At 71.8% G+C, this 53180-nt stretch carries 62 protein-coding genes and 1 pseudogene (2 of these 63 cut by a window edge); 26 read left to right on the forward strand and 37 right to left on the reverse strand.

Annotation, left to right across the window (positions count from 1 at the left end; translation table 11 throughout):
• The 3 genes from ACF1GV_RS25335 to ACF1GV_RS25345 form a co-directional block, all read left to right on the forward strand.
• Window positions 1–573: the 3' portion of an ABC transporter ATP-binding protein gene (locus ACF1GV_RS25335; protein ID WP_391684904.1), read on the forward strand. Its footprint begins 516 nt before the window's first position; only the last 573 of its 1089 coding nucleotides appear in the window; its start codon lies off the left edge, out of view; it ends in the stop codon at window positions 571–573.
• Between the two features lie 205 nt (window positions 574–778).
• Window positions 779–1237, forward strand: coding sequence for a hypothetical protein (locus ACF1GV_RS25340; RefSeq protein ID WP_391684906.1), 459 nt, complete (start codon window positions 779–781; stop codon window positions 1235–1237).
• A 356-nt stretch (window positions 1238–1593) separates the two neighbouring features.
• The gene (locus ACF1GV_RS25345; RefSeq protein ID WP_391684908.1) at window positions 1594–2325 is read left to right on the forward strand and encodes an NDP-sugar synthase; all 732 of its coding nucleotides are present in this window, start codon (window positions 1594–1596) and stop codon (window positions 2323–2325) included.
• Window positions 2326–2537: 212 nt separating this feature from the next.
• Here the strand turns inward: ACF1GV_RS25345 and ACF1GV_RS25350 are convergent, their stop codons facing one another.
• From ACF1GV_RS25350 to ACF1GV_RS25375, 6 genes are all read right to left on the reverse strand, one after another.
• A complete protein-coding gene (locus ACF1GV_RS25350; RefSeq protein WP_391684910.1) occupies window positions 2538–4268 on the reverse strand; it encodes a DoxX family membrane protein in 1731 nt (576 codons plus the stop codon).
• Window positions 4269–4386: 118 nt separating this feature from the next.
• Entirely contained in the window at window positions 4387–5331 is a 945-nt protein-coding gene (rlmB, locus tag ACF1GV_RS25355) for a 23S rRNA (guanosine(2251)-2'-O)-methyltransferase RlmB (RefSeq protein WP_391684912.1), read from the reverse strand.
• A gap of 87 nt (window positions 5332–5418) precedes the next feature.
• Window positions 5419–6816, reverse strand: a complete 1398-nt coding sequence (gene cysS, locus ACF1GV_RS25360) for a cysteine--tRNA ligase (RefSeq protein ID WP_391684914.1) — start codon at window positions 6814–6816, stop codon at window positions 5419–5421.
• A 281-nt stretch (window positions 6817–7097) separates the two neighbouring features.
• Window positions 7098–7595 (reverse strand): 2-C-methyl-D-erythritol 2,4-cyclodiphosphate synthase, encoded by a 498-nt coding sequence (gene ispF / locus ACF1GV_RS25365; RefSeq protein ID WP_391684916.1) that lies wholly within the window; start codon window positions 7593–7595, stop codon window positions 7098–7100.
• A complete protein-coding gene (gene ispD / locus ACF1GV_RS25370; protein ID WP_391684918.1) occupies window positions 7585–8337 on the reverse strand; it encodes a 2-C-methyl-D-erythritol 4-phosphate cytidylyltransferase in 753 nt (250 codons plus the stop codon). Before ispD ends, ispF begins: the two co-directional genes overlap by 11 nt.
• Before the next feature lie 354 nt (window positions 8338–8691).
• Complete coding sequence (locus ACF1GV_RS25375; protein ID WP_003953493.1) at window positions 8692–9174, reverse strand: CarD family transcriptional regulator; 483 nt, start codon at window positions 9172–9174, stop codon at window positions 8692–8694.
• A 781-nt stretch (window positions 9175–9955) separates the two neighbouring features.
• On the opposite strand from ACF1GV_RS25375, the gene ACF1GV_RS25380 reads away from it, so the two are divergent.
• Window positions 9956–10612 (forward strand): copper chaperone PCu(A)C, encoded by a 657-nt coding sequence (locus tag ACF1GV_RS25380; protein WP_391684920.1) that lies wholly within the window; start codon window positions 9956–9958, stop codon window positions 10610–10612.
• 89 nt (window positions 10613–10701) lie between these two features.
• Here ACF1GV_RS25380 and ACF1GV_RS25385 read toward each other — a convergent pair whose 3' ends face one another.
• Both ACF1GV_RS25385 and ACF1GV_RS25390 read right to left on the reverse strand, forming a co-directional pair.
• Complete coding sequence (locus tag ACF1GV_RS25385) at window positions 10702–11382, reverse strand: response regulator transcription factor (RefSeq protein ID WP_076087010.1); 681 nt, start codon at window positions 11380–11382, stop codon at window positions 10702–10704.
• A complete protein-coding gene (locus ACF1GV_RS25390; protein ID WP_391684922.1) occupies window positions 11379–12677 on the reverse strand; it encodes a sensor histidine kinase in 1299 nt (432 codons plus the stop codon). The genes ACF1GV_RS25385 and ACF1GV_RS25390 overlap by 4 nt, the downstream gene beginning before the upstream one ends.
• Before the next feature lie 200 nt (window positions 12678–12877).
• Here ACF1GV_RS25390 and phoU point away from each other — a divergent pair, with 200 nt between their 5' ends.
• The 3 genes from phoU (at window position 12878) to ACF1GV_RS25405 (ending at window position 14302) form a co-directional block, all read left to right on the forward strand.
• Window positions 12878–13567 (forward strand): phosphate signaling complex protein PhoU, encoded by a 690-nt coding sequence (gene phoU, locus ACF1GV_RS25395; RefSeq protein ID WP_391684924.1) that lies wholly within the window; start codon window positions 12878–12880, stop codon window positions 13565–13567.
• 154 nt (window positions 13568–13721) lie between these two features.
• The gene (locus ACF1GV_RS25400) at window positions 13722–13886 is read left to right on the forward strand and encodes a hypothetical protein (protein WP_391684926.1); all 165 of its coding nucleotides are present in this window, start codon (window positions 13722–13724) and stop codon (window positions 13884–13886) included.
• A gap of 167 nt (window positions 13887–14053) precedes the next feature.
• Window positions 14054–14302 carry an SCO4226 family nickel-binding protein gene (locus tag ACF1GV_RS25405; RefSeq protein ID WP_391684928.1) on the forward strand — a complete coding sequence of 83 codons (249 nt, stop codon included), beginning with the start codon at window positions 14054–14056 and terminating at the stop codon, window positions 14300–14302.
• 12 nt (window positions 14303–14314) lie between these two features.
• On the opposite strand, the gene ACF1GV_RS25410 is transcribed toward ACF1GV_RS25405, so the two are convergent.
• From ACF1GV_RS25410 to ACF1GV_RS25425, 4 genes are all read right to left on the reverse strand, one after another.
• On the reverse strand, window positions 14315–14635 hold the full coding sequence (locus ACF1GV_RS25410; RefSeq protein ID WP_391684930.1) for a GYD domain-containing protein: 321 nt from the start codon (window positions 14633–14635) through the stop codon (window positions 14315–14317).
• Between the two features lie 91 nt (window positions 14636–14726).
• On the reverse strand, window positions 14727–15401 hold the full coding sequence (locus tag ACF1GV_RS25415) for a DMT family transporter (RefSeq protein ID WP_391684932.1): 675 nt from the start codon (window positions 15399–15401) through the stop codon (window positions 14727–14729).
• A 278-nt stretch (window positions 15402–15679) separates the two neighbouring features.
• Complete coding sequence (locus ACF1GV_RS25420) at window positions 15680–15901, reverse strand: hypothetical protein (protein ID WP_391684934.1); 222 nt, start codon at window positions 15899–15901, stop codon at window positions 15680–15682.
• A 208-nt stretch (window positions 15902–16109) separates the two neighbouring features.
• Window positions 16110–17195 (reverse strand): DUF1152 domain-containing protein, encoded by a 1086-nt coding sequence (locus ACF1GV_RS25425; protein WP_391684936.1) that lies wholly within the window; start codon window positions 17193–17195, stop codon window positions 16110–16112.
• A 195-nt stretch (window positions 17196–17390) separates the two neighbouring features.
• Between ACF1GV_RS25425 and ACF1GV_RS25430 the strand changes: the two genes are divergently transcribed.
• Window positions 17391–17762 carry a hypothetical protein gene (locus tag ACF1GV_RS25430; protein ID WP_391684938.1) on the forward strand — a complete coding sequence of 124 codons (372 nt, stop codon included), beginning with the start codon at window positions 17391–17393 and terminating at the stop codon, window positions 17760–17762.
• A 71-nt stretch (window positions 17763–17833) separates the two neighbouring features.
• Here the strand turns inward: ACF1GV_RS25430 and ACF1GV_RS25435 are convergent, their stop codons facing one another.
• Entirely contained in the window at window positions 17834–18595 is a 762-nt protein-coding gene (locus ACF1GV_RS25435) for a phosphoglyceromutase (RefSeq protein ID WP_391684940.1), read from the reverse strand.
• A gap of 156 nt (window positions 18596–18751) precedes the next feature.
• On the opposite strand from ACF1GV_RS25435, the gene ACF1GV_RS25440 reads away from it, so the two are divergent.
• Window positions 18752–20014 (forward strand): MDR family MFS transporter, encoded by a 1263-nt coding sequence (locus tag ACF1GV_RS25440; RefSeq protein ID WP_391684942.1) that lies wholly within the window; start codon window positions 18752–18754, stop codon window positions 20012–20014.
• Here ACF1GV_RS25440 and ACF1GV_RS25445 read toward each other — a convergent pair.
• Complete coding sequence (locus tag ACF1GV_RS25445) at window positions 19989–20477, reverse strand: DUF2000 family protein (protein WP_391685109.1); 489 nt, start codon at window positions 20475–20477, stop codon at window positions 19989–19991. The genes ACF1GV_RS25440 and ACF1GV_RS25445 overlap by 26 nt on opposite strands.
• Window positions 20478–20533: 56 nt before the next feature.
• On the opposite strand from ACF1GV_RS25445, the gene ACF1GV_RS25450 reads away from it, so the two are divergent.
• The 3 genes from ACF1GV_RS25450 (at window position 20534) to ACF1GV_RS25460 (ending at window position 22638) form a co-directional block, all read left to right on the forward strand.
• Window positions 20534–21334: an AraC family transcriptional regulator gene (locus tag ACF1GV_RS25450; protein WP_391684944.1), complete on the forward strand. Its 801-nt coding sequence runs from the start codon at window positions 20534–20536 to the stop codon at window positions 21332–21334.
• A gap of 28 nt (window positions 21335–21362) precedes the next feature.
• Window positions 21363–22019, forward strand: coding sequence for a class I SAM-dependent methyltransferase (locus tag ACF1GV_RS25455; RefSeq protein ID WP_391684946.1), 657 nt, complete (start codon window positions 21363–21365; stop codon window positions 22017–22019).
• Between the two features lie 61 nt (window positions 22020–22080).
• Entirely contained in the window at window positions 22081–22638 is a 558-nt protein-coding gene (locus tag ACF1GV_RS25460) for a hypothetical protein (protein ID WP_391684948.1), read from the forward strand.
• 21 nt (window positions 22639–22659) lie between these two features.
• Here the strand turns inward: ACF1GV_RS25460 and ACF1GV_RS25465 are convergent, their stop codons facing one another.
• Together ACF1GV_RS25465 and mshA are read right to left on the reverse strand one after the other, a co-directional pair.
• Entirely contained in the window at window positions 22660–23214 is a 555-nt protein-coding gene (locus ACF1GV_RS25465) for a YbjN domain-containing protein (RefSeq protein ID WP_391684950.1), read from the reverse strand.
• Window positions 23207–24544 carry a D-inositol-3-phosphate glycosyltransferase gene (gene mshA / locus ACF1GV_RS25470; RefSeq protein WP_391684952.1) on the reverse strand — a complete coding sequence of 446 codons (1338 nt, stop codon included), beginning with the start codon at window positions 24542–24544 and terminating at the stop codon, window positions 23207–23209. Before mshA ends, ACF1GV_RS25465 begins: the two co-directional genes overlap by 8 nt.
• A 465-nt stretch (window positions 24545–25009) precedes the next feature.
• Between mshA and ACF1GV_RS25475 the strand changes: the two genes are divergently transcribed.
• The 3 genes from ACF1GV_RS25475 (at window position 25010) to ACF1GV_RS25485 (ending at window position 28879) form a co-directional block, all read left to right on the forward strand.
• Entirely contained in the window at window positions 25010–25822 is an 813-nt protein-coding gene (locus tag ACF1GV_RS25475; protein ID WP_391684954.1) for a class I SAM-dependent methyltransferase, read from the forward strand.
• 248 nt (window positions 25823–26070) lie between these two features.
• On the forward strand, window positions 26071–27144 hold the full coding sequence (locus ACF1GV_RS25480; RefSeq protein ID WP_391684956.1) for an NlpC/P60 family protein: 1074 nt from the start codon (window positions 26071–26073) through the stop codon (window positions 27142–27144).
• A gap of 415 nt (window positions 27145–27559) precedes the next feature.
• A complete protein-coding gene (locus tag ACF1GV_RS25485; protein WP_391684958.1) occupies window positions 27560–28879 on the forward strand; it encodes a PP2C family protein-serine/threonine phosphatase in 1320 nt (439 codons plus the stop codon).
• Between the two features lie 57 nt (window positions 28880–28936).
• On the opposite strand, the gene ACF1GV_RS25490 is transcribed toward ACF1GV_RS25485, so the two are convergent.
• The 3 genes from ACF1GV_RS25490 to ACF1GV_RS25500 all read right to left on the reverse strand — a co-directional run bounded on the left by ACF1GV_RS25490 (window position 28937) and on the right by ACF1GV_RS25500 (window position 30525).
• On the reverse strand, window positions 28937–29263 hold the full coding sequence (locus ACF1GV_RS25490) for a DUF2516 family protein (RefSeq protein ID WP_391685111.1): 327 nt from the start codon (window positions 29261–29263) through the stop codon (window positions 28937–28939).
• 114 nt (window positions 29264–29377) lie between these two features.
• Entirely contained in the window at window positions 29378–29983 is a 606-nt protein-coding gene (locus ACF1GV_RS25495) for a hypothetical protein (RefSeq protein WP_391684960.1), read from the reverse strand.
• Window positions 29984–30060: 77 nt separating this feature from the next.
• Window positions 30061–30525, reverse strand: coding sequence for a helix-turn-helix domain-containing protein (locus ACF1GV_RS25500; protein WP_391684962.1), 465 nt, complete (start codon window positions 30523–30525; stop codon window positions 30061–30063).
• A 358-nt stretch (window positions 30526–30883) separates the two neighbouring features.
• Between ACF1GV_RS25500 and ACF1GV_RS25505 the strand changes: the two are divergent.
• Window positions 30884–31369 (forward strand): annotated as a pseudogene (locus tag ACF1GV_RS25505) (NAD(P)-dependent oxidoreductase); the annotation flags it as partial.
• On the opposite strand, the gene ACF1GV_RS25510 reads toward ACF1GV_RS25505, so the two are convergent.
• The gene (locus ACF1GV_RS25510) at window positions 31335–31601 is read right to left on the reverse strand and encodes a hypothetical protein (RefSeq protein ID WP_391684964.1); all 267 of its coding nucleotides are present in this window, start codon (window positions 31599–31601) and stop codon (window positions 31335–31337) included. The pseudogene ACF1GV_RS25505 and the gene ACF1GV_RS25510 overlap by 35 nt on opposite strands.
• Entirely contained in the window at window positions 31598–32353 is a 756-nt protein-coding gene (locus tag ACF1GV_RS25515; RefSeq protein ID WP_391684966.1) for an HAD family hydrolase, read from the reverse strand. Before ACF1GV_RS25515 ends, ACF1GV_RS25510 begins: the two co-directional genes overlap by 4 nt.
• A 24-nt stretch (window positions 32354–32377) precedes the next feature.
• On the opposite strand from ACF1GV_RS25515, the gene ACF1GV_RS25520 reads away from it, so the two are divergent.
• On the forward strand, window positions 32378–32563 hold the full coding sequence (locus ACF1GV_RS25520; RefSeq protein WP_391684968.1) for a hypothetical protein: 186 nt from the start codon (window positions 32378–32380) through the stop codon (window positions 32561–32563).
• 15 nt (window positions 32564–32578) lie between these two features.
• Here the strand turns inward: ACF1GV_RS25520 and ACF1GV_RS25525 are convergent, their stop codons facing one another.
• Both ACF1GV_RS25525 and ACF1GV_RS25530 read right to left on the reverse strand, forming a co-directional pair.
• Window positions 32579–33835, reverse strand: a complete 1257-nt coding sequence (locus tag ACF1GV_RS25525; RefSeq protein WP_391684970.1) for a GNAT family N-acetyltransferase — start codon at window positions 33833–33835, stop codon at window positions 32579–32581.
• Between the two features lie 365 nt (window positions 33836–34200).
• The gene (locus ACF1GV_RS25530) at window positions 34201–34839 is read right to left on the reverse strand and encodes an aerial mycelium formation protein (protein WP_391684972.1); all 639 of its coding nucleotides are present in this window, start codon (window positions 34837–34839) and stop codon (window positions 34201–34203) included.
• Window positions 34840–35014: 175 nt separating this feature from the next.
• Between ACF1GV_RS25530 and dtd the strand changes: the two genes are divergently transcribed.
• Window positions 35015–35440, forward strand: coding sequence for a D-aminoacyl-tRNA deacylase (dtd, locus tag ACF1GV_RS25535; RefSeq protein ID WP_363263647.1), 426 nt, complete (start codon window positions 35015–35017; stop codon window positions 35438–35440).
• A gap of 57 nt (window positions 35441–35497) precedes the next feature.
• Here the strand turns inward: dtd and ACF1GV_RS25540 are convergent, their stop codons facing one another.
• The 4 genes from ACF1GV_RS25540 to ACF1GV_RS25555 all read right to left on the reverse strand — a co-directional run bounded on the left by ACF1GV_RS25540 (window position 35498) and on the right by ACF1GV_RS25555 (window position 38199).
• Window positions 35498–36463 (reverse strand): YgfZ/GcvT domain-containing protein, encoded by a 966-nt coding sequence (locus ACF1GV_RS25540; protein WP_391684974.1) that lies wholly within the window; start codon window positions 36461–36463, stop codon window positions 35498–35500.
• Window positions 36464–36479: 16 nt separating this feature from the next.
• Window positions 36480–36923 carry a Fur family transcriptional regulator gene (locus ACF1GV_RS25545; protein ID WP_391684976.1) on the reverse strand — a complete coding sequence of 148 codons (444 nt, stop codon included), beginning with the start codon at window positions 36921–36923 and terminating at the stop codon, window positions 36480–36482.
• A gap of 45 nt (window positions 36924–36968) precedes the next feature.
• On the reverse strand, window positions 36969–37544 hold the full coding sequence (locus ACF1GV_RS25550; RefSeq protein ID WP_363263651.1) for an FABP family protein: 576 nt from the start codon (window positions 37542–37544) through the stop codon (window positions 36969–36971).
• A 235-nt stretch (window positions 37545–37779) separates the two neighbouring features.
• The gene (locus tag ACF1GV_RS25555; protein WP_391684978.1) at window positions 37780–38199 is read right to left on the reverse strand and encodes a hypothetical protein; all 420 of its coding nucleotides are present in this window, start codon (window positions 38197–38199) and stop codon (window positions 37780–37782) included.
• A 47-nt stretch (window positions 38200–38246) separates the two neighbouring features.
• Here ACF1GV_RS25555 and ACF1GV_RS25560 point away from each other — a divergent pair, with 47 nt between their 5' ends.
• Window positions 38247–38609, forward strand: a complete 363-nt coding sequence (locus ACF1GV_RS25560) for a DsrE family protein (RefSeq protein WP_391684980.1) — start codon at window positions 38247–38249, stop codon at window positions 38607–38609.
• A 21-nt stretch (window positions 38610–38630) separates the two neighbouring features.
• Here the strand turns inward: ACF1GV_RS25560 and ACF1GV_RS25565 are convergent, their stop codons facing one another.
• The 8 genes from ACF1GV_RS25565 to ACF1GV_RS25600 form a co-directional block, all read right to left on the reverse strand.
• On the reverse strand, window positions 38631–38891 hold the full coding sequence (locus ACF1GV_RS25565) for a DUF3099 domain-containing protein (protein ID WP_391684982.1): 261 nt from the start codon (window positions 38889–38891) through the stop codon (window positions 38631–38633).
• A gap of 107 nt (window positions 38892–38998) precedes the next feature.
• A complete protein-coding gene (locus ACF1GV_RS25570; RefSeq protein WP_007382995.1) occupies window positions 38999–39286 on the reverse strand; it encodes a DUF1416 domain-containing protein in 288 nt (95 codons plus the stop codon).
• Between the two features lie 51 nt (window positions 39287–39337).
• Window positions 39338–40183, reverse strand: a complete 846-nt coding sequence (locus ACF1GV_RS25575; protein ID WP_391684984.1) for a sulfurtransferase — start codon at window positions 40181–40183, stop codon at window positions 39338–39340.
• A 128-nt stretch (window positions 40184–40311) separates the two neighbouring features.
• Window positions 40312–40392, reverse strand: coding sequence for a putative leader peptide (locus ACF1GV_RS25580; protein ID WP_350310325.1), 81 nt, complete (start codon window positions 40390–40392; stop codon window positions 40312–40314).
• A gap of 197 nt (window positions 40393–40589) precedes the next feature.
• Complete coding sequence (locus ACF1GV_RS25585; RefSeq protein WP_391684986.1) at window positions 40590–41330, reverse strand: DUF2993 domain-containing protein; 741 nt, start codon at window positions 41328–41330, stop codon at window positions 40590–40592.
• Window positions 41331–41523: 193 nt separating this feature from the next.
• Window positions 41524–42810 carry a hypothetical protein gene (locus ACF1GV_RS25590; protein ID WP_391684988.1) on the reverse strand — a complete coding sequence of 429 codons (1287 nt, stop codon included), beginning with the start codon at window positions 42808–42810 and terminating at the stop codon, window positions 41524–41526.
• A gap of 8 nt (window positions 42811–42818) precedes the next feature.
• Window positions 42819–43073 carry a MoaD/ThiS family protein gene (locus tag ACF1GV_RS25595; protein ID WP_391685114.1) on the reverse strand — a complete coding sequence of 85 codons (255 nt, stop codon included), beginning with the start codon at window positions 43071–43073 and terminating at the stop codon, window positions 42819–42821.
• A 40-nt stretch (window positions 43074–43113) separates the two neighbouring features.
• Window positions 43114–43950, reverse strand: coding sequence for an alpha/beta hydrolase (locus ACF1GV_RS25600; RefSeq protein ID WP_391684990.1), 837 nt, complete (start codon window positions 43948–43950; stop codon window positions 43114–43116).
• A 291-nt stretch (window positions 43951–44241) separates the two neighbouring features.
• Between ACF1GV_RS25600 and ACF1GV_RS25605 the strand changes: the two genes are divergently transcribed.
• From ACF1GV_RS25605 to ACF1GV_RS25635, 7 genes are all read left to right on the forward strand, one after another.
• On the forward strand, window positions 44242–45021 hold the full coding sequence (locus tag ACF1GV_RS25605; RefSeq protein ID WP_391684992.1) for a response regulator transcription factor: 780 nt from the start codon (window positions 44242–44244) through the stop codon (window positions 45019–45021).
• Between the two features lie 107 nt (window positions 45022–45128).
• Entirely contained in the window at window positions 45129–46151 is a 1023-nt protein-coding gene (locus tag ACF1GV_RS25610; protein WP_391684994.1) for a LacI family DNA-binding transcriptional regulator, read from the forward strand.
• A gap of 154 nt (window positions 46152–46305) precedes the next feature.
• Window positions 46306–47454: a S1C family serine protease gene (locus ACF1GV_RS25615; protein WP_391684996.1), complete on the forward strand. Its 1149-nt coding sequence runs from the start codon at window positions 46306–46308 to the stop codon at window positions 47452–47454.
• Window positions 47455–47491: 37 nt separating this feature from the next.
• On the forward strand, window positions 47492–47695 hold the full coding sequence (locus ACF1GV_RS25620; protein WP_391684998.1) for a hypothetical protein: 204 nt from the start codon (window positions 47492–47494) through the stop codon (window positions 47693–47695).
• 87 nt (window positions 47696–47782) lie between these two features.
• On the forward strand, window positions 47783–48520 hold the full coding sequence (locus tag ACF1GV_RS25625; RefSeq protein ID WP_391685000.1) for a response regulator transcription factor: 738 nt from the start codon (window positions 47783–47785) through the stop codon (window positions 48518–48520).
• Window positions 48517–49950 (forward strand): sensor histidine kinase, encoded by a 1434-nt coding sequence (locus ACF1GV_RS25630; RefSeq protein WP_391685002.1) that lies wholly within the window; start codon window positions 48517–48519, stop codon window positions 49948–49950. Before ACF1GV_RS25625 ends, ACF1GV_RS25630 begins: the two co-directional genes overlap by 4 nt.
• Window positions 49951–50035: 85 nt before the next feature.
• Window positions 50036–52120, forward strand: coding sequence for a pectinesterase family protein (locus ACF1GV_RS25635; protein ID WP_391685004.1), 2085 nt, complete (start codon window positions 50036–50038; stop codon window positions 52118–52120).
• 1 nt (window position 52121) lies between these two features.
• Here ACF1GV_RS25635 and ACF1GV_RS25640 read toward each other — a convergent pair whose 3' ends face one another.
• Both ACF1GV_RS25640 and ACF1GV_RS25645 read right to left on the reverse strand, forming a co-directional pair.
• Entirely contained in the window at window positions 52122–52391 is a 270-nt protein-coding gene (locus ACF1GV_RS25640; protein ID WP_391685006.1) for a hypothetical protein, read from the reverse strand.
• A 74-nt stretch (window positions 52392–52465) separates the two neighbouring features.
• On the reverse strand, window positions 52466–53180 hold the 3' portion of the coding sequence (locus tag ACF1GV_RS25645) for a bifunctional metallophosphatase/5'-nucleotidase (RefSeq protein WP_391685008.1). 1106 nt of this gene lie beyond the right edge of the window; the window shows 715 of its 1821 coding nt (coding positions 1107–1821); its start codon lies off the right edge, out of view — the gene reads right to left on this strand; it ends in the stop codon at window positions 52466–52468.

Here is a 53180-nt window from a genome sequence, read left to right on the forward strand (position 1 = left end):
TCCACCCGCACCCAGATCGCCTCCCTCCAGCGCCGCCTGGGCATCACCACGGTCTACGTCACCCACGACCAGGTCGAGGCCCTCACCATGGGCGACCGCGTCGCGGTCCTCAAGGACGGTCTGCTCCAGCAGGTCGACACCCCGCGCAACATGTACGACAGGCCCGCCAACCTCTTCGTGGCCGGCTTCATCGGCTCCCCGGCGATGAACCTCGTCGAGGTCCCGATCACCGACGGCGGCGTGAAGTTCGGCAACAGCGTCGTTCCGGTCGACCGGGAGGCGCTGGCCGCCGCCACCGACAAGACGGTCACCGTCGGCGTCCGCCCCGAGCACTTCGACGTGGCCGGCCCCGACTCCGACCTCGGTGTCGCGGTCACCGTCAACGTCGTCGAGGAGCTGGGCTCCGACGCGTTCGTCTACGGCACCGCCAAGGTCGGCGCCGAGACCAAGGACCTCGTCGTCCGCGTGGGCGGCCGCGAGGTGCCGGAGAAGGGCAGCACGCTGCACGTCGTGCCGCGCTCGGGCGAGACCCACGTGTTCTCCACCTCGACGGGCGCGCGCCTGTCGGACTGACCTCCCGGCGCATGATTCACCCAGGTTGACGAAGAGGGGCCTCGCGAACTGCCGCGGGGCCCCTCTCGTTGTCGACGAATACCCCGGCAAATCCCCCGTTTCGACCAGCGTGCGTCAACCCACTACCCCGAAATCCCTCTTCCCCCATCCCCCGTACAGGTGACTAAATGTCGCCAAATCATTACCGGGCGCTACCCTCACACGCGTGAAGCACTCCACCACCCAACAGACGCCACGCGGTCACCGGGGCCCCGCCCGCCGCATCGGCCGCTCCCTCGCCCTCGTCCTGCCCGTCGTCCTGGTGCTCTCCGGGACCCTCGCCGTCACCCGGGTCAACTGGTCCGGGAACCGCTCGGACTCGGTGCTCACCGCCACCGACGTGACGAGTGCGACGGACGCCAAGAACACCGCCCGCCGCGCCCCCCAGGACGTCCTGCGCGACCAGCTCCTCACCGAGCTCCAGCAGAAGGACCCCGGCGTCGCCCTCACCCATCTGCAGCAGGCCGTCAACGACAAGCCGTCGCTGGCCGAGCACTGCACCTCCATCGCCCGGGCCCTGGGCCGCGCGGCGGTCCGCATCTACGGCCCCTCCCGCGCCCAGTCCTTCGCCCGCCCGGTCTGCGACACGTCGTACGCCTCAGGCATCCTGGCGGCCCACAGCTGACGCCCGCCGAGGGACCCATGCCACGGCGTCGCCGTACCCGCGTACGGCGGGAAGGGGACGTGGTGGGGGGTGTCCGCCCGCAGCGGCCGGCACCGGGACCCGGCAGGCCCGTCGGAAACGGCCGGCCGGACCGAGGACGGACACCCCCCACCGCGGCCCCGACCCACGGACAGCCGCAGGCACGACACCAGCCACCCACCCGAAGGGCAACGGGCCGCCGCAGGCACACAAAGGGCGCGGGGAACGGCGCGAGCAACCACGACGCAACCCGCACCCGAACCACCACCGAAAGCACCGCAGGCACCCGCACAAGCCCCCGCAGGCACCCCGCAGCCACCCCGCCGTAGTCTTCCGGCATGACCCATCCGCACGCCCTGACCCGCCCCACCCAAGCCGTCATCCTGGCCGGCGGCCAAGGTTCCCGGCTGCGCCCCTACACCGACGACCGGCCCAAGCCGATGGTCGAGATCCCCGGGACGGGCACGCCCATCATCGGCCACCAGCTCACCTGGCTCGCCGAAGAGGGCGTCACCGACGTGGTCGTCTCCTGCGGCCACCTCGCCGACGTGCTCGAGCAGTGGCTCCGGTCGGCCGAACTCCCCGTGCGCGTGACCACCGTCGTCGAGGCGGAGCCCCTCGGCCGCGGTGGCGGCCTGAAGTTCGCCGCCGCGCACCTGCCGCACCCGGACCGGCCCTGGTACGCCACCAACGGCGACATCTGGACCCGCTTCTCGCTGCGCGACATGGCCGACTTCCACACCGAGCGCGACGCCATAGCGACGCTCGCCCTCGCCCGCCCCCGCATCCCCTGGGGCGCCGTCCAGACCGACGGGTTCGGCCACATCACCGACTTCATCGAGGCCCCGCCGTCCACCTTCGAGATCAACGCGGGCGTGTACGTCTTCTCCCCGGCCTTCGCCGGCCTCCTCCCCGAGCGCGGCGACCACGAGCGCACCACGTTCCCGCGCCTGGCCCGGGAGCACCGCCTGGCCGGCTTCCCGCTTCCCCAGGGCGCCTACTGGCGGGCGATCGACACGGCGAAGGACCTGACCGAGGCGGCCAAGGAGCTGGCGGCCCTGAGCCGCTGACGCCACGGCAGCGCAGCACACGCACCGCCCAGCACAGGCACCGCCGGCACGCCGCAGCACGCCAGAACACCGCCAGAACACCGCACCACACACCGATGGGGCCCCGCGCGTCACACGCGGAGCCCCATCGCCGTGCCGGCCGCCGGGTCGGCCAAGGGATCGTCGGAGGATTCGGCCGGTGGGCTACCCGAGCACGCCGCCCACCGGCCCCGTTACCCCAACAGGCCGCCCACGAGGCTGGACTGGCCGGAGGAGGAGCCGGAGCCACCGGAAGAGGGCGACCCGGAGCCGCCGCTGCTGCCGCCCGAGGACCCGGAGCCGCCCGACGTGCCGCCCCCGGAGGTCGGCCCGGAGCTGGTGCTCGGTCCCTGACCGGTCGGCGACGAGTGCCGCGACGGCGCCTGTCCAGCCGTGCCCTGCGTCTGGCTGGGCGCCCCGGTGGTCGCCGTGTCCGAGGAACGCGTCGCCCCTGGCTTGTGCGCCCCGTGCGCGGGACTGGAGGAGGCCCCGCCCCGCGTCGGCGCGGCGGACGCGGACGGCGTGTGCCGCCGGGTGTGCTCGTCGGGCCGCTGCGGCAGCGGCGAGCCGGGCAGCTCGTTGCGCGGGGCCTCGCCGGGCCCGGGCGCGACGACCCGGTCGGCGTCGCGCACCGCGCCGCCCAGCAGCGACCCGACGAGCAGGGTCAGCCCGGTGGCGACGGCGGTGATCAGCGCGCCGCGGCGCAGCACGTAGCTGCGCAGCTCCCAGATGTCGGAGCGCGGTCCGAGCCGCCGCCAGGCGCCGGCGGCGAGGCGGCCGTCGACGGAGTAGACGGGAGCGCCGGCGATGATCAGCGGCGACCAGGCGGCGAGGTAGATGATGTCGGGGGCGTCGTAGACGGGGACCGTCTTCCAGCTGACGGTGACGATGATCGCGGCCGACAGCAGCGCTCCGACCACGGCCGTGACCCGCTGCCAGCAGCCCAGGACGGTCAGCACGCCGACCACCACCTGGAGGAAGGCGATGACCAGGCCGGAGCCGACGGGGTGATGGAGGGCGAACTGGCGCAGCGGCTCGGCGACTTCCCAGGGGTGCAGGGTGTTGAGCCACTTGACCATGGAGCCGCGCTTGCCGCCGTCGAAGTAGACGGGGTCGCACAGCTTGCCCATGCCGGCGTAGATGGAGATGAAGCCGAGGAAGATGCGCAGCGGGAGCAGGACGACGCCGAGGTTCATCCGGCGGTGCGGGTAGTACGCGTGCCGCGCGGGATCGTCGCCGTGGCGCCGGCCGGGGGCGTCCGCCTCGCCGCTGTCCTCGCCGGTCTCGTCCACGTCGCCGAAGCCGTCGTATCCGGGCCCGCCGTACCCGGGCCCGCCGTACCCGGGCCCGTCGTATCCGGACCCGTATCCGGGGTCGCCGGGCTCGTCGTAGAGGCTGCCGGCGCTGCGCATCGCGGGTAGCAGGCGGGTCCCCGCGCCGTCCTCGGAGGTGCGCTGGGCGCCGACGACGGGCGACTCGACGGTCTGCTCCAGGTCGTCGTGATCGACGTAGCCCTCGTGGCCGGGCGCGACGCGGGGCAGCACCTGAGTGGCTCCGGCGTCGGCTGCGGAGGGCTCGGCGTGGCCGACGCTGCCGGCCCGCACGGCCTGGAGCAGGCGGTGGGCGCCGGTGTCGTCGGGGTCGGACCTGCCGCTCCAGACGACGGGCCGGCGCCGGGCCGCCGCGGCGGCGGCGCCTGCGGCAGGCACACGGGCGGTGTCAGGGGTGGCGCTCAAGTGCCGCGCGATCCGCGGGGACCGGGTGCGCACGGACGACGCACCCAACTGCACGCGGAAGCTCGCGTGGCTCACGATGATCTGCGCCGGATCGCTCGGCACCTTCACCATGCTCAGCGCGGGAGCGTCGTCGTAACCCGACGAGCGGTCCCCCGTGGGTGTGCGGGGTGTTCTGGTGTCCACGCTCATCTAACCGAGTGATGTGCGCTTAGGACACTGCCTTGACCGCGCGGATCTGTCCGGACCCCGTCAAGGTTGTCCGGACAGCCCGTAAACCCTCGTGTGGGCGATATCAGCGAACAGACATTCAGCCCCGGCGGCGGGACGCGGCCTCGTAGAGCACGATGCCCGCGGCGACACCGGCGTTGAGCGACTCGGCCCCACCCGGCATCGGGATGCGCACCCGGTAGTCACAGGTCTCGCCGACCAGCCGGGACAGCCCCTTGCCCTCGCTGCCCACGACGATGCACACCGGCCCCGAGAGGGCCTCCAGCTCACCGAGCTCGACGTCCCCGTCCGCAGCCAGGCCGACGACGACGATCCCGGCCTTCTGGTACGCCTCCAGCGCCCGCGTCAGGTTCGTCGCACGGGCGACCGGCGTGCGGGCGGCCGTACCGGCGGACGTCTTCCAGGCACCGGCGGTCATGCCGGCCGCACGCCGCTCGGGTACGACGACGCCGTGCCCGCCGAAGGCGGAGACGGACCGCACGACGGCACCGAGGTTGCGCGGGTCGGTCACCCCGTCGAGGGCGACGATCAGCGGGTCCGCGCCCTCGTCGGCGGCGGCGTCGGCGAGGTCCTCGGGGTGGGCGTACTCGTACGGCGGGATCTGCAGGACGAGGCCCTGGTGGTTGAGCCCGTTGGTCATCCGGTCCAGCTCGGGACGCGGGGCCTCCATCAGGTTGATGCCGCCACGCTCGGCGGCGAGCTGCAGCGCCTCGCGCACGCGCTCGTCGTTGTCGATGAACTGCTGCACGTACAGCGTGGTGGCGGGCACCCCCTCACGCAGCGCCTCGTAGACCGGGTTACGGCCGACGACCAGCTCGGAAGCGGACTTGCCGCCGCCCCGGCGCTGCGGAGCGCGTCCCTGCGCGCGCCGGGACTTCGCCTGCGCCGCACGCTGCTTGGCGTGCCCCTTGCGCATCTCGGCGGGCGGAGTCGGGCCCTTGCCCTCCAGGCCCCGGCGCCGCTTGCCGCCACTGCCGACCTGCGCGCCCTTCTTGCCGGACATGCGACGGTTGTTCGCGGCCATGACCTACCTGTCTCCGTGATGCGTTGGGTGTACGTACGTCAGTGCAAGTGTGCCGCCCGTAGCCCCGGGCGGCACATTCGCGGTGTTCTAACGGGCCCCGAGGCTCCATCGCGGCCCCTGCGGGCTGTCCTCGATGACCAGCCCGGACTGGCCGAGCTGGTCGCGGATGGCGTCCGCGGTGGCCCAGTCCTTGCGCGCGCGAGCGGACTCGCGCTGCTCCAGGACCAGGCGTACGAGGCTGTCGACGACCCCGTGGAGATCGTCACCCCGGTCGTTCTCGCCGGCCCACTGCTCGTCGAGCGGGTCGAGTCCGAGGACGCCCAGCATGGCCCGCACCTCGGCGAGCCGTGCGACGGCGGCGTCCTTGTCGTCGGCGGCCAGCGCACTGTTGCCCTGGCGCACCGTCGTGTGAATCACAGCCAGGGCCTGCGGCACGCCGAGGTCGTCGTCCATGGCCTCGGCGAAGGCGGGCGGCACCTCGGAGGCGGGCTCGACGTCGCCGGCCTTCTCCACCACCCGCTGCACGAAGCCCTCGATCCGGGCGAACGCGGACTCGGCCTCGCGCAGCGACTCGTCGCTGTACTCGATGGTCGAGCGGTAGTGCGGGGTCCCCAGGTAGTACCGGAGGACGATGGGCCGCCACTGCTTGACCATCTCGGAGACCAGGACGCTGTTGCCCAGCGACTTGGACATCTTCTCGCCGCTCATGGTGACCCAGGCGTTGTGCAGCCAGTACTGGGCGAAGTCGTCGCCGAACGCCTTGGCCTGGGCGATCTCGTTCTCGTGGTGCGGGAAGATCAGGTCCAGGCCGCCGCCGTGGATGTCGAAGGCGGAGCCCAGGTACCTGTGCGCCATGGCGGAGCACTCCAGGTGCCACCCGGGACGGCCCCGCCCCCACGGCGTCTCCCAGCTCGGCTCGCCCGGCTTGGCGGCCTTCCACATGGCGAAGTCACGCGGGTCCCGCTTGCCGGTGATGCCCTCCTCGGAGGGCTGGCGCATCTCGTCCAGGTCCTGCCGGGACAGCTCCAGGTACGAGGGCCACGACCTGACGTCGAAGTAGACGCTGCCGTCGGCCTCGTAGGCGTGCCCGCGCTCGATGAGCGTGCGCATCATCTCGACCATCTCGGTGACATGGCCGGTGGCACGCGGCTCGTACGTCGGCGGAAGGCAGCCAAGAGCGGTGTAGCCGTCGTTGAAGGCGCGCTCGTTCTCGTAGCCGATGGACCACCAGGGGCGGTTCTGCTGGTCCGCCTTCCCGATGATCTTGTCGTCGATGTCGGTGACGTTGCGGATGAAGGTGACGTCGTAGCCGCGGTAGGCGAACCAGCGGCGCAGGATGTCGAAGTTCAGCCCGGAACGGATGTGCCCGATGTGCGGGGCCGCCTGCACGGTGGCGCCACACAGGTAGATCGAGACGCAACCCGGCGTGAGCGGGGTGAAGTCACGGATCTGCCGGGCGCTGGTGTCGTACAGGCGAATAGTCACGCATCCAGGGTAGTGGCCCCACACCAGTGCCAGGCGCCGCCGCGGGCTTACGGGGACGGTTTCGTGACCCTCGGCCTCCGGCGCGACGGGGTGCCTCCCTCGAGCCCTGCCGGATGACCGCCGACACCCGCCCACCCCGGCCCCGACCCACACCGAACCCCAGGCGCTGGGCACGCCACGACGCATCGCAACGGACCGCCGCAGGCCCACAAGAGGCGCGGGGAACCGCGCGACCAGCCACAACGCACCCGCAGACGCCCCGCTGCCGCCGGACGACAACCTCATCCAGCCCGAGCCACCAACGCCGTGGCCACAGCCATCAGCCCTTCCCCCCGCCCCGGAAACCCGAGCCCGTCCGTCGTCGCGCCGGAGACCGACACCGCCGCCCCCACCACCGACGACAGCAACTCCTCCGCCTCGCCCCGGCGCTTACCGATCTTCGGCCGCGCCCCGATCACCTGCACCGCGACGTTCCCGATGACGAACCCCGCCTCGCGCACGATCCGCGCGGCCTCCGCCAGCAGCGTCACGCCCGACGCCCCCGCCCACTCGGGCCGCCCGGTCCCGAAGTGCTGCCCGAGGTCCCCCAGCCCCGCCGCGGAGAACAACGCGTTGCACGCCGCATGCGCGACGACGTCCGCGTCGGAGTGCCCGGCCAGCCCGGGGCCCTCCCCTTCCCACTTGAGGCCCGCGCACCACAACTCACGCCCTTCCTCGAAGGCGTGGATGTCGGTACCGATCCCGACCCGAGGCAGCAGGGGCACGGTCTCAGAACCCATCGTTCAGCCTCCGCCGCGCGAGAACCGCCTCCGCCAGCACCAGATCCAGCGGCCGCGTCACCTTGAACGCCTCCTCGTGCCCCGGCACGACCACCACCCGCTCCCCGAGCTGCTCGACCATGCTCGCGTCATCGGTCACCTCTCCGGTCACGCTCTCGTGGGCCCGCACCAGCGTCCGCCGGTCGAACCCCTGCGGCGTCTGCACGGCCCGCAGCCGCGCCCGCGACGGCGTGGCCAGAACCGGCTCGGGCTCCCCCTCCACCGCCGCCGGCTCCACCTCCTTCACGGTGTCCGCGAGCGGCACCGCCGGAACCACGGCCACGGCACCCGCGCGCACCGCCTCGACCACCGCGTCCACCGTGTCGACGGGCACCAGCGGCCGCGCGGCGTCGTGCACCAACACGATGTCGTAGTCGCCCGGCAGCGCGTCCAGCCCGAGCCTCACGGACTCCTGCCGCGACTGGCCGCCCGGCACCACCAGGAAGTCCGTCCGCTCGGGCAGCGCGTGCGCGTCGAGCAGGCTCCTGACCTCCCCGGCACCGTCCGGCGGAGCCACGACGACGACGAGGGAGACGAACCGCGACGCGGCCATGGCGCGCACCGCGTGCACCAGCATCGGCGTGCCGCTCAGCGCGCGCAGTGCTTTGGGGGCGCCCGGCCCCAGGCGTACGCCGCGGCCGGCGGCCGGAATCACCACGGCCGTACGCGGCTCGGTGGCTGAAGGACGCGTAACGTCAGACATCGGTTCCTGTCAGGTTTGTGTGCTCGGCCCCGGTGGGTATGGCCTCACCGTGCCGGGCGCGCGACGCTCTGACCGGACCCTTCCGTGACCCTGGTCGAGCCGGCGGCCCGACCCCGGCGCATCGGTATCGGAGGCTTGCCCCCGACAGGACGGCAGTTCGACAGGACGACAGCGGGACCGCAGCGACGTCACGTGCGCGGATAGGGAAACGTACGAGACGTAGCGTACGCACGACACGCACGACAGACGTACGCGGCGACGGAAACGGACATGCCGCAGCGCCCGGCGACACAGTCAGGTCATCGGGCACCGCGGCATTTCACACCGTGCTGAACTGAGGCGGACGGGGCCGCGTCAGGACGCGAGAACCTCGTCGAGGAGGGCCTCGGCCTTGTCCTCGTTCGTGTTCTCCGCGAGGGCGAGCTCGCTCACCAGGATCTGCCGCGCCTTGGCGAGCATGCGCTTCTCACCTGCGGAGAGTCCACGCTCGCGCTCACGACGCCACAGGTCACGCACGACTTCCGCGACCTTGATGACATCGCCGGAGGCGAGCTTCTCCAGATTTGCCTTGTAACGACGGGACCAGTTCGTGGGCTCCTCGGCGTACGGAGCGCGCAGCACCTCGAAGACTCGGTCCAGCCCGTCCTGACCGACCACATCACGCACGCCGACGAACTCCGCATTGTCCGCTGGCACACGTACCGTCAGGTCACCCTGGGCGACCTTCAGCACCAAGTAGGTCTTGTCCACGCCTTTGATCTGGCGAGTTTCGATAGCCTCGATCAGCGCGGCCCCGTGATGGGGATAGACCACGGTGTCGCCAACCTTGAACGTCATGTGACAGGTACCCCTTCCGTGGCTATCCAGGGTAACACGGATACGGCGTCTTCTGAATGACGTTTTCGCAGGTCAGGGCATATCTCGGGGCTTGACAACAGTATCGGGAACGTGCTGCGGCGGGCGAGCGGAGGCAGGTATTCGCAGGTCGGAGCCGCTTCCCGGGGCCCATGAAACGCGCCCGTCACAACCTCCGGGAGCCCTCCCGAGCGGGTCGAACATGCCCAAATGTCCGGTTCCATGCGTGCGACTTACGCTACTCCGTTCGGCCCACCGGAGGCGCTTACGCATCGAATCCGGAATTGATCACGGCCCGCACGGAAGGCTCCCGGAAGCGATCCGGAAGGAAGCGGGAAGGGGGCGGGAAGGAAGCAGGAAGGGGGCCGGCTCATCCGGCGTGATCAATTTCTGCGTGCGCCGTGCATTCTTCACGGAATATTCGCCTACCGCACCGCGGAGACCTGCGGCGACTTATGTGAATGGCGTACGAAGGCAGTGATCAAAGTGACTGGTGAGTCACTTGTGACTGCAGAGCCCTTCTGATGCCACTGTGACTCCTGCTCGGAGCTCCGGCGCGACCCAGCGTGATGCCCCACTCCTTGCGCCTGCCCTTGCCCCACCACTTGCCCCTCCCCCGTACCGCCTGCCGAGCGATCCGAGAGCTCCGGGGAGGGTCGGGTGCGGCGGCGCGGGAACGGCTCGATAACCTAAGCCCGCTGACTGACCCTTAGGGCGGCTTTACAAGGAAAGCTGCCCCTGCGTTCAAGGAGTTGCCGCCGCCGTGAGCAGCAGCCTTCGACGCGGCGCCCTCGCCGCCTCCGTCACCGCCCTCTCGATCGCCTCGCTGGCCGCCTGCGGCTCCGGGAACAACGCCCAGACTCTGCAGGTCAAGCCGGACAACGCCGCCACCAGCGTCGGGGACATCAAGGTCCAGAACGCGCTCGTCATCACCCAGCCCGACCGCGAGTCCACCGGCCCGGCCGCGATCTCCGCCACCCTGTTCAACACCGGCGGCACCGCCCAGACGCTGGACGCCGTCAAGGTGGAGGGCGGCGGCAAGACCGCCGAGATCAAGCCCGCGAACGGCAAGGGCAAACTGACCATCCCGGCCCACAGCTCCGTCGTCCTCGGCGGCAAGGGCAACGCCACGGCCATGCTGACCTCGGGCCGGGAGGCCGTCCAGGACGGCAACGCCCAGAAGGTCGTCTTCACCTTCAGCAAGACCGGCGACGTGACGCTCACCGCGTTCGTCGTCCCGGCCACCAGCTACTTCAGCAACTGGGGCCCGGCCGGCATCCCGAGCGCTCCGGCGCAGAGCCCGTCCCAGAAGCCGTCCGGCTCCCCGTCGGGCTCCACCTCGCCCAGCCCGTCCCAGTCGCCCTCCGGCACCCCGACCGACCAGGCCTCCGCGAGCACCTCGCCGTCGGCCGGCCACTGAGCCGTCGCACCACCGCCGTACCGCGCCGAAGGGCGGCACCCCGTGCGGGGTGCCGCCCTTCGGCGCGGACAGGGAGCCGGGACCGCGGTTTACGGCTCGAACTTGTAGCCGAGGCCCCGCACCGTCACCAGGTAGCGCGGCGCGCCCGGGTCCGGCTCGATCTTGGCGCGCAGCCGCTTGACGTGGACGTCGAGGGTCTTGGTGTCGCCCACGTAGTCGGCGCCCCAGACCCGGTCGATGAGCTGCATACGGGTCAGGACGCGGCCCGCGTTGCGCAGCAGCATCTCCAGCAGGTCGAACTCCTTCAGCGGCAGGTCGACCTTGGATCCGCTGACGGTGACCACGTGCCGGTCGACGTCCATGCGGACCGGGCCCGCCTCCAGCGCGGCCGGGGCGACCTCCTCCGGCTCGCCGCGGCGGCGCAGCACCGCGCGGATACGGGCGACCAGCTCGCGGGAGGAGAAGGGCTTGGTGACGTAGTCGTCGGCCCCTATCTCCAGGCCGACGACCTTGTCGATCTCGCTGTCCTTGGCGGTCACCATGATCACCGGGACGTTGGAGCGGCCGCGCAGCTGACGGCACACCTCCGTGCCGGGCAGACCCGGCAGCATCAGGTCGAGGAGGACGAGGTCGGCGCCGTTGCGCTCGAATTCGTCGAGTCCGTCGGGGCCGGTGGCTGCCACGGCCACCTCGAAGCCCTCCTTGCGGAGCATGTACGACAGGGCGTCGGAGAAGGACTCCTCGTCCTCGACGACGAGCACACGGGTCACGGAAGGACCTCCGGGGCGGAAAGCGTTTCGTACGCGGATGAGTCGGGGGTGTGGGACGAGCCGCGCGACGGCTCGGCGGACCGGCCGGCCCCGTCGGGGTCGTCCTCGCCTTCGAGGTCGGGGTGCTGGTGGGCGCGGTCCCGGCCCGCACCCGCCTCCGGCAGTCGCAGGGTGAAGGTGGAGCCCTGTCCCTCGGCGCTCCACACCGTGACCTCCCCGCCGTGCGAGGCGGCCACGTGTTTGACGATGGCCAGGCCCAGGCCGGTGCCTCCGGTGGCACGGGAGCGGGCCGGGTCGACGCGGTAGAAGCGCTCGAAGATGCGCTCCTTGTCCCTGTCGGAGATGCCGATGCCCTGGTCGGTCACGGCGATCTCGATCATGTCACCGCCGGGTGCGGTGAGGCGCCGGGCGGCGATGCCGACGCGGGTGCGGGCGGGGGAGTAGTTGACGGCGTTCTCGACGAGGTTGCCGAGGGCGGCGGCGAGCTGCCCGCGGTTGCCCCACACGGCGAGGTCCGCCGTGCCGCCCGCCGCCATGGTGATCTGCTTGGTGCCCGCCTGGTGGCGGCAGCGGTCGATGGCCTCGGCGACCAGTTCGTCGACCCGGACCGGCTCGGCGTCCTCCAGAGGATCGTCGTTCTGCACCCGGGACAGGTCGATGAGCTCCTGGACCAGGTTGGTCAGCCGGGTCGCCTCGATCTGCATGCGCCCGGCGAACCGCTGCACGGCCTCCGGGTCGTCGGAGGCGTCCATGACGGCCTCGGACAGCAGGGAGAGCGCGCCGACCGGCGTCTTCAGCTCATGGCTCACATTCGCCACGAAGTCCCGCCGGACCGCCTCGATGCGCCGGGCCTCGGTGAGGTCCTCGACGAGCAGCAGCACCAGCCGCGACCCGAGCGGCGCGACCCGCGCGGAGACGGCGAGCGCCTCACCGCGTCCGGTGCCCCTCCTCGGCAGATCGAGCTCGACCTGTCGTATCTCCCCGTCCCTGCGGGTGTCGCGGGCCATCTGGAGCATCGGCTCCACGGAGAGCCGGCCGCCGCGCACCAGCCCGAGGGCGTACGCGGCGGAGCTGGCCTTGACCACGGCGTCCGCCTCGTCGAGGACGACTGCGGAGGAGCGGAGTACGGACAGGACGGTGTCGACGCCGGGCGGGAGCACGGCCTCGGTGTGCAGAGAAGTACGAGTGGGGCGCTTCTGCTCCCGCTCGCTCCAGCGGAACGCCAGCATGGCGATCACACCGGTGAGCACCCCGGCGATCGCTGCCGCTGCGGCGACCGCCGCGTTCACGTCCATGGCACCAGGTTAGGCATGACATCCGACATGCCCACAGCCGTCCGGGCGTCAGCTCGAACACTCGTCGCCCAGAGTTCACCTTGGGGCCAGGATTGATTCATTTGGGGTCGCGGAACCGGACGCGTAAGGGACGGAACGTGGGAGCGTGGGGTCGGGAGCCCTGCCCGGAACCCCGGACGACACGCACGAGAGGGAACCTGATGCGGGACGCGTACCACGAGGAACTGGACTCGATCGGCGACGGTCTGGTGGAGATGACCCGGCTGGTCGGGTCGGCGATCGGGCGCGCCACGACCGCCATCCTGGACGCCGATCTGAAGCTGGCCGAGAGCGTCATCGAGGCCGACCAGAGGGTCGACGAGCTGCAGCACGACCTGGAGGCGCGGGCCATCGCGCTGCTGGCGCGGCAGCAGCCGGTGGCCACGGATCTGCGGATCGTGGTCACCTCGCTGCGCATGAGCGCCGACCTGGAGCGCTCCGGCGACCTGGCCCAGCACGTGGCCAAGCTCGCCCGGCTGCGTTTCCCGGCGCGTGCGGTGCCGCAGGATCTGCACGCCACGATCCTGGAGATGGGCCAGCTCGCGCAGCGCCTGATGGCGAAGGCGGCGGAGGTGATCATCACCAAGGACGTCGACCTGGCGCTCCAGCTGGAGCAGGACGACGACGCGATGGACCTGCTGCACCGCACGCTCTTCCAGCACCTGATCGACGACCGCTGGAAGCACGGCATCGAGACGGCCGTCGACGTCACCCTGCTGGGCCGCTACTACGAGCGCTACGCCGACCACGCGGTCGCGGTCGCCAAGCGGGTGGTGTACCTGGTCACGGGCGAGCACGCGGACGAGCTCCAGGCGGACATCCAGTCGGTGCCGGGGGCGGAGAGCGCCTGACGTCGACGCCGAGGCGTCGGGGGCGCGATGCAGCCCGCGCGCCCGAGGCCGTCGGGGGCGCGCGCTGCAGCCAGCGCGCTCGTATGCGCCGTTGATGCGCCCGACAGTCCGGGCATGCAATGGGAACAGGCACGAGCCTCGTCGAGGAGGAACCATGGCCGATTCCCCCAGCACGCCCGGTACGACGTCCGAGCCCACGCAGGAGCGCCCGACCGAGCAGCCCGCGGAGATCAGGAACCTCACCCTGATCGGCGCCTGCGGCTGCGGCTCGGGCTGCGGGTGCGGCTGCCAGTCGGGCAGCCCGTGCCAGTGCGGCTGACCCGCTGACGCGCCACCGAGGACCCCGGCCGCCGCTCCGGCGCCGCCGGGGCCTTCGGCGTACACCGCCGCTCCCGTGACCGCCGGGGCCTTCCGCGTGCGCGGTCGTGGGTACGGGCGGAGCATGAGGAGGAGGAAACGCACCCACGGCAGAAGGAGGTGCGGACCATGCCCGAGTTCATGGACGTCCACCACGGCATGAAGGGCATCACGGCGGACCAGCTGACGAAGGCGCACAACGCCGACCTCGCCCTCGAGGCGACCGAGAACGTCCACTTCAAGAAGGCCTGGGCGGACCCGGAGTCCGGCGAGGTCTACTGCCTCTCGGAGGCCCCGTCGGCCGAAGCGGTCCAGCGGGTCCACGAACGCGCGGGCCACAAGGCGGACGAGGTCCACGCGGTGACGCTGTCGGCCTGAGGTTCTCCGGTCCTACGCCCCGGGGGCGCGGAAGGCGACCTGCCGACGGGTCGCCTGGTCGACCTCCTCGACGGTCAGGAGCGGAGTGACACGGGTCGTCAGCGCCCCGCTGGCCGTGGCGGTAAGGCTGATCGCGGCCATCGACACCGGGTCGGGAAGGTCGATGACGCACACGAAGTCGTCTTCCCCGAAGGCGAAGTACAGGGCCTCGATCGTCCCGCCGAGTTCGGTCACGGTCCGCTCGACGGCGGCGCGGCGGCCGCTCCCCCCTTCTTTGAGGAGCCCCTTCGTACCCTCGGGCGTGTAACTGGCCTGAATGAGGAACTTCGGCATGGGGACGCTCCCGGCCCGTCGCTGGTCCGAATCCGATACGTCCAAGGCCTTCCCGTCCCCGCCCCTGGTCCCACACCCGAGGCGGCGGGATTCACTCGTTGGCGCCGCGTGTTGCGCCGGCCGACGCGGCGACCACGCACAGCACGGCGATCCACTGCGACCAGTGCAGCGACTCCTGGAGTACGAGGAGCCCGACGAGGGCCGCCATCGCGGGCTCGAGACTCATCAGGATGCCGAACACCCGCGGCGGCATCCGGCGCAGCGCTTCGAGATCCAGCGAGTACGGGATCACCGACGACAGCAGCGCCACAGCGAGCCCCGCGGTCAGCACCCACGGCTGCAGCAGCGCCGTACCGCTGTCGGCGGCCCCGAACGGAACGGCGACCAGCGCCGCGACGGCCATGCCCAGGGCCAGCCCGTTGCCTTCGGAGGTGTGCCGCCCCAGCGCCGCGCCGACGAGGATGTACAGCCCCCAGCACGTTCCCGCTGCGAGGGCGAACACGAACCCGACCAGGTCGAGGTCGCCACGCCCCTCCGTCAACAACACGACACCGCCGGCCGCGAGCAGGGCGTAGAAGGCGTCCAGCCGACGCCGCGCCCCGGCCAGGGCGACGGCCAGCGGCCCGAGAAACTCGGTGGTCACCGCGATGCCGAGCAGGACCAGTGCCGTGGGCGGGACGGCGCCGAAGCCCCGCCCGACCACCGCCCTCAGTGAGCCCCCGCCCACCGGCTCAAGTCCGGCCGTACCGTCGTCAGTTGTGGACACCCGTGGATTGTGGACGACCCAGCGCCACACCTCACACGGATTTACGCCCGTGCAGCATCCAGTCGCGCGGCGGGCTCTTGTGCGTCCTCGAACGGGAAGTCGTCTTCCCCGAAGTCGGGGGCTTGGAAGGGGTTGGTCACCGGAGGCGGTGAGGCAGCACCGGAGGAGCGGGTCTGCGCCTCCGGGGCGGAGAACATCGCGTTCAGTTCGATGAGAGGACTCTCTTTCGTCACAAGCCCCTGGCGGGGCCTGGTGTGCCGTGACCGGGCACAGCGGTCCTACAGCTTGGTCATCTTGGCGTACGGGCTCAAGATCCGCATCTGCGCCGTACCGAAATCCACGAGCGCGGCGATCCCGTCCTCGATCCCGACCACCCGGCCGAGACCGTACATGTCATGGGTGACCTGGTCGCCCAGGGCGAAGTGCTTGGGCGCCGGCGCGACCGGCGCCTTGAAGGGGCTGGTCGGCAGATGACGCTTCTGTGCAAGGGGCTTCGTCATGGTTCAGTATGAACCCACGCACTCGCGATTCGCTGTGGCCACGGGCACAATCCGAACCCGGCACACCCACCACACGGCCCTGACCTGGGCTTTCACGGCCGACCGCGCCAGAAACTCGTATGGCGACCGATCGGCGCGGGCCGCTGGCGTTGTACGGACCCGGTCAAAACGTCGGGGAGTTCAGCCGACGGCGACAGACCGCTGCCGGTCATGCCAAGCGCCACAGGGGCGCGTCGTACTGCTCCGGTCGGCTGTCGGTGAGCAGGCGGCGCAGGGTTTCGCGCTGGGAGCCGTGGAGGTTCAGGGCCTCGGTGAGACGGCGGAACGTCGTGTGGGTGGCTCCGCGGTCGCGGGCCTGCGCCTCGAACCGGTCGAGCTGCCGCCATACGGCTTCGGCGTCGGGCTTCGCCGGTGGCTGGTCCCGCATCCGGGCGGCCTTGTCACGCTCGTGGTCGATCTCGGAGAAGCCGCAGATCTCGCGGCTGTACGCCTCCGCCTCGTCCAGGGCGGCGGTGGTCATGATGGCGCGGGCCAGGCGGTTGCGGTTCAGCGCTTCGTCCAGGTCCACTTCGTGCACCCGTGGGCCTTCGTCGGTGAGAGCTACGGCGGGCCCGGCATCGCGCACCTCGCAGGCGCCCCTTACTCCTCGGGCCGTGGCGGCGAGCATCGCGGCTGCCTCGGAGGGGTGCCACGCGAGGACCGCGCCCATCCGTTCCGCGTCGTCCGCGGTGAGGGTGTGGACGACGGGGCCGAGGAGCGGGCGCAGGTCGTCCGGGGAGACCTCGCCGTCCAGGCCGGGACCGGCGACCAGCAGGCGGATCGGCGCGTTCACCTGGCAGGCGGCGGCCAGGGTGAGGGCATCGGCGAGAGGGCTCTTCAGCGTCGGCTCGTCACCCCGCGCGAGGATGTCACCGCCGACGTCCAAGAGGTCGATCGACTCCGGCTCGAAGTGGCCGACCAGCTCCTCCAGTTGGCGCGTGACGCCTTCGGCGCCCTGGTGCGGGTCGAGCAGCGCGACGGTGTGCGGGACCTGCGCCGCGAGCCTGGGGAGTGTGGAGTCCGCCGGGGTGACCGTCCGGGCCTCGGCCGGCACCGCCGACACGGCCGGGGTGATCTGCTCGAGGCCGATGAAGTCACGAACTCCCCGCGGGCCCGGCACCGCACCGAGGAGCGGACGATCCCACGCGTACGTGAGGATCACCGCCGGGTCCGCGCCGCCGTACAGCCCCGGGCCGAGCATGGCGGCGGCGACCGCGTCGCCCCCACCTCCTGCTGCGACGATCAACCGCGTCATGTTTTCAGCCTACGGCGCTCCGCGAGGCGGGACCCGGTCCTGGTGTTCGACGTGCCGAACGCAGCCCCGAGCGCGAGGGCCCGCCCCGCCCGTCACGGAAATACGGCGGCCGTGACCCGGGGACATGAACCCGAACCGCCGTCCGTAGAGTCTGCGGCTGATCAAGGTCGGCTCGAGGAGACTCACGTGCACCCCATGGCAGTCGAACAACGCATCCGGATGCGGGCGGACCGGCTCCGGGGCTGGGGCATCGGGCTCGTGGTCTGCGCTTCCCTGTTCTGGATCTACGCCGCCTGGCAGGTGTTCACGCCCTACGACTCCACCTACAACGCGGTGGACTGCCCCGCACCGGTCAACTCCGACCGCCGGGATCTGTACTTCGAGGATGCCGAGCACGCGCACCGGAACACGCTGCGATGCGCCGCCACCCGGGACTGGCCGAGACCCCTGGCCGCCCTGGTGATCTCGGTCCCGCTCTCGGCCACAGGCGCCGCCCTGTTGACCGCCGGCACGGTCATCACCCGTCTCCGCCACCACGACGACGAACTGCAGCGGGCGAAGAAGTGAGACTGCCGAGGGACACGAAAACGCCCCCGATCCGCGCCGTGAGCGAAGGTCGGGGGCGTGATCGGTAACGCTTACTTCTTCTTGCCCTGGTTCTTCACGGCCTCGATCGCCGCCGCGGCCGCCTCCGGGTCGAGGTACTTGCCGCCCGGGGTGACCGGGTTGAAGTCGGCGTCCAGCTCGTAGTAGAGGGGGATGCCGGTCGGGATGTTCAGGCCCGCGATGTCGGCGTCCGAGACGCCGTCCAGGTGCTTGACCAGGGCGCGCAGGGAGTTGCCGTGGGCCGCGACCAGGACCGTGCGGCCGGTCAGGAGGTCGGGGACGATCGCGTCGTACCAGTACGGGAGCATGCGGATGACGACGTCCTTGAGGCACTCCGTGTCCGGGCGCAGCTCCGGCGGGATCGTCGCGTAGCGGGCGTCGTGCGCCTGGGAGAACTCCGAGTCCTCCGACAGCGGCGGCGGCGGGGTGTCGTAGGAGCGGCGCCACAGCATGAACTGCTCCTCGCCGAACTCGGCGAGGGTCTGCGCCTTGTCCTTGCCCTGCAGGGCGCCGTAGTGGCGCTCGTTCAGGCGCCACGAGCGGTGGACCGGGATCCAGTGGCGGTCCGCCGACTCCAGGGCGAGCTGGGCGGTGCGGATGGCGCGCTTCTGGAGGGAGGTGTGGACGACGTCGGGGAGCAGGCCGGCGTCCTTGAGCAGCTCACCGCCGCGCGTCGCCTCCTTCTCGCCCTTCGCGGTCAGGTTGACGTCCACCCAGCCGGTGAACAGGTTCTTCTCGTTCCACTCGCTCTCGCCGTGGCGGAGGAGGATCAGCTTGTACGGTGCGTCGGCCATGAGGACGAGCGTAATCGAAGGCTCCTGGGCGGCGGCGTGGGCTCTCGTACCGCGGACACTTGACGGGGTTTGTTAATCGAGTGGTTTCCCCGGCATCGGCTTTGTAAGTTGCGGTTACCTGTTGCGCCGCTTACATCCCTCGGGGGGATCTCCGCCATGCCGTCTGCCGCACTGTCCGACCTCAGACGTGCCGCCCGGGAGTCCGTCGCGGGGCTGCCCCGCGCCTTCTGGTGGCTGTGGACCAGCACCCTGGTCAACCGGCTCGGCGCCTTCGTGGCCACCTTCATGGCCCTGTACCTCACCCTCGACCGCGGCTACTCCGCCTCCTACGCCGGCCTCGTCGCCTCCCTGCACGGGCTGGGCGGCGTCGTCTCCTCGCTCGCCGGCGGGGTCATGGCCGACCGGCTCGGGCGGCGGCCCACCCTGCTCATCGCGCAGACCGCCACGGCCGCCTCCGTCGCCCTGCTCGGCTTCATGAGCGATCCCGTCGCCATCGCCGCCGTCGCCTTCCTCGTCGGGATGGCCTCCAACGCCTCCCGGCCCGCGGTGCAGGCGATGATGGCCGACATCGTGCGGCCCGAGGACCGGGTGCGGGCGTTCTCGCTGAACTACTGGGCGATCAACCTCGGCTTCGCCGTCTCCTCCATGGCCGCCGGTTTCATCGCCGAGGTCAGCTATCGGGCCGGCTTCCTCATCGAGGCGGGGATGACGCTGGTGTGCGCGATCGTCGTCTTCCTCAAGCTGCCCGAGTCGCGGCCCGTGCAGAGCGTCGACGCACCGAAGGCGCCCGACGTCGGCCTCGGGACCGTACTGCGTGACGGGCGGTTCATGGGTGTCGTCGGGCTGTCCTTCCTCGTCGCGCTGATCTTCCAGCAGGGCTCGGTCGGCCTGCCCGTCGCCATGGGCACGGCCGGCTTCACGCCCGCCGACTACGGGCTCGCCATCGCTGTCAACGGCGTCCTCATCGTCGTACTGCAGATCCCGGTCACTCGCTTCATCGAGCACCGCGACCCGCGGCGGCTGCTCGTCGCCTCCTCGCTGCTCGCGGGGTACGGTTTCGGGCTCACCGCCTTCGCCGGGTCGGTCGGCGTCTTCGCGCTCACGGTCTGCGTGTGGACCCTCGCCGAGATCGTCAACGCGCCGACGCAGACCGGTCTCGTCGTACGGCTGTCACCGGTGCACGGGCGGGGGCGCTACCAGGGCATGTACACGCTGTCGTGGTCCGTGGCCGCGCTGGTCGCGCCGCTGATGTCCGGTGCGGTCATCGACCGGTTCGGGCCGGTGTGGCTGTGGGCGATCACCGCGGTCGTCGGTACGGTGGCGGGCACGGGGTACGCCGTCCTCATGCGGCGCCTGCCGCGCGAGGAACCGGCGCCCGCGCCCGCCGTCCAGGTCAGGGATGCATCCGCGACCCCTTGAGCACCTTGTCCACCGCGTTGCGCGGCCCGTAGACCGCCAGCCCCACCAGGTCCAGCTCGGCCGTCGGCACCGCGCGGACCGCCGCCCGGTTGTCGCGGTCGTTGCCCGTCGTGAACAGGTCGCTGGTGAAGACCGCCCGCGGCAGCGCGCGGGAGAGCACGCGCGCGTGGGCCGCCGTCAGGGTTTCCTTCGTTCCCTCGAAGACCAGCACCGGCTGGCGGAACATCGGCAGGTAGTCCACCCCGTCGGCGTCCTCGTACGGCTCCCCGAGCACCTCGGGGAGCCGTGTGCCGAGGCCGCTGACCAGGAAGGCGGTGACGTTCAGGCGTTGCCAGGACTCCAGGTCCCCGCGGAGCAGGACGGCGATCTTGGTGTCGAAGCGGACGCCGGAGCCGGAGTCGGCGCCGGTGTCGGAGTGGCTGTCGGAGCTGTTGTCGGGGCGCGTCGGTTCGGCGTCGTTCATGGGCATGGGCATGAGACTCGCCGACGTCGTACGGGCCCGTCTTGTACGTTCTTTGCATGGCCGCGCAGCGTGAGGTGTCCGCGTGGCGGCCCCGCGTCCCCGGGGTCGTCGAGGTCTTCCACGCGCACTTCACCGAGTACGCCTACCCGATGCACGTGCACGCCGCGTGGACGCTGCTGATCGTCGACGACGGCGCGGTGCGCTACGACATCGAGCGGCACGAGCACGGCACGCTGCGCGACACGGTGTCCCTGCTGCCGCCGCACGTCGCGCACAACGGCGCCCCCGCCACCGCGGACGGCTTTCGCAAGCGGGTCCTCTACCTCGACTCCTCCCGACTCGGCGAGGACCTGATCGGGGCGGCTGCGGACTCCCCCGACCTGCGCGATCCGCTGCTGCGGCGGCGGGTGGGCCAGGTGCACACGGCGCTCGCCCGGCCCGGCGAGGAGCTGGAGGCGGAGAGCCGGCTGACCCTCGTCGCCGACCGGCTGCGCGCCCATCTGCGACCCCGGCTGGAGACCGAGGCGCGTCGCCCCGACCCGGTGCTCGCCCGCCGGCTGCGCGAACTGCTCGACGCGCGCGTGCCCGAAGGCATCACCCTGGAGGAGGCGGCCCGGGTGGTGCAGGCCCATCCCGCCCACCTCGTACGCGCGTTCAGCGGTGCCTACGGCATCGCGCCGCACCAGTACCTGACGTCCCGGCGGGTGGAGCGGGCGCGGCGGCTGCTGCTGGAGGGGCAGCCGGCCAGCGCGGTCGCGGCCACCGCCGGGTTCTACGACCAGGCTCATCTGACGCGCCATTTCCGGAAGTTGGTGGGAGTTGCGCCGGGTAAATACGCCATTTTGCGCCATGGTTGAACGCCGCACCCTTCCGTAGTCTGCGCTCATGGACTGGCATGCGTGGCACGACGCGTACGACGTACCCGACTCCTATCTCGGCCGCCGTCTCGCCCTCGTCCAGAAGCGGGTCCGGCACGCACTCGACGAAGCGCCGCCGGGTCCGCTCACGGCCGTCAGCCTCTGTGCCGGGCAGGGGCGGGACCTCATCGGCGTACTGGCCCGGCACCCCCGGCGGGCCGACATACGGGCGCGCCTGGTCGAACTGGACGAACGCAACGTGCTGTTCGCGCGCGCGGCGGCCGCGGCCGCCGGTCTGGACGGGGTCGACGTGGTGTGCGGGGACGCGGCGCTGACCGACCACTACACCGCCTACGCCCCGGCCGATCTGGTGCTGCTGTGCGGGGTGCTCGGCAACCTCACCGACACCGACATCGAGCGCACCCTCGACCACTGCACGCAACTGTGCCGCAGGGGCGGCACGGTGGTGTGGACGCGGACGCGGCACCACGAGACGAACGTGTGCGCATGGCTGGAAAAGCGTGGCTTCGACCCTGTGTGGGTCTCCGGCGCGGACATTCCCTACGGCGTCGGCGAGCACCGGTTCACCGGGGAGCCGGGGGTGTTACCGCCCGGGCGGCGCATGTTCACCTTCGTCGGCTACCACGTGCTGCACGGCAACCTCTTCCCGGACACGGGGAGTTGAGGGTCCGGCCAGATCGACGGAAGCACCGCTTCCGGACGTGTGTTCGGATAACGTTCCGGCCATGGATGACACACAGGACACCCGCACATCCTCCACGCCCACATCCCGGCGCGCCCGTCGGGTCACCACCGCCGTCGCCGGGGCGGCGGCCCTGGTCACGCTCGCCGTCGGCGCAGCCCTCGCCGCCGACGGCGACGGCGGCTCGACCCCGCCCACCGCGTCGTACAGCACTCCTGCGGACACCTCCGGGGGCGACAGCGTCGGCGTCGACTCCGGCGGGACCGACTCCGGTGGCGTGGACGGCGGTTCCGTCAGCGGTTCCGGTGGCGTGGACGGCGGCAGCGTGGACGGGGGTGGCGACGGCGGTACCGGCGGTTTGAGCGTCGGCGGTGGAGACGGCGACCCGAGCCCGACGTCCTCGCCCGACCCGACGCCGCCGCCGGACACCAACCCGCCGAGCCCCACGCCGTCGGCCCCGGTCGACCTGGACGAGCTGAACCGCAAGATCGACGAACTGAACCGCAAGGTCGATCAGTTGCCGACGAAGAAGGACCTGGCGGACGCGCTGCGCGCGCTCGCCGATGAGCTCGACAAGCCCAAGCCCGAGAAGACCAAGTAGGTCACTCCGGTCGCTGCGTGGTCACTCCGCTCGCTGCGTGAGGTGGGCGAACGCCTCCAGGTTGCGGGTGGACTCGCCGCGGGACACCCGCCAGGCGTACTCCTTGCGGATCGCGGAGGCGAAACCCAGCTCCAGCAGCGTGTTGAACGCCCCGTCGGCCGCCTCCAGGACCTGGCCCAGGAGGCGGTCGATCTCGTCGGGGGTCACGCAGGCCAGCGGCAGCCGTCCGGTGACGTACACGTCGCCGTGGCCGTCGACCGCGTAACCGACGCCGTACAGCTTGAGGTTGCGCTCCAGCAGCCAGCGGTGGACGCCGGACTCGTTCTCGTCCGGATGGCGTACGACGAAGGCGTTCAGTGACAGGGAGTGGCGGCCGACGATCAGCGAGACCGTCGTGGACAGCTTGCGGGTGCCGGGGAGCTTGACGACGAAGTGGCCGGGCTCGGGGCTCTCCCACTCCAGTTCCGCGTCCTTCAGGGCGTCCTCGACGACCTGCGCCGCCGCCTTGTGTGCCTCGGCCGCATTGCGTGCACCAGCTGCCTTGTCTGCATCTGTCGCCTTGTGTGCGTCACCCATGGTGCGAGCGTACGCGACGGCGGTGGGCCTGCAGCGCTGCCGTGTACACGTCGGCGGTGGCGGCGGCCGCGGTGTCCCAGCCGAAGGACTGGGCATGCCGGGCGGCGGCCCCGCCGAGGCGCGGGGTGAGCTGCGGGTCGTCGGCGAAGCGCTCCAGTACGCGCGCGTACGCCGCCGGGTCGTGCCCCTGCACCAGGAAGCCGGTCTCGCCGTCCCGCACCGCGACCGGCAGGCCGCCGACGGACGCGGCGAGCACCGGCGTGCCGGTGGCCTGCGCCTCTATGGCGACCAGGCCGAAGGACTCGCTGTAGGACGGCACCACCAGCACGGACGCGGCCCGGAACCAGTCGGCGAGCTGCTCCTGACCGACGGGCGGGCGGAACCGTACGACGTCGGCGACGCCGAGGCGCGCGGCGAGCTTCTGCAGCCCCTCGGGCTTGGCGAGGCCGCTGCCGCTGGGGCCGCCGACGACGGGCACGAGGATGCGGGAGCGCAGGTCAGGGCGCTCGTCGAGGAGGGCGGCGACCGCGCGCAGCAGGATGTCGGGGGCCTTCAGGGGCTGGATGCGGCCGGCGAACAGCGGGATCAGGGCGTCCTGGGGCAGGCCGAGGCGGGCGCGGGCGGCGGCGCGGCCGTCGGCGGGGCGGAAGCGGCCGAGGTTGACGCCGGGGTGGACGACGGCGACCTTGCCGAGGTCGGCGGCGTAGTGGTGGACCAGCTCGTCGGCCTCCTCGGCCGTGTTCGCGATGAGCCGGTCGGCGGCGGAGACGATCTGGGTCTCGCCGATCACACGGGCGGCGGGCTCGGGGGTGTCGCCGTCGGCGAGGTTGGCGTTCTTCACCTTGGCCATGGTGTGCATGGCGTGCACCAGGGGGACGCCCCAGCGCTGGGCGGCGAGCCAGCCGACGTGGCCGGAGAGCCAGTAGTGGGAGTGGACGAGGTCGTAGTAGCCGGGGCGGTGGCCGGCCCAGGCCTGCATGACGCCGTGCGTGAAGGCGCAGAGCTGGGCGGGCAGGTCCTCCTTGGCGAGGCCCTCGTAGGGGCCGGCGTCGATGTGCCGCACGAGGACGCCGGGGGCGAGCTGCACGGTGGGTTCGAGGCCGCGGGTGGTGGCGCGCGTGAAGATCTCGACCTCGATGTTGATCGCGGCGAGGCGCTGCGCGAGCTCGACGATGTAGACGTTCATGCCGCCGGCGTCGCCGGTGCCGGGCTGGTGGAGCGGGGAGGTGTGCACGGAGAGCATGGCCACGCGGCGGGGCCTGCGGTGCAGTCTGAGCCGTGCGGCGGCGGACGGGGAGCGACGCCCGAGCCTGCTGACGTAGTGGCTCACGTGGCGATCCTCCTTGCGGGCGGGCATGGTCCTCCGAGGGGGGAACATCGGGGGGCGGGTTCCCATTCCTGCGGGGTGGATTTTGCCTGGGCGTTACCGGGTTCGGGTGAACCGGGTGGGGGGTGGGGGCGTCGGGGGGTCGGGGGGCCGTCTTTCAGGTGCGGCGTTCGTTGTGGCTGGTCGCGGGTGCTTGTGCGGGTGCGTGGTGGCTGGTCGCGCAGTTCCCCGCGCCCCTTTTGTGCCTGCGGCGGCCCGTTGCGGTGGGTGGGTGGCTGGTGTCGCGCCTGCGGTTCGTGGTGGGTCGGGGACTGCACCAACGCCGTGGCGCGCACCATCGACTGGCATAGCGGCGGGCAGTCGCGCCTCCCCCAAGCTCTCCCCCGGTGAGCGCACCCACCCCCGGCCTGCACCGCACCGGCACCACGCAACGCTGGGCGTACGGGCCGAGCGCATACCCTCGTACGTATGAGTTCCCGTGCGTCGACCCGTCCTGTGGGCACCGTCACGCGGGGGACGACCAATCCGAATCGGTTGCGGCGGATGGACCGGTGGATCGCGGCCGTGCACGGGGCCGAGCTGCGACGGGTCGTGGATCCCGTCGCTGTCGACCTGGGGTACGGCGCCGCGCCGTGGACCGCGGTGGAGTTGCTGACGCGGCTGCGGACGGTCGCGCCACGCGTGCGTGTCGTCGGGGTGGAGATCGAGCCGGCCCGGGTCGCGGCCGCACTGCCGTACGAGCGGGAGGGGCTGGTCTTCCGGCACGGCGGGTTCGAGGTGCCGGTGCCCGGGCGGCCCGCGCTGATCCGTGCCGCCAATGTGCTGCGGCAGTACGACGAGGACGAGGTCGCCGACGTGTGGCGGCGGCTGTGCGCGCGGCTCGCCCCGGCCGACGGCGGTTTCGGCGGCGGGCTGCTGGTGGAGGGGACCTGCGACGAGATCGGGCGCCGGCACGTGTGGGTCGCGCTCGGGCCGGAGGGGCCGCGCACGGTCACCTTCGCGACCCGGCTGGGCTCGCTGGAGCGACCTTCGGATCTCGCGGAGCGGCTGCCGAAGGCACTCATCCACCGCAACGTTCCCGGTGAGCCCGTGCACGCCTTCCTGCGGGACTTCGACCGCGCCTGGGCGGCCGCCGCGCCTTACGCCTCCTACGGCGCCCGGCAGCGCTGGATCCGCACGGTGCGCTCCCTCACTGCCGACTGGCCGGTCGTGGACGGGCCGGTGCGGTGGCGGCAGGGCGAAGTGACGCTGGCCTGGGCGGCCTTGGCCCCCCGTCACTGATGCCGCGCCTGTGACCTGCGTTCCGTTGGGGCGCGTCGCTTGATCGGGTGAGTCTCGCGGCGGGTGGAACGATCTCCGGGGGCCGTACGTCGAACGGGCAGGGAGATCGTCTCAGCCGGCTGGGGGGCCGGACCATGCGGGGCTCGGGGGCCAGGAAGCACTGCCTCTGTCGCTTTCCGCACGGGCATGGCACGATCCCTGCGGCACCGATAAGTTACTGACGGTAAATCAGATTTGGGGGACGAGGTATGGCAGCGGGCAAGCGCAGCCTGATCGCGGCGGCAGTGACCGTGGTCTGCGCCGTCACCGTGCTGGCGGCACCGGGCATGGCCTTCGCGGCCCCCTCCCCCACCCCGACGCCCTCCGCCTCGCCGGCCGTACCCGCGAGCAAGGACCTGGAGGCCGTCCGTCAGCGGCTCGAGAAGCTCTACCACGACGCGGCCGTCGCCACCGACGCCTACAACGCTGCCGAGGAGAAGTCGCAGCAGCAGTCCGCGCAGATCGTCGAGCTCACCAAGAAGATCGCCCAAGGGCAGCAGCGCCTCGACCAGTTGAAGGACCGGGCCGGCGCCGCGGCCCGCGCCCAGTACCGCACGGGCGGACTGCCGCCCGAGGCGCAGCTGGTGCTCAGCGACGACCCGCAGCAGTTCCTCGACGGCACCCGGCGGCTGATGCAGGGCCAGCGCGCCGCCAAGGGCATGCTCGCGGAAATGGCCCGCACGCAGGAGGACTTGAAGCAGTACGCCGCAGACGCCGCCGAACGCTGGCGGCAGCTGGAGGTGAACCGCAAGGCCAAGGAGGCGGCCAAGCAGAAGATCACGCAGCAGGTCTCGCAGGCCGAGAAGCTCGAGTCCCAGCTGGAGGCGAAGGAGAAGGCGCGTCTGGCCGAGCTGGAGCGGCAGGCCGCGGCCAAGGCGCAGACCGCCTGGCTGGACACCGGGATACTCAAGGACGTCAAGACCGGCGCGAGTGAGCGGGGCCGGCAGGCCGTGGCCTTCGCGACGGCCCAGATCGGCAAGCCGTACGAATGGGGCGCCGAGGGCCCGCGGACCTTCGACTGCTCCGGGCTGACGTCTCAGGCCTGGGCGCACGCCGGGCAGCCCATCCCCCGCACCTCGCAGGAGCAGTGGGCACAGCTCAAGCACGTCGACATCAAGGACATGCGGCCCGGCGACCTGATCATCTACTTCGGCGACGCCAGCCATGTCGGGATGTACGTCGGCGACGGCACGGTCGTGCACGCCCCGCGCCCGGGGCGCACGGTGACCCTCACCGGGGCGGGCACGATGCCCATCCTGGGCGTCGTGCGACCGGACATGTAGCCGACACGTCGGAGTGGGCACGGGGGCGCATGGGGTGGGGGCACGGGGAGTGGACTCATCCAGTCGACCGGATGCCGCGCGGGCTCACCCGGCGTCCGCCGCGGGGCACTAGTGGCCCCCTCCGCGTGGCTGCGTGACCTGCGGCACGGGCGCCAACGCCCCTGTAAGGCGCGTCACGTGACCCACCGCACGTCGATCAAGGGGCCAAACCCCTGCCGACGTGACGTTCGTCATCCCCGTTCCGCGTCCCGCCTGTCCAACTGCGGTAGGTATCGCGGCATATGACGGCGGCCTCCTGCCGAGCGACGTGCCTCACACCATTCCTTTACCGCGCTCCCACCCGCTATGGTCCCGGTCGGTGGATCGAGGCCCCTCGCCCACCATGCCCTCGGGGGGAGGGAAGGAACCCAAGACAATGCCCGTACCCGTACCGCGGCCCAGGGCGATCCCGGCCGTGGAGAGTGGTCAGGCGCCGGCCGCCCGTGGAGGCGGCCCCTCCAAGGAAGAGACCCCGCGCAAGGAAGCCACGGTCGACAACGCCGCCACCACCCACCACAACCTCACATTGCTGCTGATCGAGGATGATCCCGGCGGTTCGCCGATCGTGCCCGATCTGCTCGACTCGGCCGGCAAGCCGATCCGCGTGCGCACCGCCCGCAACCTCACCGAGGCCGAGCGGCTGCTCACCGACGACGTCCACTGCATCCTGCTGGACCTCGCTCTCCCGGCGCCCGGCCGGTCCGCCGACGCCGACGGTGACCACGACGAGCTGGCCGTGCTCAAGCACGTACTGCAGCTCGCGCCCCGGCACGCCGTGCTCGCGCTGACCGCGTCCAACGACGCCGAGCGCGGTGCGGAGGCCGTGCGCGTCGGCGCGCAGGACTACCTGTTCCGCGACGAGCTGGACGGGCGGCTGCTGAGCCGCGCGATCCGCTACGCCGTCGAGCGCAAGCGGTCCGACACGGCCGAGCGCAAGCTCGCCGAGGGCCGGATGCGCGCCCAGGAGAACCGCCGGCTCGAGCGGGGCCTGCTGCCCACGCCGCTGCTGGACGGCTCCTCGCTGCGCTTCGCCGCCCGCTACCGCCCCGGCCGCTCGCGCGCGCTGCTCGGCGGGGACTTCTACGACACCGTCCGCACCCCGGACGGCACCGTGCACGCCATGATCGGCGACGTCTGCGGGCACGGCCCGGACGAGGCGGCGCTCGGCGTGGAGCTGCGCATCGCCTGGCGGGCGCTGACCCTGGCCGGGCTGTGCGGCGACGAGCTGCTGGGCACGCTGCAGGAGGTACTGGAGCACGAGCGCGGCGACGACGAGATCTTCGCCACGCTGTGCACGGTGGACATCGCGCCGGACGGCCGCCGCGCCGGCCTGTGCCTGGCCGGCCACCCGTCCCCGCTGCTGCTGCGCCCCGGCGCCCGGCCACGGCTGCTGCCGTACGACAACAACGGCCCCGCGCTCGGTCTGCTGCCGGGTGCGCGCTGGCCGCGGATGCATGTGGACCTGGGCGCCGAGTGGAGTCTGATGCTCTACACCGACGGCCTGATCGAGGGCCGGATCGGCGAGGGCCGCGAGCGGCTCGGTCAGGACGGCATGGTCGACATGGTCGCCCGCCGCTACGCCGAGGGCCTGCGCGGTGAGGCTCTGATCCAGCGGGCGGTCACGGAGGCCCGGGAACTGAACGGCGGCGAGCTGACCGACGACGTGGCGGTGGTCCTGCTGGACCGCCTCACCTGAGTCCGACTCGTCCGGAGTCCGACTCGTCCGGAGTCCCGGGGCCCCGGGGAGTGGGGGCTACCGCCCCCCGTTCCACGGGCCGTAAGGGCCGTCGCTGCTGGAGCCGCGGCCTCGGCGGCGGGGGCTGACCTGCTGGAGGGCCGGGCGCGCGTCGACGAAGAAGACGATGGAGGCGACGAGGCCGGCGAGCTGGAGGAAGAGCATCGGCACCAGCAGGTTCACCGCGACCGCGATGCCGAGGATGATCAGCCAGAAGCCCTTGTTCTGCTTGCCGGCGGCGCGGTAGGCGTCCTCACGGAACAGCGCGGCCATCACGAAGGCCACGACTGCCATCGCCAGCATCGCGAGGTACAGCAGCCACATGAACCCCGCGAAACCCTGCATCAGCACAACGTCCACCACCTGAGTCGGCTCGTCGATACGCGGTCACCGTACCCGTAGAACGGGCCGGACACCCCCAGGGTGCCCGGCCCGCGGAACTGCCGCCCGTGACTCCGCTTACTCGGCGGCGGGGGTCGTCTTCTTCGCGGTGGCCGTCTTCTTGGCCGGGGCCTTGCGGGCCGCGGCCCTCTTCGCGGCCGACTCCTCGGCCGACGGCTGCACCGCCGTGCCGGCCGGCTTGACCTCGACCGGCGCGGCCTTCGGCTCGGGGTCGGGCTCGACGGCCACCGCGAGGTCCACGACCTCGTCGGCGGCCTGACCGCGCCAGGTCTTCACGGCCTGCTCGCCGTGCTCGGCGACCTTCTCGTAGGCCTCACGGGCCTTCACGGCGTACTCGGCGGCCACGCCGACGCCGCGCAGGGCGAAGTCCTGGGCGCTCTCGCCGATCTTCTTCAGGTCGCCGTCGAGGGAGCCGATGAACTCGGTGACCTTGGTCTGGAGGGTCTCCTGCGTCTCCTTGACCCGGGCGGTGGCCCGCTCCTGGACGACCTTGGGGTCGGTGTTGCGGACGGCCTCGAAGCGGGCCGGCGCCTGCTCGCGCAGCTGCTCGACCAGGGCCGGCACCTTCTTGGCCTGCTGCAGCGCCAGATCGGCGGTACCGGCGGCGAAGTAGAGCGGGGTCGGGTCGCTGAGGGTCTTGCGCAGGTCGTCGGTGATGGCCATGGTGAGGGTCCTCCCGGAATTCTTTCGGATGAGGGTCTGTGTGGTCCGCAGCCGGCGGCCGGGTCTCCCTGGTCCGGTCAACCGGCCGTCTGCTGCGGTCCCGCGTCGTGTCCGCCGACCGTGCGGGGGTCGTGCGCCTCGGCGTCGCCCTGGCCGGCCGGCTCGGCGCCGTCGGCGCCGCCGAACCCGTTCTCCTTGCGGAACGACTCGTAGATCTGCAGCAGCACCTGCTTCTGCTTCACGTTGAGCGAGGGGTCGGCGAGGAGGGCCGCGCGGGTCGCGCCTTCCCGGAAGCGCTCCTCCCCGTCCCGTTCCGCGTCGAGGATGCCGGCGCGCACGTACAGCGTCTCGGCGGAGATCCGCAGCGCCTTGGCGACCTGCTGGAGCACCTCCGCGCTGGGCTTGCGCAGCCCGCGCTCGATCTGGCTCAGGTACGGATTGGACACCCCGGCGGCCTCCGCGAGCTGCCTGAGCGACAGCTGCGCATTGCGCCGCTGCTCGCGCAGGTACTCACCGAGATTGCCGACGTTGAGCGATGCCATGCCTCCACCTTGCCGCACCGCGCTAACTATTGCAAGCATCCTGCTTGCAAGCGTGCAACGGCGTGTCGGAGCGGCGGCACGACCCCGCCACAGGGGGCGTACCGGGGGCGCGTACCCACTTTTTGTGGGTACTTGGCAGCGCCGCGCGCTCCCCCGAGGCTGGACGACGTGATCAGCGGACCTGAGCGAGCCGGTCCAGGCGGCGGTGGCCCCATGCTCGCGGCGACCGCGTCGCGTGCGCTGCCGGCGGCGTGCACCCCCCGTGCCGGCAGCTCGGCGCCGCGGCCCGGGGGTGCGGTCCCAGACGGTGGTGGTGAACCCCGCGTCGAGGAAAGGCACCGGCCCAAGCGCCCGCCCCATCGACGCGGTGTTCCTGCACAGCGGGCCGCGCGAGGTGTACGACGAGCACCGGCCGGTGCTGGCGGCCCTCGGCGGCACGCACACCCACCTCGGGGAGGAGGCGAGCCGGGCCGCCGCCTACGACATCGCGTTGCTGGACATCTTCTGGACGGCCATGGGCGGTTACGCGCTCGCCCTTGCCGTGGCCCGGGCGGAGGGCATCAGCGGGCGGGAGCTGGCGCCCTTCGCCCAGGGGATCGCGGCGATCCTTCCGCCGCTGTTCGAGAGGTTCGCCGGCGACGCGGACGACGGCACCTACTCGGGCGAGATCAACCCGATCACCTCGGCCGCCTCCACCATGCCCCACGTCGTGCACGCCTCCGAGGAGCACGGCGTCGACGCGAGCCTGATGCGCGTGATCGAAGGCCAGGCCCGACGCGTCATCGGCCTGGGCCACGGCTGCGACGGCTTCATCCGCGTGACGGATCTGCTTGCGCGCCGCTAGGCCCTGTCGCAGGACGCCCGGGCAGACCGGCTGCGCGTATGCCGAAGGCCAGGTAGGTGCCCAGGCCGTTCTGGAGCGCGGTGGTCAGTTCCGTGCGGCCCGCCGCGGTCATCGCCTCGGCCCACGGCGCCGCCATCCGGGCCTGCTCGTCCTTGTCGTAGCCCTTGCGGACGAGGTGGGTCGCCAGGTCGTGCAGGGCGTCGCCGAACAGCGCGAGCTCCCAGTCGATCACGGTGATCCGGTTGCGGCGGCGTGCGCCCGGACCGCGGTCAGCAGCGGCTGCAGCGAGTCGAGCACCCGGGTGACACCGGCCTCGGCCAGCAGCGCCGCCTCGTGGGCGTTGCGGGCATATCCGAGGAAGGGCACGCCGGCGGCGGTGGCGGCGTGGTGGTCGGAGGGGGAGTCGCCGATCATCAGGGCGTCGCCGGGGGCCGCGCCCAGGTCACTCAGGGCCCGCTCGAGGCTGTGCGGGTCCGGCTTGAGCAGGTGCAGGTCCCGGGTGCGGCCGTAGACGTGGGGGGCGAAGCAGGGCAGCAGGCCGCGGCCGGCGAGGTAGGAGGTGATCGCCTGGGGCGAGTTGTTGCTGGTGACGGCCATGCGGGGCCCCACAGCCGTCCAGGTGCGGATGAGGGGGTCGGCCCACGGTGTCGGCATCGCCGACGCGGCGGCCTTCAGCTCCTCCCGGGTGAGCCGCTCCTCGAGGTGGGCGACCAGGTCGCTGCGAGGGTGACGGCGGTCCACCGCGCGGAGCACCATGTGCGGGTCGGGCGACGCGCGCTCGGCGTCGTCGAGCAGGCCGGTGAGGCCCTGCCGCGCCAGCCAGTCGACCAGTTCGGCCGCCACCTGCCGGGCGGGACGGGAGGCGAAGAGCCGGCAGAGCGGCCCGTCGAAGTCCCACAGCACCACCTGCGCCCGGGCGGCCTTGTCACGCAGCCATCCGGTCTCTTCCGGTACCGCTTCCGTCTGCGTCGTATCAGAAGTCACGAGGAGAGTGTCAGGTCCCTGGTGATGGTTTCCCAGAGGGCGTCGAACCACTTCTGGGGATTCCTCCACGAACGCCGCGTCGCGCCGGCCGCCGGAGCCGTCGGCCTGGTCCTGCTCAGCGTCGGCATCAAGGCCCGCAGGCCGGCCCTCAGCTCGGCCGGCGCCGTGGTGCTCGCGCTGCTGGTCGCCGGCCCCGCGCTCAGCTCGTGAGCACCGGACCGGATCTCAGAACACGTCCGGGCACCACGGCCGCCGGGACGTACGCAGCAGGCCGTCGGCCACATGGGCGGCGCCCGCTCGTTCTTCCCGCACGCGGCCCAGCGCCGCCAGCCGCACCGCCGAAGCGTCCCCCAGCCACAGCGAGGCCAACTCGCCCACGTCCAGCGTGAGATCGGCCGCCCGCGAGGTCGGCTCCACCGACGCGCCCTGCGGGGAGGCGTCCAGCAGGTACCGTCCACCCGCCAGACCCTGCCGGTCGACGACGTCGAGCACCAGCGCACCGGTCCCCTCGTACGTGCGCGCCCGAAGCGCTTCCACGACGTCCAGCAGCCGCACCCACAGCCAGTCCGCCAGCGTGGTGATCGCGGCCGACCTCGGGTCCGGCAGCAGATGCGGGAGCAGGTCATCGGGGGCCCGCCCGCCGCTCTTGACCTTCACGATCCAGTCGATGGAGCACAGATAGCGCCACAGCGCGCGCTCGGCGGCCGGGGTCGTCGCGATCAGCCGCCGCACCGTCGCCGTGTTCAGCGGCTGCTTGGCGTCCCCCCAGGTGTCGTCGCACTCGTACGTCACCAGCCCCTCGACCTCGCCGCCCGCCGAGCGGTAGACGGCGTAGAAGGGCTCCTTCCACGTGGCGTGGAAGCGCACCGCGCCCGTGTGCAGCTGCCACCACAGCTCGTCCCGGCTGACGACGCCCGGCTGGGTGCGGCGCAGCCGCTCGTGCAGCTCGGGGCCGAGCTTGCGGACGTCCTCGCCGTACACGAGGTCGACACGTCCGCCGTCATCCGGGCCCGCCCAGCGCGGGTCGAGCCCGGTGCGCGGCACGTCGATCGTCCACTCGGCGACCGTGGTGGCCGCGCCGAAGCCGTAGCGGCCGTAGATCGGGTACTCGGCGGCGATCAGCGTCGCCACGACGTCACCGCGTTCCTTCGCCGCCGCCAGGTCCCGGGTCATCATCCGGGTGAGCAGGCCGCGCCGGCGGTGCGTGGCGCTGACGGTGACGTTGGTGATCGCGTCGGCCCGCACCGGCGTACCGCCGACGGCCGTGACCTCCTGCGCGAAGGACCGGAACGTGGCCACACAGCGGCCCGCGTCGAACGCCCCCAGCAGCCGCCCCGGCACGAACCGCCTCCGCCGTGCCTCGAGGATCTCCGGGGTGATGTCCGGCGGCGTCAAGAAGCCGGTGTCCAGGGCCCGTTGCCAGTCGGCCAACTCGTCGTCGGTGATCGCCCGTACGTCGATGTCGGAGCTGCGGTCGGTCATGGGCCCACGGTAGGTGTGCGGCGGTGAGGTGTCGCGCGGTTTTCCGCGCCCCGGAACACCACGGCGCACGTCAGCTGACGTGGATCCAGGACCCGAGCGCGAGCCCGTGGTGACCGGGCAGGCCGGCGCGCCGATGGGGAGCAGACGGCGCGCCCGGCCCAGACCCGGACACCGGGGGGGGAAGGCCAGGGCGGTCGGGCCGGCGACGCCGCGTTGAGCACCTACAGCGCCCAGGCCGACACCGCGACGCCGGTCCGCTCGCGGTGCGGCGCCGACTGCGGGGGCCCGTAGGGGCGGGCGCAGGTGCCGGCCACGGCCACGGACGGACCGTCACCTTCCGCTGCGGGCCCCGCCTCGGTGGAACGTCACATCAGAAGATCGTCGACCTGCGCTTCCCCGTCACGGTAACGCCGGGCGATCTCCGCGCTGCAGTCGTCCGCCGTGCGCTGCAGCCGCTGGCGGCGGCGCGAGACCTGCTGTTCGTAGCGCACCAGGCGGGCCATGGCCTCGTTCAGCTCCTCGTCGGTGCGGGCCCCCAGGTCCGACAGTTCGACCTCCGCGAGCATCTCGGCGGCCAGCAGCCCGTACTCCTCGTTGTGCGGGGGGCCCACCGTGACGTGGCGGGCGGAGGAGCGGTGCCGGGCCGGGGCGTCGGTGAGGATCTCCGGGAGCCGCTCGACGACGGACGGCTCCCCGACGGCCACCACCCTCGCCGGGGCGCGCCGCAGCAGCTCCGCGCGCAGGATGTCGATCCGCCCCTGCAACAGCCGCCGTACATAACTGAGGTCCGCCTCGTCGCGCTGGGCGTCACGGCGCAGGGTCCGCAGCTCCGGCAGGCTCAGCAGGGTCAGGTCCCGCTCGCCTTCGGCGCGCTGCGCGTCCGGGTCGCCGGTGCGTTGTGCGGGCGGACGCGGGGCCGTGGTCCTCGCCCCGCGCGCGGGCGCGACAGCCCCGGGCTCGGATGCGACAGCCCCGGGCTGCTGCCCGGTACTCGGTGTGCTCATGTGCCTCAACCGTCCCCTCGACCGGCGTGTGCCTGCATCGTGCCACCCCGCGTGGCCGCTATGTGACCGAGTGCCCCCGAACGGCCCCACATGACGGGATTGGGGCCAAAAACAGGCCCCCGAAAGGCCCCAGGGCCGCCACTGGGCCCGTCCCGCGGCCCGGCATGATGGTCGTATGCGTGCAGTGGTGCAGAGGGTGGACGGCGCGAGCGTCGTCGTGGACGGCGAGACGGTGGGCGAGATCAAGGGCGAGGGGCTGTGCGTCCTCGTCGGCGTCACCCACGAGGACACCAAGGAGAAGGCGGCCCAGCTGGCCCGCAAGCTGTGGAGCGTGCGGATGCTGCACGACGAGAAGTCGTGCAGCGACATCGACGCCCCGCTGCTCGTCATCAGCCAGTTCACGCTGTACGGCGACGCCCGCAAGGGCCGCCGCCCCACCTGGAACGCGGCCGCCCCAGGCGACGTCGCCGAGCCGCTGGTGGACGAGGTGGTCGCCCGGCTGCGCGAACTCGGCGCGACGGTGGCGACGGGCCGCTTCGGCGCGCACATGCGGGTGGCGCTGACGAACGACGGCCCGTTCACCGTCCTGATCGAGGTCTGAGTCCCGGCCGGCCGGCAACCACGGACCGGCAACCACCGGCCGGCAACGCCCGGCCGGCTACGGCTCGACGACGGCCTCCTGGGCGGCGGCGGTCGTGCCGGCGAGCAGCGGGGCGTCCACCGGGACGTTCCGCTTGACCAGGGCCAGCGCGATGGGGCCCAGCTCGTGGTGGCGCACCGACGTCGTCACGAATCCGATCTTGCGGCCGTCCGGGCCGTCCGTGGCGAGCCGGATCTCCGTGCCCGGAGTCGGCAGATGGACCTCGCTGCCGTCCAGGTGCAGGAAGACCAGCCGGCGCGGCGGCTTGCCCAGGTTGTGCACCCGGGCGACGGTCTCCTGACCGCGGTAGCAGCCCTTCTGCAGGTGCACGGCGCTGCCGATCCAGCCCAGCTCGTGCGGGATCGTGCGGTGGTCGGTCTCGAAGCCCAGGCGGGGCCGGTGGTGCTCGACGCGCAGCGCCTCGTACGCCAGGATCCCGGCCGGCGGCCCGGCCTGCTCGGCGAAGGACTCCAGCCGCTCCCGGGGCAGGAACAGGTCACGGCCGTACGCCGTCTCGCGCACGACGACGTTTTCGGGGACCTCGGCGATGGATCCGGCGGGCAGGTGGACGACGGCGAAGTCCTCGGTGCGGTCGGCGACCTCCACCTTGTAGAAGAACTTCATCGACTCCAGGTACGCGATCAGCGCGCCCGCGGTGCCGGGCTCGACGTGCGCCCAGGCGGTGGTGCCGTCGTCCACCAGGTACAGGGCGTGCTCGATGTGGCCGTGCGCGGACAGGATCAGCGCCTCGGTGGCCTCGCCCACGGGCAGCTCGCTGACGTGCTGGGTGAGCAGCAGGTGCAGCCAGGCGAGCCGGTCCTCACCGGAGACGGTGACGACACCGCGGTGCGAGAGGTCGACGAAACCGGTGCCGTCGGCGAGGGCACGCTGCTCGCGGAACAGGTCGCCGTAGTGGGCAGCGACGCCTTCGTCCAGCCCCTCGGCGGGGACGGCGCCAGGCAGGGACAGCAGGGGGCTCTTCATGGCGTCAAGCCTACGACTAGGTACTTGAACCCTTGAGCTGCTGGTCCGCGGAGCAGTCCTTGCACCGGCCGAAGATCGCGAAGTGCTTCATGTCGGTGTCGAAACCGAACTGCTCGCGCAGCTTGGCGGTGAACTCGGCGGCCACCGACAGATCGGCCTCGATGACGTTGGTGCAGTCCCGGCAGACCAGGTGGATGTGGTGGTGCCGGTCGGCCAGGTGGTACGTCGGCGCCCCGTGCCCCAGGTGCGCGTGGCTGACCAGGCCCAGCTCCTCCAGCAGCTCCAGCGTGCGGTAGACGGTGGAAATGTTGACCCCCGACGCCGTCTTCCGCACTTCGGCGAGGATGTCGTCGGGGGTCGCGTGCTCAAGGGTGTCCACGGCTTCGAGGACAAGCTGGCGCTGCGGCGTCAGCCGGTAGCCGCGCTGCCGCAGGTCCGTCTTCCAGTCGGTGCTCACCACACCCACGAGTCTAGAACCACGCGCGCGGGACCACGTGGGGCGTGACTACTTGAAGAAGGCGATCCCGTCGTCCGGGAGGTCCTGCGGCAGAGCCTTCGCCCAGCGCTCGACCTCCTCGGGGGTGACGACCTTCTTCAGCTGCGCCGACATGTAGGGGCGCAGCTCGACCTCGGGGGTCTGCTTCTCGCCGACCCACATCAGGTCACTCTTGACGTAGCCGTACAGGCGCTTGCCGCCGGTGTAGGGGCGGGAGGCGGCCGTACGCGCGACGGCGTCCGTGACCAGGTCGATCTGCGGCTTCTTGTCGGCCATCTCGCCGTACCAGACCTCGATGACACCGTCGTCGCGGGTCATCGTGACCTCAACCTTGCGCTCGGCGTCGATCCGCCAGAAGCCGGACTCGGTCTCCAGCGGCCGCACCTTGTTGCCCTCGTTGTCCAGGACCCAGGTGCGGGAGTGGTACTCGAGGAAGTCCCGGCCGTCGTGGGTGAAGCTGACCTCCTGGCCGAAGTTGCACTTTTCGGAGCCGGGGAAGTCGTGCACGCCGGCACCCGCCCAGTTGCCGAGCAGGAAGGCGAGCGGGACAAGGTCCTTGTGCAGGTCGGACGGGATCTCGATCATGTTCGGCGGCTTTCCTGGAGAGTGGGTCAGCGCTGGCCCTGGTACAGCTTCTTCACGGTCAGGTAGGCGAAGGCGAGAACGCCGACGCAGACCAGGACCAGCAGGGTTTCGAAGAAGATCTCCACGGGGTGCTCCTTGTGAGCGCAAGTGGGCGGTACGGGGCCGGGCCCCAGCTTACGCGGCCGGAGCCGGACCCTCTTTGTGAGGTACCTCCTGACGGGGTCCCCCGCGGGATTCAGGTCAGCAGCTGGCTGTGCAGGACGACCGTCTGCTGGAACGGCACGGCCGCCGCGCCGCCCTTGCGGGACTGGATCACGACGGCGCCCTTGCCGAGGTCCTTGGCACCGCCCGGCGCCTGCAGCAGCAGCTTGCGCAGGTCGCCGTCGGTCTTCACCTTGCGGTCCTGCGCGGCGGACAGGGGCGCGGGCGCCGGGCCGCCCGCCTGGCGCAGCACCGGCTGGGACAGCGACGGCAGCGCCGTCGGCTCGCGGTCGGCCCGGATCAGGTATCCGACACAGGTGCCGGCGATCAGGCCGAGGGCTACGGCACCGCGGAAAGACCGGCTCCGCGGCGCCGACGCGGCCGTGCCGCGCTTCCACTCCGTCCCCCCAAAGAACGTGAAGCGCGGCTTCCGATCCGCGCCCCGACAGGGCACTCATGGTCATGCCAAGCAGTTGCAGGCACGTTGATTACGATTCCGTCATGGCGAAGAAACTCGTGATCAAGGTGACGGCGGGGGCCGACGCCCCGGAGCGCTGCTCACAGGCGTTCACCGTCGCGGCGGTGGCCGTGGCCAGCGGGGTGGAGGTGTCGGTGTGGCTGACCGGTGAGTCCGCCTGGTTCGCCCTGCCGGGGCGGGCCGCCGACTTCGAGCTGCCGCACGCGGCTCCGCTGCCGGACCTCATCGACTCGATCCTGGCGGCCGGCCGGCTGACCCTGTGCACCCAGTGCGCGGCCCGGCGGGACATCACTGAGAACGACGTCATCGAGGGCGTACGGATCGCCGGCGCGCAGGTGTTCGTGCAGGAGGCGCTGGGCGAGGACACGCAGGCGCTGGTCTACTGACCGCACGGCTGACGCGCCCGGCTAGCGCGGGCGTTTCCTGCCGTCCAGCTCGTCCCACCACTCGTCGGACTTCGGATCGCCGGAGGGGTCGTCCCACCAGCGGTCCTCGGGGCCGCGCCGGTTGGCGACCATCGCCGCGACCGGCGGGATGACCATGGCGAACACGCACATGCCCACAGCCGCCGGCACCGACCACAGGCGCACGAACCCCCACGCCATGACGAAGAGGAACAGGCACGTCCCCATCATGGCGAAGTACACGTGACGTCGCCGTGCGTACATGCCTCCAGCGTAGATCGGGGCACGCCGAAGGGCCGCACCCCAGGCGTCCAACCCGGGGGGTGCGGCCCTTCGGTCACTCACGGCGCGGCTGTGGCGCCCGCGTCGCCTCAGACGGCGATGGCGACCTCGGCCAGCCCGCCCTGCTGGGCGACGACCGTGCGGTCGGCGGTGCCGCCGGGCACGAGAGCGCGGACGGTCCAGGTGCCTTCGGCCGCGTAGAAGCGGAACTGCCCCGTGGCGGAGGTCGGGACCTCCGCGGTGAACTCACCGGTCGAGTCGAGCAGGCGCACGTAGCCCACCACCGGCTCGCCGTCGCGGGTCACCTGGCCCTGGATGGTGGTCTCACCGGGCTTGATCGTCGAGGCGTCCGGGCCGCCGGCCTTCGCTCCACACATGTCTTTCTCCTACGAGGGGGGGTCTGACCAGAAGGTCGGTCGGATGAGGGGTTACTTGCCGCTGCCGAGCTCGATCGGCACGCCGACGAGGGAGCCGTACTCGGTCCAGGAACCGTCGTAGTTCTTGACGTTCTCCTGGCCCAGCAGCTCGTGCAGGACGAACCAGGTGTGCGCGGAGCGCTCACCGATGCGGCAGTAGGCGATGGTGTCCTTCGACAGGTCCACGCCCTCGGCCTCGTACAGCTCCTTCAGTTCCTCGTCGGACTTGAAGGTGCCGTCGTCGTTCGCCGACTTCGACCACGGGATGTTCCTGGCGGACGGGACGTGGCCCGGACGCTGCGACTGCTCCTGCGGCAGGTGCGCGGGGGCGAGCAGCTTGCCGGAGAACTCGTCGGGCGAGCGGACGTCGACCAGGTTCTGGCTGCCGATGGCGGCGACGACCTCGTCGCGGAAGGCGCGGATGGAGGCATCCTGGGCCTTGGCCTTGTACTCGGTCTTGGCGCGCTCGGGGACCTCGTCGCCGGCGACCAGCTCGCGGGCGTCCAGCTCCCACTTCTTGCGGCCGCCGTCCAGGAGCTTGACGTCCTGGTGGCCGTAGAGCTTGAAGTACCAGTAGGCGTAGGACGCGAACCAGTTGTTGTTGCCGCCGTAGAGGACGACGGTGTCGTCGTTGGCGATACCGCGCTCGGACAGCAGCTGCTCGAACTGCTCCTGGTTGACGAAGTCGCGACGGACCGGGTCCTGCAGGTCCTGCTTCCAGTCGATGCGGATGGCGTTCTTGATGTGGTTCTTCTCGTACGCCGTGGTGTCCTCGTCGACCTCGACGATGACGACCTTGGGGTCGTCCAGGTGCTGCTCGACCCAGTCGGCGTCTACCAGGACGTCGCTGCGGCTCATGCTTTTCTCCTCCGGGGCAGGTGCGGCGGGGCGTGCGACAGATCAGGGCGTGCGCAGGCCGAGGCGGCGGCGCACGGGTGCCCAGGGGCTGGGCGGTGAGGGATGCGGAGGCCGGGCGGGCCGTCCGCTCAGAAGGTGCGACAGAGCATGGCGGCAACGCGGCACAGGTCCACTGCCCGCCGCTTCGTGAGATCCGCCTGTCGCTTCATGGTCTCGATCGTAGGGACGGACAGGCGGGCGTGTCACCGGCGTGTCGCATGATGAGACGCGATCGTCCGCATTGTGGGACGAGGGAGGGTTCAGGCGGTCGTCGCACAGCATCCGGCGGGGTGCGCGCCGCGCGAGCCGTGCCGGGTGGACAGGCATGTCTCACGCTTCGGACGGAGCATGCCGGGTCGGGACTCTCCTACCCGGCCAGCTTGACGTGGGAACCCTTCACGTTGATCTCCACACCGTTCGGCGCCGTACGCACCGAGTCGAGGGCGATGTCGCCCGGCAACTGGTCGATGACCTGCTGGAAGTCGACGATCGCGCGCAGGCGGTCCTCGGCGATCGCGGCGGCGGCCAGCTTGGGCAGGGAGTCCGCGCGGACCTCGATCCGGCCCTTCACCACGGCCACGGAGCTGAGCACGGACACGGTCCGCTCGATCCCGAAGGCGGGGATACGGCCCTCCACGGCGACCTTGATCTTCCCGTTGCCGCCGTCGGAGAGGCCGACGACCCGGGCGGTGACACCGGGGGCCACCTCGGTCGGCTCGGACTTGGCGGTCTTCATCAGCTCGGCGTAGGGGATCGTGGCGGTGCCGGTCACCCGGGCGGCGGTGGCGGAGCTGAAGTCGCCGGAGAAGGAGACGCCCTTCATGTGGGCCTTCAGATCCTCGATCCGAATGGTCTGACCGGCCTTGCCGGTGGCCGCCTGGTAGCTGTCGATGCCGACCTCGACGTCGTCCAGCTCACCACCGGCGACCTGGGTGAGGAACGGAAAGCCGTTGATGGACACGTCGGGCGTCTTCGCGAGCCCCTCGGTGCTGCGCACCCGGTCCGCGGCCTCGCTCTCCGCGAAGTGCACGGCGACCCGGTCCACGATCACGAACAGCACGCCGAGCACCACGACGACGATCAGCAGTATGCGCACCCCGCGCGACATCCGACGACTCCCCCACCTCGACAACCGGCCGAACCCCACGGTAACTCCGGGCAGCCGAGGGGCCGGAGGATTGTCGACCAGCTGTGACAGGGGGGTGGCCGGGGGGTTGCGGGATCTGCCCGGTACCGCCGGGGGTCCCGGCAACGCGAAGGGGCTGATGCCCGTCGCGCATCAGCCCCTCGTGTTGCCGGGCTCAGCCCAGGACCCGGCCCAGGACGTACACCGCCGGGGCCGCCGCGGTCAGGGGGAGGGCCACGCCGGCCGTGAAGTGGACGAAGCGGGACGGGTAGTCGTAGGCGGCGACGCGGTGCCCGATCAGCGCGCAGACCGCCGCGGACGCGCCGAGCAGGGCGCCGCTCGCGCCGATGCCGGTCATCCCGCCCACCGCGATGCCCGCACCGGCCGCGCCCAGCAGCGCGACGCCCACCGACACCGGCGTGGGCAGCGGCAGCGCACGGGCCAGGACGGCCACCGCGACGGACGCGGCGCCCACCGACACCGCGTCGGCGTCGGCCGCCAGGTACCCGCCGGCCATGATCGCGAGTGCGGCCGAGGCAACGGTCGCCATCAGGCCGTACATCCGCTCGTCCGGGTCCGCGTGCGAACGCAGTTGCAGGACCAGGGAGAGCAGGACCCACACGCCGAGCGTGCCCAGGATCGCCCCGGGCGCGTGCTCGCGGCCGGCCCCGAGGACGGCGGCGTCGGCGGCGAGCGCGCCCAGGAAGGCGAGCGCGATGCCCTGCCGGGCGGGCCACATGCCGTTCAGCCGGAACCAGCCCGCCGCGGTGACGGCCTGCAGCGCCACCAGCGGCACGAGCAGGGCGTACGACCCGATCGGCGCCGCGACTGCGAGCAGCAGCCCGAGCAGCGCGGTGAGCGCCGCCGGCTGCATGCCGGGGTCGATGATCGGCGACCGGCCCTCGAGGCGGGCCCGCTGGGCGTCGGTGATGCGCGCGTTGCCGACGAGGGTGGCCGGCCCGTAGGCCGGACCACCGGAAGCGGACGCCGGCTCGTCGGGGACGGCGGCGACCGGCTGCGGCTGAACGGAGGGCTGGACCTGGGGCTGAGGCTGGGCCTGCGGCTGCGGCTGCGGCTGCGGGCCCCCGTACGGCTCGGCCACCGGCTGCGCGTAGCCGCCGTACCCCTGCCCGGCGTCGTATCCCTGCCGCGTACTGCCGTACTCCTGCCCCGGGCCGTACCCCTGTTCCGAGCCGTATCCCTGCCCCGTGCCGCCGGTGCCGTACGTCCCGCCGTACTGCTGTTGCTGGTGGTCCTGCTGCGGCAGGTACGCCGTCTGCTCCGGTGCCGGGGCGACCGGTGACTGGACCTGGGTCTCCCAGGTCTGGCCCTGCCACTGCTGGGTGTACTGCTGGGGGTCGTCGTAGGGCTGCTGGTACTGGTCCGGCCCCGGCCACCCCTGCTGCGGCTGCGGTGCCTGCGAGTACCGGTCGTCGTATCCCTCGTACGGCTGGTTGCTCATCGGCGTGCTCATCCTCCTGCGAACGGCGGGAGCACCTCGACCGTGCCGCCCTCGGTCAGCCGTACCTTCTCGTGCGCGCGTGTGCCGACGGGGTCGCCGTCGAGAAGGAACGAACAGCGCCGGAGCACGCGCGTGAGTTCGCCCGGGTGCCGCTCGCGCACCGCGTCGAGCGCCTCGGCCAGCGTGGTCGCGTCGTACGGCTCCTCGGCGACCCCGGCCGCGGCCTTGGCGGCTGCCCAGTAGCGCACCGTGACCTTTGCCATCTCGTCCCTCAAGTCCTCTTCGGCGGTGAACACCGCCAGGCTAGCCCGCCCGCGACAGCGCCCAGCGCGCGATGCGCGCCAGCAGCTCGTCGGCGGCCGCGTTCTCGGCGTGGCCCATGCCGGGCTCCAGCCAGAGTTCGCCGTGCTCACCGGCGGCGTCCGCGAGCATCCGGGGGTGGTCGAGCGGGAAGTAGCCGTCCCGGTCGCCGTGCACGATCAGCAGCGGCGTGGGCGCGATCTCCGGCACCGCCTCCACCGGGGACAGCGGCACCGGGTCCCACTCTTGGTGGTGGATGCGGGTGCGCAGTCCGTAGCGGCCCACCAGCCGCCCCGCCGGCCGTGTGACCAGCCAGTGCAGCCGCCGCATGGGCGCCGTGCCCCGGTAGTACCAGCGGGCGGGCGCGCTGACGGAGACCACGGCGTCCGTACCGCCGTGCAGTGCCGCGTGCCGCAGCACCACCGAGCCGCCCATGGAGAAGCCGACGGTCACCACGCGCGTGTGCCCGAGGTCCCGCGCCCAGCGGACCGCGGCCTCCAGGTCCAGCACCTCCCGGTCGCCGACGGTCGAACGGCCGCCCGAGCGCCCGTGCCCCCGGAAGGAGAAGGTGACGACGGCCCCGCAGTGCGCGAGGGCGCGCGCCACCCGGCGCACGTGCGGCCGATCCACCTCCCCGGTGAAACCGTGCGCCACGACGAACACCGGGCGTCCCCTGGGCGGCGCCGAGGTGTCCGACACCCCGGTCCCGGGCTCGTACAGCGCGTCGATCGTCACCCCGTCGGACGTGCGCAGCAGCGTGCGCCGGGGCGCCCGCAGGCCCGTCTCACATTCCGGACGTACGGTGGAACGCGCCACATCACCTGCCGGACCGATGCTCATGTGGGCTATTCTGCTGGCAGAGGATCCGGGCAGCGTAGCCCCCGGGTCCTTTTGTGCTTTCGGAAGCGTTGTATACGAAGCGGCAAACCGCAGGTGAACGCGGGTAGCCGCAGATATACGGGCCGTCGATCGCATGGGCGGTCCCCCGGGGCCGCCGGCGGTTCCCGAGGGGCGCGGGGAGCCGCACCGTACGAGCAGTGCCGTAAACGTCCTCGCAGGGACCGAGGAGGAACCAGACGTTATGGGCGAGCGAACCGTGCACGACGAGACGACGACCCGGGCAGGTGAGGCATGAGCGCTCTGCTGCTGCTGACCAACGCCCTCCAGCCGTCGACGGAGGTGCTGCCCGCGCTCGGCCTGCTGCTGCACAACGTGCGGGTGGCTCCGGCGGAGGGGCCGGCCCTGGTGGACACCCCGGGCGCCGACGTGATCCTGGTCGACGGGCGGCGCGATCTGCCGCAGGTGCGCAGCCTGTGCCAGCTGCTGCGCTCCACCGGCCCCGGCTGTCCGCTGATCCTGGTGGTGACCGAGGGCGGCCTCGCGGCCGTGACCGCGGACTGGGGCATCGACGATGTCCTGCTCGACACCGCCGGCCCGGCCGAGGTCGAGGCGCGACTGCGTCTGGCCATGGGCCGGCAGCAGATCGCGGGCGACGACTCCCCGATGGAGATCCGCAACGGTGATCTCTCGGTGGACGAGGCGACGTACAGCGCCAAGCTCAAGGGCCGGGTCCTGGACCTGACCTTCAAGGAGTTCGAGCTGCTCAAGTACCTCGCGCAGCACCCGGGCCGGGTCTTCACCCGGGCCCAGCTGCTGCAGGAGGTCTGGGGTTACGACTACTTCGGCGGCACCCGCACGGTCGACGTGCATGTACGACGGCTGCGCGCCAAGCTCGGCCCCGAGCACGAGTCGCTGATCGGCACCGTCCGGAACGTGGGTTATCGATTCGTTACGCCCGAGAAGGCCGAGCGCACGACCGAGGAGGTCAAGGCGAAAGCCGAGCAGGCAAAGCCGGGCAAGACGGACGACGAAGCCCCCGCACGCGCCGCAGAAGTCTCCGCGGACGCCTGACGGACCTCACCGGGGCGGCACGGCCCCGGCCGGCAGGGCGTTGCGGTCGCACATCCACGCTTCGATACGCCCTGCCCACAGCGGGTCTCTCCGCGTAGACTCCGCGCGTGGCCAAGGTGACTCGGGATGACGTGGCACGACTGGCGGGCACATCCACTGCCGTCGTCAGCTACGTCATCAACAACGGACCCCGGCCGGTCGCCCCGGCCACGCGCGAGCGTGTCCTCGCCGCGATCAAGGAACTGGGGTACCGGCCCGACCGGGTGGCCCAGGCCATGGCGTCCCGCCGTACGGACCTCATAGGCCTGATCATCCCCGACGCCCGCCAGCCCTTCTTCGGCGAGATGGCGCACGCGGTCGAGTGGGCCGCCGCCGAGCGCGGAAAGATGGTCCTCGTCGGCAACACCGACTACGTCGGCGAGCGCGAGGTCCACTATCTGCGCGCGTTCCTCGGCATGCGGGTCTCCGGTCTGATCCTCGTCTCCCACGCGCTGAACGACCTGGCCGCCGCGGAGATCGAGGCCTGGGACGCACGCGTGGTGCTGATGCACGAGCGCCCGGAGGCCATCGACGACGTCGCCGTCACCACCGACGACCTCGGCGGCGCCCAGCTCGCCGTCCGCCACCTGCTGGAGCACGGCTACGAGTACGTCGCCTGCATGGGCGGCACCGCCGACACCCCCGCCGTCGGCGACCCGGTCTCCGACCACGTCGAGGGCTGGCGCCGGGCCATGGCCGACGCGGGCATCCCGACCGAGGGGCGCCTGTTCGAGGCGCCGTACAACCGCTACGACGCCTACCGTGTCGCGCTGGACGTCCTCTCCGGCCCGAACCGCCCGCCCGCCATCTTCTGCTCCACCGACGACCAGGCGATCGGCCTGCTGCGCGCGGCGCGCGAGCTGCGCATCGACGTGCCCGGCAAGCTGGCCGTGGCCGGCTTCGACGACATCAAGGAGGCGGCGCTGGCGGACCCGCCGCTGACCACGATCGCCTCGGACCGCTCGGCGATGGCCCGCGCGGCCGTCGACCTGGTCCTCGACGACGGGCTGCGGGTGGCCGGCTCGCGCCGGGAGCGGCTGAAGGTGTTCCCGTCACGGCTGGTGGTGCGCACGTCGTGCGGCTGCGCATGAGACGCGCATGAGAGGCCCCGGGCCGCGGATGAGACGCGGCTGAGGGAGCCTCGCGAAGGGCGTGGAGCGGCTTTATATCGGGCATACGAGGTTCTGCCGGGCTTCTCAGACAGCCCTCAGACAGCTCTCATGATCCCGCGGAACTCTGTATGACATGACCGAGAGCATCCGCCGCGACGGCGAGTACGAGGACCCCTACGGGGGCGCTCACCCGGGCGCCCCCGAGGACGCTCACCGCCCCTTCGAGGGCGCTCACCAGCAGGCTCAGCCGCATGCTCCCTCCGCCGTGAACCCTCAGTGGCCGCCCCCGCCGCCGCACCGGCCGACGGTGACGCCGGGCATGCCGGGCGCCACGGGCGTCCCGGGCACCCAGGTCCCGCCGCCCGTGCCGCCGGTCCCGCCGGTCGCATCCCTCGAGGCCGAGCGCGCGCCGGAGCCGATGCGGCGGCGGCGCGGCCCGGTCGCGCTGCTCGCCGCCGTCGCGATCGTCGCCGCGGCCGTCGGCGGTGCCACGGCGTACGGCGTCCAGGAGCTCACCGGCAAGGACACCACCGCGAGCTCCACCGCCACGAACGTCGTGCCGTCGAGCAAGCGGGGCGACATCGCGGCCATCGCCTCGGCCGTCAGCCCGAGCATCGTCGAGATCAACGCGACCTCGAACGCGGGGCGGTCCACCGGCTCCGGTGTGATCGTCACGTCCAACGGTGAGATCGTCACCAACAACCACGTCGTCTCCGGTGCCTCCTCGATCACGGTGCGCACCAGCGACGGCAAGCAGTACACCGCGCAGATCGTCGGCACCGACAGCAAGAAGGACCTCGCGCTGATCAAGCTGCGGGGCGCGTCCGGGCTGAAGGCCGCCGCCCTCGGCGACTCCTCCCGCCTCCAGGTCGGTGACACGGTCGTGGCGATCGGCTCGCCCGAGGGCCTGACCGGCACGGTGACCAGCGGGATCGTCTCCGCCCTCAACCGTGATGTGACGGTGCCCACCGAAGAGGGGCAGCAGCAGCCCGACGGCGGCTGGCCGTTCGAGTTCGGCGGCCGGCAGTTCAACGGCGACACCGGCTCCTCCACGACGACGTACAAGGCGATCCAGACGGACGCCTCCCTCAACCCCGGCAACTCCGGGGGCGCGCTGATCGACATGAACGGGAACATCGTGGGAATCAACTCCGCGATGTACTCGGCCGCCGGCTCGTCCTCCTCGTCCTCGGACACCGGCAGCGTCGGCCTGGGGTTCGCCATCCCGGTCGACACCGTCAAGGCCGACCTGGCCAAGCTGCGGGCGGGCGCGAACGGCTGAACGAGCGCGCCCGGCCCCCGAGAGCAGGGAGTACGACATGATCCAGCACGCCTCCCCCACGGTCCGCCCCACCGTTCCCACCCCGGCGCGGCGCCAGGCACCCGCCCTCACCCTCGCCCCCGCCCCGCGGGCCCCGCTGCCCGAGATCGCCGTCCCCCACCTGATGGGCCTGCGCACGGGCGCGAACCGGCCCCACCGTCACAAGGTGCCGCTGCGCCGGCTGACGGCGGTGACCTGCTGAGCGGTGTCCTGTCCCGGCACGCCGTCGGCATGCGAGGCTGATACCGCCGGGAAACCCGACCCACCGCATCCGAGGACACCGCGACCGATGAGCCCCGCCGACGGCGACCGTGACCCCCAGCGCATCCTGATCGTCGACGACGAGCCGGCGGTGCGCGAAGCACTCCAGCGCAGCCTCGCCTTCGAGGGATACGGCACCGAGGTCGCCGTCGACGGCGCGGACGCCCTGCAGAAGGCCACCGCCTACCGGCCCGACCTGATCGTCCTGGACATCCAGATGCCCCGCATGGACGGCCTGACCGCCGCCCGCCGTATCCGCGGCGCCGGCGACACCACACCCATCCTGATGCTCACGGCCCGCGACACGGTCGGCGACCGGGTCACCGGCCTCGACGCCGGCGCCGACGACTACCTGGTCAAGCCCTTCGAGCTGGACGAGCTGTTCGCCCGCATCCGCGCCCTGCTGCGCCGCAGCTCCTACGCGGCCGCCGTGGGCGCGGGCGACCCGGCCGACGAGGACGTGCTCACCTTCGCCGACCTGCGCATGGACCTCGCCACCCGCGAGGTCACGCGGGGCGGACGGACCGTGGAGCTGACCCGCACCGAGTTCACCCTGCTGGAGATGTTCATGGCGCACCCGCGCCAGGTGCTCACCCGCGAGCAGATCCTGAAGGCGGTGTGGGGCTTCGACTTCGAGCCGTCGTCGAACTCCCTCGACGTGTACGTGATGTACCTGCGCCGCAAGACGGAGGCGGCCGGCGAGCCCCGGCTCGTCCACACCGTGCGCGGCGTCGGCTACGTCCTGCGACAGGGCGGCGCGGAGTGAGCGGCCCACTGCGCCGCTTCCGCACGCTGCCGATCCGGACGCGGCTGTCCCTGCTGGTGGCGGCGGCGGTGGCGTTCGCGGTGGCGGCGGTGTCCTTGTCGTGCTGGTTTCTGGTGCGGGACCAGCTGTACAACCAGCTCGACGAAGAGCTGCACGGCGAACAGGTCTCGTCGGGGCTGCTGCAGGGCATGCTGCGCAACTGCCAGCTGTCCGACCCGCAGAAGATCCCGCAGCCCCCGAACTCCCCCATCGTCACGATTCTGTACTCGGACGGCTCGACCTGCCTCAACCCCGCCAACGACACCGTCCGTGTCGAATCCTCCGACGTGGCCGTGGCGGACGGCCTCCGGCGCAACTCGCTGCACACCTCCGCGACCACGGACGGCACCCCCGTCCGCGTCTACACGCTGCCCGTCGTCGACCGCGCCACCGACCAAGTGCAGACCGGTATCGCCGTGTCCATCGCCAAGCCACTGGAGGAGGTCACCAAGCCGCTGTCCTCGCTGGCCTGGATTCTGCTCCTGGTGTCCGGCGTCGGAGTGCTCGGCGCGGGCGCCGCAGGCCTCGCCGTCGCCCGGACCGGTCTGCGCCCCGTGGACAAACTCACCGCGGCCGTCGAGCACGTCGCCCGCACCGAGGACCTCACCGTCCGCATCCCCGTGGAGGACGACAGCGACGACGAGATCGCCCGCCTGTCCCGCTCCTTCAACTCCATGACCTCCGCCCTGGCCAGCTCCCACGACCTGCAGCAGCAGCTGATCGCCGACGCCGGCCACGAACTGCGCACCCCGCTGACGTCGTTGCGCACCAACATCGAGCTGCTCTCCCGCAGCGAGGAGACCGGCCGCCCGCTGCCCGAGGCGGACCGCAAGGCGCTCCTCGCGTCGGTGAAGGCGCAGATGACGGAGCTGGCCTCGCTCATCGGCGACCTCCAGGAACTCTCCCGCGCCGACGACCAGCGCGGCGAACGCGTCCAGGTCGTCTCCCTGGAGGACACCGTCGAGTCGGCGCTGCGCCGCGCCCGCCTGCGCGGCCCCGAACTGACCATCACTGCGGACCTCCAGCCCTGGTACGTCCGCGCCGAGCCGGCCGCGCTGGAGCGCGCGGTGGTCAACATCCTGGACAACGCGGTGAAGTTCAGCCCCGGTTCCGGCACGGTCGAGGTGCGCCTGACCGGCGGTGTGCTGACCGTGCGCGACCACGGCCCGGGCATCGCGGAGCATGAACTCCCGCACGTCTTCGACCGTTTCTGGCGCTCCCCGTCGGCCCGCGCGCTGCCGGGCTCGGGCCTGGGCCTGTCCATCGTGGCGCGCACGGTGCAGCAGGCGGGCGGCCAGGTGTCGCTGGCGCGCGCGGAGGGCGGCGGCACGGTGGCGACGGTACGGCTGCCGGGGGCTCCGACACCGCCTCCGGGCACGCCGGTGCCGTAAGGCCGCCTTCTCGCGGCAACTTTTCTGCTCCGTGCGGCAACCCATGGACGCCTCAGTCCCCGCACGGAAACGGAAGGGCGGTCGTATGAGCGCGCACCGCAACGCATCCCCCCGCAGGTCACGCCACCGCAGGCGCCGCACGGTGCTCACGGCCGGCGTCCCGCTGGCTCTGACGCTGGCCGCGGCGCTGACGTACGCGACGGTGTCCGGCGCCGGCGCCCAGCAACGGACGTCGGCGGCCGCCCCCGCCTGGGCCACCGCGACGGCCGACGGCTTCGCCTCCGTCCACGCCCTCGGCCAGAACGGCACCTACGGCGGCCGTGACGGGCAGACCGTCACCGTGAAGACGCAGGCCGACCTGGAGAAGTACGCGACGGCGAGCGAGCCGTACGTCATCGTCGTGGCCGGGCCGATCACGATGAGCCCCGTCGGCAAGGAGATCAAGGTGCAGTCGGACAAGACGATCGTCGGCGCCGGAACCTCCGGCCACATCGTCGGCGGCGGCTTCTTCCTCGGCCAGGGCATCCACAACGTGATCATCCGGAACCTGACGATCCGGGACGCGTACCAGGGTGTGTGGAACGACAAGGAGCACGACTACGACGGCATCCAGATGGACGGCGCCCACCACGTCTGGATCGACCACAACGACATCCGTCACATGGCCGACGGCCTGATCGACAGCCGCAAGGACACGACGTACCTGACGGTGTCCTGGAACAGGCTCAGCCAGGAGAACAAGGCGTTCGGCATCGGCTGGACCGACAACACCACCGCGGACATCACGATCCACCACAACTGGATCCGCGAGACCGAACAGCGCAACCCGTCCACGGACAACGTGGCCCACGCCCACCTGTACAACAACTACCTGCAGGACGAGCCGGGCACCACGATCACGTCCTCCTACGGCAACTACGCGCGCGGGAAGACGAACATGCTGCTGGAGAACAGCTACTTCCAGGGCATGAACAACCCGGTGATCCGCGACAGCACGGCAACGCTGGTCCAGCGCGGCAACGTCTTCTCCGGCTCGACGGGCCGCAACGAGAGCGGCGGCACGGGCGCGGCCTGGGACCCGAGGACGTACTACCCGTACACGCTCGACAAGGCGGCCGACGTCCCGGCGCTGCTGAAGGCGGGCACGGGCCCGCGCACCTCATGGGGCACGCTGCCGACCGCGTCGAAGACCCTCACCGTCGCCAAGGACGGCACCGGCCAGTACACCTCCGTCCAGGCGGCGGTGAACGCGATCCCCGCGCACAACACCTCCCGTGTGGTGATCGCGGTGGCGCCGGGCACGTACCGCGAGACGGTGAAGGTCCCCTCCACCAAACCGCACGTGACGATCCAGGGCACGGGCGGCAGCCGCAAGGACACGGTGATCGTCTACAACAACGCGTCCGGCACGCCGAAGCCCGACGGCTCCGGCACCTACGGCACGGGCGGCAGCGCCACGGTCGCCGTCGAGGCAGACGACTTCCAGGCCAGCAATCTCACCCTCCGCAACGACTTCGACGAGGCCGCCCACCAGGACATCGCCCAGCAGGCGGTGGCGCTGCGCACGGCGTCCGACAGGGTGCTGCTGGATTCGGTGATCGTGGAGGGCGACCAGGACACGCTGCTCCTGGACACGGCGTCGAAGGACGAACCGGGCCGCGTCTACATGACGAACTCCTACGTCATCGGCAACGTCGACTTCGTCTTCGGCCGCGCGACGGCGGTGATCGACCACTCGGTCATCACCCTGAAGAAGCGCTGGAACGGCACGTCGGCGGGCTACGTCACGGCCCCGTCGACGGCGGCGGACCGCAAGGGCATCCTGATCGCCAACTCGACGGTGACCGGCGACGTCTCCCCCGGCTCCTTCTACCTGGGCCGCCCCTGGCACGCGGGCGGCGACGCCACGCTCGACCCGCAGACGACGGTCCGCAACACCTCGCTGAGCGCGGCGATCAAGCCCACCCCCTGGACCGACATGAGCGGCTTCTCCTGGAAGAACGACCGCTTCGCGGAGTACCGCAACTCCGGCCCGGGAGCGGGCAGTGCAAGCACCTACCGCCCTCAACTGACGGACACCCAGGCGGCGCAGCAGGAGGTCGGGGACTGGCTAGGGGACTGGTCGCCCACGGCGTCCCAGGTGCTCGCGTCGGACCGGACGACGCGGTGACTCACGCGTCGAGCAGCGTGCCCGGCAGGTCGATCGCCGTCGTGCGTCCCGTGCCGAGATCGACGCGGGTCACCCTCTTCTCGTCGTAGAGCAGCCAGCCGGCCGGGGTGCGGGTGAGGGCGAGCGCGGCCGGATGGTTCGTGACGCGGACCCGGTGCAGTTCCTTGCCGGTTCTGGCGGCGACTTCCACGACCTGGGTCTGCTCGCCGACGGCCACGGCGAGGACGACCGAGGTCGCGGTGGCGGCAGGCCGTTCGGGCCCTGGTGCCAAAGAGCGCGATGCCCGGCCGCTGCGTACCGTGTGCGAGTACGGAGCGGCCGGGCCCCAGGGCCTCGTGAAGAGTGTTACTGCGTGATCGTGATCCGGTTCGCCGCCGGAGGCGCGAGCGGGCTCGTCGCCGAGGAGTTGGCCGTCAGGTACTGCACCAGGGCCGCCAGGTCGTCCGTGCCGACCACGTCGTTCGTGCCCTGGCCCAGCGTCGGGAAGCCGTCGCCGCCGCCCGCGAGGAAGCTGTTCGTCGCGACGCGGTAGGTGGCCGACGCGTCGATGGGCTTGCCGTTCAGCCGGATGGAGTCCGTGACGACGCGGTCCGCGCCGGTCTTCGTCATGTCCAGCGTGTACGTCAGACCCGCCGACGGCTGGAGGATCTTCGGCGCGGCCTGGTTCGGGCCGGACACCTGCTCCTTCAGCACCTGGACCAGCTGCGCGCCGGTGAAGTCCTGCAGGTTGACGGTGTTGGCGAACGGCTGGACCGTGAAGCCCTCCGCATAGGTCACCACGCCGTCGCCCTCGGCCGCCTTCGCCGCGTACGTCAGGCCCGCGCGCACGCCGCCGGGGTTCATCAGCGCCAGGGAGGTGTTCGCGTCCAGCTGCTTGCCGTACGCCAGTTGGGCGTCGGCGATCAGGTCGCCCATCGGGGACTCGGTGCCGGTGTTCGGCACGTCGGCGGAGATGTAGCCGATGGGGCGGTTGCCGATGGGTGCGGCCAGGGCGTTCCACTTGCCGATCAGCTCGGTCATGTCCGCGGCCTTGGGCACGTCCCGGGTGACCACGCGGTTC

The sequence above is a fragment of the Streptomyces sp. NPDC014006 genome (assembly GCF_043088925.1).
Classification (GTDB): domain Bacteria; phylum Actinomycetota; class Actinomycetes; order Streptomycetales; family Streptomycetaceae; genus Streptomyces.

Bases quoted from the DNA above. Each gene is read 5' to 3' on its own strand.
- ACF1GV_RS25375 (WP_003953493.1), bottom strand. From the start codon at position 9,174: ATGACGTTCAAGGTTGGCGACACCGTGGTCTATCCCCATCACGGGGCC.
- ACF1GV_RS25600 (WP_391684990.1), bottom strand. From the start codon at position 43,950: ATGAGCATCGGTCCGGCAGGTGATGTGGCGCGTTCCACCGTACGTCCG.
- ACF1GV_RS25585 (WP_391684986.1), bottom strand. From the start codon at position 41,330: ATGTCGCGCGGGGTGCGCATACTGCTGATCGTCGTCGTGGTGCTCGGC.
- ACF1GV_RS25590 (WP_391684988.1), bottom strand. From the start codon at position 42,810: ATGAGCAACCAGCCGTACGAGGGATACGACGACCGGTACTCGCAGGCA.
- ACF1GV_RS25520 (WP_391684968.1), top strand. From the start codon at position 32,378: ATGGTTTCCCAGAGGGCGTCGAACCACTTCTGGGGATTCCTCCACGAA.
- ACF1GV_RS25550 (WP_363263651.1), bottom strand. From the start codon at position 37,544: ATGATCGAGATCCCGTCCGACCTGCACAAGGACCTTGTCCCGCTCGCC.
- ACF1GV_RS25460 (WP_391684948.1), top strand. From the start codon at position 22,081: ATGGATGACACACAGGACACCCGCACATCCTCCACGCCCACATCCCGG.
- ACF1GV_RS25540 (WP_391684974.1), bottom strand. From the start codon at position 36,463: ATGAAGAGCCCCCTGCTGTCCCTGCCTGGCGCCGTCCCCGCCGAGGGG.
- ACF1GV_RS25445 (WP_391685109.1), bottom strand. From the start codon at position 20,477: ATGAACGACGCCGAACCGACGCGCCCCGACAACAGCTCCGACAGCCAC.
- ACF1GV_RS25570 (WP_007382995.1), bottom strand. From the start codon at position 39,286: ATGTGTGGAGCGAAGGCCGGCGGCCCGGACGCCTCGACGATCAAGCCC.
- phoU (WP_391684924.1), top strand. From the start codon at position 12,878: ATGCGGGACGCGTACCACGAGGAACTGGACTCGATCGGCGACGGTCTG.
- ACF1GV_RS25465 (WP_391684950.1), bottom strand. From the start codon at position 23,214: ATGGGTGACGCACACAAGGCGACAGATGCAGACAAGGCAGCTGGTGCA.
- ACF1GV_RS25390 (WP_391684922.1), bottom strand. From the start codon at position 12,677: ATGGACGTGAACGCGGCGGTCGCCGCAGCGGCAGCGATCGCCGGGGTG.
- ACF1GV_RS25475 (WP_391684954.1), top strand. From the start codon at position 25,010: ATGAGTTCCCGTGCGTCGACCCGTCCTGTGGGCACCGTCACGCGGGGG.
- ACF1GV_RS25625 (WP_391685000.1), top strand. From the start codon at position 47,783: ATGAGCCCCGCCGACGGCGACCGTGACCCCCAGCGCATCCTGATCGTC.
- ACF1GV_RS25435 (WP_391684940.1), bottom strand. From the start codon at position 18,595: ATGGCCGACGCACCGTACAAGCTGATCCTCCTCCGCCACGGCGAGAGC.
- ACF1GV_RS25605 (WP_391684992.1), top strand. From the start codon at position 44,242: ATGAGCGCTCTGCTGCTGCTGACCAACGCCCTCCAGCCGTCGACGGAG.
- ACF1GV_RS25530 (WP_391684972.1), bottom strand. From the start codon at position 34,839: ATGAGCACACCGAGTACCGGGCAGCAGCCCGGGGCTGTCGCATCCGAG.
- rlmB (WP_391684912.1), bottom strand. From the start codon at position 5,331: ATGGCCGCGAACAACCGTCGCATGTCCGGCAAGAAGGGCGCGCAGGTC.
- ACF1GV_RS25490 (WP_391685111.1), bottom strand. From the start codon at position 29,263: ATGCAGGGTTTCGCGGGGTTCATGTGGCTGCTGTACCTCGCGATGCTG.
- ACF1GV_RS25635 (WP_391685004.1), top strand. From the start codon at position 50,036: ATGAGCGCGCACCGCAACGCATCCCCCCGCAGGTCACGCCACCGCAGG.
- ACF1GV_RS25410 (WP_391684930.1), bottom strand. From the start codon at position 14,635: ATGCCGAAGTTCCTCATTCAGGCCAGTTACACGCCCGAGGGTACGAAG.
- ACF1GV_RS25400 (WP_391684926.1), top strand. From the start codon at position 13,722: ATGGCCGATTCCCCCAGCACGCCCGGTACGACGTCCGAGCCCACGCAG.
- ACF1GV_RS25565 (WP_391684982.1), bottom strand. From the start codon at position 38,891: ATGTACGCACGGCGACGTCACGTGTACTTCGCCATGATGGGGACGTGC.
- dtd (WP_363263647.1), top strand. From the start codon at position 35,015: ATGCGTGCAGTGGTGCAGAGGGTGGACGGCGCGAGCGTCGTCGTGGAC.
- ACF1GV_RS25450 (WP_391684944.1), top strand. From the start codon at position 20,534: ATGGCCGCGCAGCGTGAGGTGTCCGCGTGGCGGCCCCGCGTCCCCGGG.
- ACF1GV_RS25480 (WP_391684956.1), top strand. From the start codon at position 26,071: ATGGCAGCGGGCAAGCGCAGCCTGATCGCGGCGGCAGTGACCGTGGTC.
- ACF1GV_RS25485 (WP_391684958.1), top strand. From the start codon at position 27,560: ATGCCCGTACCCGTACCGCGGCCCAGGGCGATCCCGGCCGTGGAGAGT.
- ACF1GV_RS25495 (WP_391684960.1), bottom strand. From the start codon at position 29,983: ATGGCCATCACCGACGACCTGCGCAAGACCCTCAGCGACCCGACCCCG.
- ACF1GV_RS25350 (WP_391684910.1), bottom strand. From the start codon at position 4,268: ATGAGCGTGGACACCAGAACACCCCGCACACCCACGGGGGACCGCTCG.
- ispD (WP_391684918.1), bottom strand. From the start codon at position 8,337: ATGTCTGACGTTACGCGTCCTTCAGCCACCGAGCCGCGTACGGCCGTG.
- ACF1GV_RS25575 (WP_391684984.1), bottom strand. From the start codon at position 40,183: ATGAGCCGCAGCGACGTCCTGGTAGACGCCGACTGGGTCGAGCAGCAC.
- ACF1GV_RS25420 (WP_391684934.1), bottom strand. From the start codon at position 15,901: ATGACGAAGCCCCTTGCACAGAAGCGTCATCTGCCGACCAGCCCCTTC.
- ACF1GV_RS25430 (WP_391684938.1), top strand. From the start codon at position 17,391: ATGGCAGTCGAACAACGCATCCGGATGCGGGCGGACCGGCTCCGGGGC.
- ACF1GV_RS25580 (WP_350310325.1), bottom strand. From the start codon at position 40,392: ATGAAGCGACAGGCGGATCTCACGAAGCGGCGGGCAGTGGACCTGTGC.
- ACF1GV_RS25525 (WP_391684970.1), bottom strand. From the start codon at position 33,835: ATGACCGACCGCAGCTCCGACATCGACGTACGGGCGATCACCGACGAC.
- ACF1GV_RS25615 (WP_391684996.1), top strand. From the start codon at position 46,306: ATGACCGAGAGCATCCGCCGCGACGGCGAGTACGAGGACCCCTACGGG.
- ispF (WP_391684916.1), bottom strand. From the start codon at position 7,595: ATGGGTTCTGAGACCGTGCCCCTGCTGCCTCGGGTCGGGATCGGTACC.
- ACF1GV_RS25455 (WP_391684946.1), top strand. From the start codon at position 21,363: ATGGACTGGCATGCGTGGCACGACGCGTACGACGTACCCGACTCCTAT.
- ACF1GV_RS25440 (WP_391684942.1), top strand. From the start codon at position 18,752: ATGCCGTCTGCCGCACTGTCCGACCTCAGACGTGCCGCCCGGGAGTCC.
- ACF1GV_RS25595 (WP_391685114.1), bottom strand. From the start codon at position 43,073: ATGGCAAAGGTCACGGTGCGCTACTGGGCAGCCGCCAAGGCCGCGGCC.
- ACF1GV_RS25405 (WP_391684928.1), top strand. From the start codon at position 14,054: ATGCCCGAGTTCATGGACGTCCACCACGGCATGAAGGGCATCACGGCG.
- ACF1GV_RS25345 (WP_391684908.1), top strand. From the start codon at position 1,594: ATGACCCATCCGCACGCCCTGACCCGCCCCACCCAAGCCGTCATCCTG.
- ACF1GV_RS25500 (WP_391684962.1), bottom strand. From the start codon at position 30,525: ATGGCATCGCTCAACGTCGGCAATCTCGGTGAGTACCTGCGCGAGCAG.
- ACF1GV_RS25560 (WP_391684980.1), top strand. From the start codon at position 38,247: ATGGCGAAGAAACTCGTGATCAAGGTGACGGCGGGGGCCGACGCCCCG.
- ACF1GV_RS25620 (WP_391684998.1), top strand. From the start codon at position 47,492: ATGATCCAGCACGCCTCCCCCACGGTCCGCCCCACCGTTCCCACCCCG.
- ACF1GV_RS25425 (WP_391684936.1), bottom strand. From the start codon at position 17,195: ATGACGCGGTTGATCGTCGCAGCAGGAGGTGGGGGCGACGCGGTCGCC.